Raw genomic sequence first — 57,671 nt, forward strand, 5'->3', positions numbered from 1 at the left:
CGTATAAGCGATGATGATGTCGCCCAAACGCTGCTGCAAATCTTCCAGATCGTTGGACAGGCACAGGATCGCCATGACTTCGGACGCTACCGTGATGTCGAAACCGGCCTGACGGGGGAAGCCGTTGGGAACGCCGCCAAGCGATGTCACGATATCGCGCAACGCCCGGTCGTTCATGTCGATGACGCGCTTCCAGGCCACGCGGCGGTTATCGATACGCAGCGCGTTGCCCCAATAGATGTGGTTGTCGATCATCGCCGACAGCAGGTTGTGAGCGGATGTGATGGCGTGGAAATCACCGGTAAAGTGGAGGTTCATCTCCTCCATCGGCACCACCTGCGCGTAGCCACCGCCGGCAGCGCCCCCCTTCATGCCGAAGCATGGGCCGAGGGACGCTTCGCGGATGCAGATTGCTGCGTTCTTGCCAATCGCATTCAGACCATCGCCGAGACCAACCGTCGTCGTCGTCTTGCCTTCACCGGCGGGCGTCGGGTTGATGGCGGTCACGAGGATCAGCTTGCCGTCTTTTTTACCGGCCTGCGCCTTGATGAATTCGGCCGAGATCTTCGCCTTGTCATGGCCGTAGGGAACCAGATCGGCAGCATCAATGCCGAGCTTTGCACCAATCTCCTGAATAGGCTTCTTCTTCGCTTCGCGCGCAATCTCAATGTCAGTTTTGAAAGCCATGGTCAGATCCTCTCCGACGGTTGCAAGACGGAGATTTTGGTTCTCCGCGTCCATTTCCCGTGTGGCACGCCGCCGCACTTTGGGGAAGTCATATACGCTCACAAGCTGTTCCGTTTGCGACCAGTTTTACCGGAAGCATCCCTCTACATTTTTATGTAGTTGGTTCGCGTCCTTTGCTTGTTGAATTTGCCGCACGGTACCGAGAGGAATTCCGGTAATTGTGCTCGCAATCATGGGTTCCAGCATCTTCCACAAGTGTGATAGGGAACCATACATCGCGCGGACCAATGATCTTGTGCCGCAAGCGTGATCGACTGAAAACAGGATTCGATAGTTTGAGCAATTTCACCGATCGCGAGTTTCGTGACGCTTTATCGACCTTTGGCACCGGCGTGACTATCGTCACTGCGCGCGATGGCGATGGCGCGCCGGTTGGCATGACGGCATCATCCTTCAGCTCGGTTTCCATGAACCCGCCGTTGGTGTTGTGGAGCGCTGCGAAAAAAGCATTGTCCGGAGAAGCGTTTCGCGATGCGCAGCATTTTGCAGTGCATGTTTTGCACACTGAACAATCCGATTTATCGAACCGCTTTGCCAAAACCGGAACCGATAAATTTTCCGGTCTCGACTGGAATGGTGATGCTAACTCCGTTCCTGAACTGCCCGATGTGCTGGCCCGTTTTGAGTGCTCGCAATATGCGGTTTACGAAGGTGGCGACCACTGGATTATCGTAGGCGAAGTTACGTCTTTCGAGCACATGTCGGGCAAGGGTCTTCTTCATGTTGCCGGAGGATACGCTTCCGCCAGAACCTTGCGCCCGTCGTCCAGCGAGGCCGCAGAGTAGCGCTACTCCAGAAGGGCCACATCCTTCACCGCTTCCATTGCGACATATGTCGAGGTCTGCGCAACACCTGGCAGGGCAGATAGTGTTTCGCCGAGAAAATGCCGATAGGTGGTGATGTCCCTCGTTCGCACTTTCAGCAGGTAGTCGAAGCCGCCCGCGATCATGTGGCACTGCTCGATTTCCTGAAGTGACTGCACCGCTCGACCAAAGGCGTTGAGAGCGCTAGCTCTCGTGTCAGACAATTTCACTTCTACGAATGCGATGTGATCGAGACCCAGTTTCACAGGGTCCACCACCGCGCGGTAGCCGGTGATGATGCCATCATCTTCCAACCGTTTGACCCTTGCTGAACATGGTGTTTTGGACAGGCCGATCTGATCGGCAAGGTCGGTGATGGAGATACGGGCGTTGTTGGACAGGGCGGCCAGAATTTTCCGGTCCAGATTGTCCAACTGCTTGTGTTCTGTTGCCATTTTAGTCCTGCTCACGGGCCTCTAAACAGAGAATTGTCTGCGTATGAAAAAGCAATACAGGTGAAATGCCTATTGGAGCAAATGTATGATGGCAGAAGAGGAGACCCATCATGCCTATTCCAGCCGCCCCGAAATCAGAAGAAGCCGCCCTGCGCCGCTTGCTCGATCATGCAGATATTCAACACGATTTGCGCGCTCGCATTGCGGAACGTGCCGTTGGTCTGGTGAAGGCGATCCGCACCGATAGTGAACCGGGCATGATGGAGCTGTTTCTTGCTGAATACGGGCTGTCGTCGGACGAAGGTGTTGCACTCATGTGCCTTGCCGAAGCGCTGCTGCGGGTGCCGGACGAGGAAACGATGGACGCGTTGATCGAAGACAAGATCGCGCCCAGCCAGTGGGGCCGCCATCTTGGCCACAGCCACTCGCCGCTCATTAACGCCTCCACATGGGCGCTTTATATAACCGGTAAAGTGCTGGACGATTCCGACGAGAACAAGCGGTCGGTTTCCAGCGTATTGCACGGGGCGATAAAACGCCTGGGCGAACCTGTCATCCGTCAGGCGGTGTCGCGGGCGATGAAGGAAATGGGTCGTCAATTCGTGTTGGGCGAAAGTATCGAAGCCGCTGTTAAGCGCGCGAAGGTGCAGGAAAAGAAAGGCTTCACCTACAGCTACGATATGCTGGGTGAGGCGGCCAAAACCGAGCGCGATGCGCGCCGCTACCACCTGTCCTACAGCGAAGCGATTTCTGAAATCGCCCACCATGCCAAGAGCGAAGACATTCGCGAGAACCCCGGCATTTCGATCAAGCTCTCCGCGCTGCATCCACGCTACGAAACGGCGAAAGCTGCCCGCGTCATGGACGAACTTGTGCCGCGCGTATTGGCGCTTGCGGCGTTAGCGAAGTCTGCCGGTATCGGCCTGAACATCGATGCGGAAGAAGCGGCCCGGCTCGATCTTTCGATTGCGGTGATCGAAGAGGTTCTCTCACGTCCTGCGCTCAAAGGCTGGGACGGGTTCGGTGTCGTGGTGCAGGCCTATGGTCGTCGTGCGCCGGACGCTATCGACTGGCTCCACGATCTCGCCACGCGGCTTGACCGCCGCATCATGGTGCGGCTGGTAAAGGGTGCCTATTGGGACACGGAAATCAAACACGCGCAGGTGGAAGGTCACGATGCGTTTCCTGTTTTCACGCGCAAGCCTTCGACCGATGTCAGCTACATCTGCTGCGCGCAAAAACTGCTGGGTATGAGCGACCGCATCTATCCCCAGTTCGCCACACACAACGCGCACACCGTTGCTGCCATTTTGGAAATGGCCGCTCATATGGGCAAGGGCAAAGAGACCTACGAATTCCAACGGCTTCACGGCATGGGCGAAGCGCTGCACGGCACGGTGCGGGAGCGCCACGACACCCGCTGCCGCATCTATGCACCAGTGGGCGCGCACAAAGACTTGCTGGCCTATCTGGTCCGTCGTTTGCTGGAAAACGGTGCAAACTCCTCCTTCGTAAACCAGATCGTCGATGAGGACGTGCCGCCGGAAGATGTGGCGGCTGATCCGTTCGAGCGGGTGGAGACTTATCTTTACGACCCGGCCAGCCCGGCGATTTTGCGTCCTGCTGATCTCTTCGGCGAGCGGAAGAATTCCAACGGTGAAGACCTGTCCGACCCTAAAGTGCTCGAGCGTTTGGACGATGCAATCTCGAAGTTCGACGATCACCACTGGTCGGTTGGCTCTGGACGTGGACAGGTGGTGCCAGTCACAAATCCTGCAACGGGCGCATCTGTCGGCGAGGTGACGTGGTGCAATGAAGATGATGTCGCGAAGGCGGTGTCTGTTTTATCGCTTTGGAGTGCGCCGGTTGCAGAACGCGCCGCAGCCCTTCGTCGCGCTGCCGATCTTTACGAGGCGAATGCGCCAGAACTTTTCGCGCTGCTGATCCGCGAAGCGGGCAAGACATTGAACGACTGCGTCGGCGAGCTGCGCGAGGCGGTCGATTTCCTACGTTTTTATGCCGACGAGGCCGAAGGTCTCGATCCAGTTGCTGCCGGTCGGTTCGTGTGTATTTCGCCGTGGAATTTCCCGCTGGCGATTTTCAGCGGTCAGATTGCAGCGGCGTTGGCTGCTGGCAATGCCGTGCTGGCCAAGCCTGCGGAATCCACGTCTATCATCGCGCATCGTGCGGTCGATCTGCTGCACGAAGCCGGTGTTCCAAAAGCCGCGCTGCAGTTATTGCCCGGCTCCGGTCGTGAGGTTGGTTCAGCGCTGGTTTCGAACCCTGCCATCGACGGTGTGTGCTTTACCGGCTCTACGGCGACGGCGAAACTTATCGACCGCTCCATGGCCGAACATCTCGCTCCACGCGCACCGTTGATTGCGGAGACCGGCGGTTTGAACGCCATGATCGTCGATTCCACTGCGCTGCCGGAACAGGCGATTACCGACATCGTAGCGTCCGCCTTCCAATCCGCCGGCCAACGATGCAGCGCGTTGCGCGTGCTTTATGTCCAGGCTGATGTTGCCGAAGGCATGATGAAAATGTTGCGCGGCGCGATGGATGAATTGGCCGTTGGTGACCCACGCGATTTCGCGACCGATGTTGGTCCGGTTATCGACGAAGCGGCGCGTAAGAAGATTGCCGATCATATCGAAATCGCCCGTGCCGAAGGGCGGTTGATCGCAGAGGGCGCGGTTCCTGCTGATGGCACATTTATCGCACCGACGATTTTGAAGGTGAACAGCATTGCTGATCTGGAAGAGGAAATCTTCGGGCCGGTGCTGCATGTGGCAACCTTCGAAGCCGAAGAGATCAACGCCGTTGTCGCCGCGATCAATGCGACGGGGTACGGCCTGACTTTTGGTCTGCACACCCGCATCGATGATCGCGTTCAGCACATCGCTGGCTCGGTTGAAGCAGGCAACATTTACGTCAATCGCAACCAGATCGGCGCTGTTGTCGGTTCGCAGCCGTTCGGTGGCGAAGGGCTTTCGGGCACGGGTCCGAAAGCCGGTGGCCCGCTTTATCTGCCGCGCTTTACAAAACAGGAGTTGGTTTCATCGCCGAACCCTGAAGGTGGTGAGGTGTCGTTGGAAGCTATCGAGGACGCTTTTGCTGCAGTTTCCGTATCTGCGAAACCGATAGAAGAGCGCACACTTCCCGGACCAACCGGCGAGGCCAACCGCTGGAGCCTGCTTCCGCGTGGGCGTGTTTTGTGCCTTGGGCCATCGGCCCACGAAGCGCAGCAACAGGTGAAGCGCGCCGCTGCGCTCGGTTGCGCTGCTATTGCAGTTGCACCGGGTGTGGGTGGTTTGCTTGATGGTCGCGTGTCTGCGGAAACGCTGGCTGCGCTGGAAGACATTGGCGCGGTGATCGATTGGTCAGACGATGCTCGCGATGTTCGTCGTGCGCTCGCATCTCGCACCGGCGCGATTGTGCCACTGGTCACATCCCGCGACGTCGAACCGTATCTGGTTCAGGAGCGCCATATCTGCATCAACACAACGGCAGCCGGTGGTAATGCCGAACTGCTGGGTGGCGAGGTTCCTGCGGTTGCGGAAGCAGAGGCGGCATAAGCCGCCTCATCAGGCCTAACCGACGGACACCAGTTTTGGAGAAGGCGTAAGGTCCGGCTCAATGAGCGGACGACCCATTGACGCGTAATGGATTCCTGCGGCTGCCATGGTGTGTGGGTCGTAGAGATTGCGCATATCGACCACCACGGGTGATGCGAGTTTGTGCTTGGCACGGTTCCAATCCACGTCGCGGATGACTTGCCATTCCGTCAGCACAACGACTGCATCTGCGCCATCAAGCGCCTCGTCCATATTCTTGGTCGTCTGCAAGAAGGGCACCTGTTCGGCAGCGGCTTCAGCGGCCTGCGGGTCGTAGCCGATAACCTCGGCGCCCTGTTTGATGAGCAGTGGAATAATCACGGTGGAGGCGGCGGAGCGGATGTCGTCGGTCTCCGCCTTGAAGGCGAGGCCCAGCACCGCGATGCGCTTGCCCAACAACGGCAGCTTACGATCGACGCCCCAACTGTCGGCGCAGAAGTCTGCGATTTTCTTACCGAGGCGGCGGATGTGATGGGAGTTCGACAAGACGACTGACTCCACAACCCGTGTCGGTGTGTCCGCCTCCTGCGCCTGGATGGTGAGCGCCAGCGTGTCCTTGGGAAAGCACGAGCCGCCATAGCCCGGACCTGGTTGCAGGAAGTGCTTGCCGATGCGCTCATCAAGACCGATGCCGCGGGCCAGTTCAGTTACATCCGCGCCTGTTGCATCGCACAGGTTCGCCATCTCATTGATGAAGGCGACTTTGGTGGCGAGGAAAGCGTTGGCTGCATATTTTGTAAGCTCGGACGTCTCCAAACTCGTCATGACGAAGGGCAGGGTGCCATTGTCGAATGGCGCGTAAATCGCCCGCATGGTTTTAGCGCCAGCTTCTGTCTGTGTGCCGATGACGATGCGGTCAGGGTGCATGAAGTCTTCAATGGCTGCACCTTCGCGAAGGAACTCCGGATTGGATGCGACTTCGAATTCATGGTCGTCGCCGTGTTTGCCCAAAATTCTACCAACGCGGCGGCCTGTGCCCACCGGAACCGTGGACTTCACTACAATCGTTTTTGACCCGTTGGCGGCCTTAGCGATCTGTTTTGCTGCACCTTCGACTTGCGTGAGGTCGGAGCGGCCATCATCAGCCTGAGGCGTACCAACCGCGATGAATATAACATCGGCTGCCTGCACTGCCTCAGCTAGATCGGTGGTGAATTCCAGTTTCCCCTTGGCAACGCTCTTGGTCACCAGTTCGGACAGGCCGGGTTCGTAAATGGGAATTTCGCCGCGCTTCAGGGTTTCGATTTTCGCATTGTCGCGGTCCACGCATATGATGCGGTGGCCGATTTTGGCGAGGCAGGCCCCGGTGACAAGGCCGACATAGCCTGTGCCGATCATGGCAATCTTCATGGGGAACCTCGATGTTTGGGCTAAGCGTTCAGCCAGTCAGTCTATTGAATATGTAAGGTTTCCGGGAGTTATCTAAAAATTCCCGGATACTGCAAAATGAGTCCATCCGCTTTGCCGTAACAAGACACATTTCGCAAATCGTGCCTGTTCACATCTTCACATGGCATTGAAACCCTCCGTCGCAGGGGAAGATTGAGACTGTTGATTAAAGTGCCAAAGCGCTTGAACGGATTAGCAGCTGCTTTTCCAGAGAATTTTAAGAGAGATTTATCGACATTGGTTAACAGCTGAACATACCGCCAAATTCGGGTCAGTCATATTTGGGTCATCAATCGAAGATGTTGATTCAGTTCATTTTTCAGTTCAATTCCAAGTTGTAATATTCGCTTAGTTCTATGATCAATAGATTTTGCTTATCGATGCCTAGCTAAGAATAACTTTGAAATTCCATGTTTTGGCGTGTGTCCGGTTGCAAAACGTTAATATAATGTTCACGTTTGCTTTGGGTAGTTTTAGTTGGATATGGGACAGGCAGGCGCAGTAAACTGGGTAAGGGCGCGAAATTTGGCGATTGAAAAATCGCAGTTACCCGGACGTTGTATTTTTAGGCAGTAAAAACAGGCGCTTGATGATTTTGATCATTGTGGCTGATATTTTTGCCGACTTCCTATCTTCATAGCTTTCTGCGCTGGCCAACTGCCATGCCTTGCTTAGTTGCTTGGTGTGGCAGCGAAAATAATCGCAGCCTGAGGAAGCAGTAGTATGACGTGTGGCCAGCCCCGCCCCGTTTTGTTCGGTAGCAGTTTCAGAGATGAACGCCCTATACAAACACTAGACCGCGCTCGAATTCGCATTGAGCGTTGTGTGTCGATGCTCATGAGATGCACCGCGTTCTTCCACTTACGGAACAGCACGCGAACAAGATTGTGCTCAGCCACTGCTCTTGTAAGAGCCGCGCGGCCGCCAACGGTGAGCGCCGACTTCTGCCGCTAGGCAACACGATAATTCCGAAGACCAAAGCTCCCATTTTCCAGACTTTTCAGCAGAGCGCACTTGCAAGGCAGGCGGCTCGCGAAACCAAGGACCGACCCGATGACCATTACAGTTTCTTCCACAGGTACAACGACATACGCGACGATCCAAACGGCGATTGATGCGGCTACTGCTGGCGATACGATCAATCTGTCCAACAGCGGCAGCCCGTATATTCTGACAAGCACGTTGAATGTTAATATCGGTGTAGCGATCGTCGGTGAAAGCGAGGGCGGTGTCGTAATCAATGCCAGCGCAATTGATGGGTATGGCGTCAAAATTGATGCCGATGGAGCATCCATGGCCAGCCTCACCGTTCAGGGGCCAGCTGCGGGTGGAAGCGGTGGTAACTACGGCATTAAGATCCAGCCAGCTTCGGGTCTTCTTGCAACGGGCCGTATCGAAAATGTTTCGCTGACCGATGTAACGGTAAAAGGGTCGACCACTACCGAGATTGATGTGAACGGCGGCAATAACATCTCCTTCACGCGGGTTACTGCGGACGGTGAAAATACCGGCGGTAACGGTTTTGCATTGACCGACACAGCCAACGTTACGCTCACCGATATCGAAACGCTTGACAACAATTGGGGCTCGGTTGCGCTCTACAGCGCCAATGGATTCTATGATCAGACAACTGGCGACATAACTTTTGCAGGCATTTACACCGCAAGCGAGCCGGTCAAGATTTACGCTCAGGACAGTTCGGCGACCACCAACCTCGGCACAGTAGATCTGCCTGGGTCGTTTCCCGTTAACGGGGCAGGAATACCTACCGGCTTTCAAATCAAATTTGCCGTAGGATCAGATACTCCAGCGAGCTTCTTCTTTGAGACAAAGGTTGACGCCGACACAGCACTTGCGGCTTTCGAAGCTGGTGCACCCGGCACCTCACAAGTCGCTGCCATCACAGCTCCCGACGGCTCATTCATCGTGAACTCCGGCATGTCTCTTCAGGCTGCAATTGACGCGGCTCAGCCGGGCGATACGATCACAGTGGCGGCTGGTACCTTTGCCGGTGATATCGTTGTCGACAAAGCGCTGACGATCAACGGCGCCAATGTAGGTACTGAAGGAGCCGACGGCGCTCGTGTTGCGGAATCCATCATCACAGGCACCATCACACTCGTGTCAGACGATGTGACGATCGACGGATTTGAGTTCGATACTGTGAACACGTCGATCCGCGATGGTGCGACGGGTACCGACAGCTACAGCAATATCACAATCCAAAATAACGATTTCGTCGGCCTTGACGCCGATGGCAACCAGTTCATCGCCAATGGTTTCGGTCTTGGTGGCAGCTCAACGGCTGTCGCTTCCAATTGGACGATTACGCAGAACAATTTCACCGGTTTGAACGGTAATGATGCGACAGCTGTGACGCTGTTCAATATTGATGGTGTGACCTTCACGGACAATGTGATCGACCACGATGATGCAGGCGCAGGCGGGCGTCGTGGCGTCAATCTGGATGGCACAACAGACGTAACATTTTCTGGCAACAACATTTCGCTTGGGTTGGTCGATCCAAAGGGAACTCAGGCAGACTTCGATGCCGGTGCGTATGGCTTGCAGGTGTCCATGTCCGAGCGTGGTTCATCGGATATTTCGGTAACTGGCAACATTTTCGATGGCGGCTATGACGGCATCGTGACGCTTGGTAACGGCGATCTTTCAAATCTTGTCATCGACAACAATGACTTCACAAACAGCTTCTTCGCGATCCGTCCGCAAGCGGGCACTAATGGTCCGGCAGGCTCCATCAACGGCCTGACGATCACCAACAACACATTCGACGATCAGGAGGCGTTGCTCGGTGCCGTGCGGCTCACCGGAGCCGATGCGTATACCGGCGTCGACATTTCGTCCAACACCTTTATCGGCGCAGGTTCCAACATTCTCCTTGCTGCGGATTCCATCGAACTCGCTGGACCGTTGGTTGGCAGCCAGAACGCGGATCGCTTGCAGGGCGGCGCGGGCAACGATTTTATCGATGGCGGTGATGGTGACGACCGTATCACCCTTGGCGACGGCAATGATGTCGGTCTCGGCGGCAACGGTGACGACACGATTATTGCCGGTATGGGCGGCGGTAACGACTACATCGACGGCGGCAACAACGGCGCGCTGGGCGATACGGTGACCTATCCGTCCATCACCGCTGCAACCGATATGGTCGTTGATCTACGCGGTGAAAACCGTTCAGGCACGACAATCAACGGTGTCGATGTTGATACAGCGTTCGCTGGTCAAGACATCAATGGCGTTGGCTACGCCACGAATTTGCCTGCCAGTTCGACAGAAGCCAGCCTTTTGAGCGGCATCTTGCCAGGCGGGGCGGCTGATCCGGTTATCGGTGTTGATATTCTCAAAGATATTGAAAACGCGACCAGCGGTGCGGGCGACGATATTCTTATCGGCAACAGCGGCAACAATATTCTTGACGGGGGCGAAGGCGATGACACGCTGATCGGCCTTGAAGGCGCTGATACGCTTCTTGGCGGCGATGGCAACGATACGTTCAAACTGGGTTCGACCGCCATCAACAATCAAGGTAATGGCGCAGACCACATCGATGGTGGTGATGGTATCGATACGGTTGATTACAGCGACCAGACCGACCCGGGCCAAGCTGTAAACGTTGATTTTCAGGGCATCGGCTCTGTTACCAGTTCCACCGGTGCAGATGGCGTTAGCCGCCAGATCGATGGTTCCAGTAACTCCGGTGGTTTCGACAGTTTCGACAACATCGAGAACATCATCGGTTCCGCCGGTGGTGATACGCTTTCCGGTGATGGCGGCGAAAACCGCATTGAAGGCGGCAGCGGTTCCGACATAATTTCAGGCCGTGCGGGCGATGACGTGTTTGTGGGTGGCTCCGGCAACGACACCATAGACGGCGGCATCGGCAACGATGAGGTTGTGTACGAAACCGGCACTGCGGTCGACGGCATGGCTGTCCAGACCGGGGCAACACTTACGGTGAACAGTGCTTTTGGCACAGCAGGTGGCACCGAAGGCACCGACACGATTTCACAGGCGGAAACCATTCGTTTTCAGGCCACGGGTGATGACGCATTCGAGGTCGATGCAAGCGATATCGTTATCGATATCGACGCTAATGGTAACGCGCTCGTGTTCGCCCAAAACGATGATGACAATGCTGTCTCTGAATTGGGTAGCGATGATGACGGATCCGGTACGGCCAACGATTTCCTGCCCGGCACCACGAGCAATATTGCAACCGGCAATGTGCTCGACAACGACATCAACATCGATGACGATGGCGGGTCGATTGTTACCGACGATATCGAACGCGTTACGCTCATCGAGTTCAATGGCACCATTACTGCGGTCGCTTTCGGCGACATAGAAGTCTCGGTTGGTACCTACGGTGACCTGTCCATCAGCTCCTCGGGTGGCTTCACCTACACTCTCGACACCGCAAAAACCGAAGCGCTGGACGAGAATGACAGCCTGACGGAATCCTTCATCTACACCGTTGACGATGGCAGCGGTAACCCGCGCACGGCGACCGTAAGCTTTGACATCACCGGCACGAATGACGCCCCTGTCATCGCGTTTGCAGCTGGTGAAAATTCCGGCAGCGTTACCGAACAGGCACTGGATGGCGATGGTGTTGAAGATAGCGCCGGCACACCGACTGCGACCGGCACGCTGACCGTTTCCGACGTTGATGCGGATGATAATACCGGCAATGACAACTGGTCCGTGCAGGTAGGTACAGGCCAGACTGCGGGCGCAAACGAGAACGAAGTTCTCGGTGATTACGGCACATTTGTAATCGATGAGAATGGGGGCTGGACCTACACGATTGATCAGACAAAAGCCGACCAGCTTGATGATCTAGACGTGCCAACGGAAAGCTTCACCGTGCGTGTGACCGACGGACAAGGCGGCTACGACGAGCAGGATGTCGTGATCACCGTTAACGGTTCCAACGATGCGCCGCGCGCAGAAGATGCCACAGGTGCGACCGATCAGGACTCCACAGTTGTGATTGCGCCGACTGTCGTCGACCCGGAAGGCGATACGCTCGGCTATAATTGGGATCTCGTCGGAACGAATGGCGGGACCTTAATTGCGGGTTCGGGCTCAAACGGTGCCAACTTCGGCGAATTCCTGTTTGACGCCAATGGTGAATTCGATGACCTAGCCGCAGGCGAAATCCGCGACACGACCTTCACCTACACCGCGATCGATGATCTGGGTGCACGCGATACGCAGACGGTGACGGTGACCGTGACCGGGACAAACGATGCGCCGGTGATTTCGGTTGATGCGGGCAGCACGTTTGGTTCCGGCACCGGCATCGTCACGACCAATCTTCCATCTAGCACTGCGGAGAGTGTGGCGCTTCTTTCCGACGGTAGTTTCTTGGCCGCAGGCTTAAGCAATTCGGGCAACAACAATTTCGCGCTGGTGAAGTATGATTCAAGTGGCGAGCCTGATACCAATTTTGGCACCGGTGGCGTTGTCATCACGGATCTTGGTGGCAATGATATCGGCAAGGCTGTCGATACGTTGGCGGATGGCTCGATCTTCGTCGGTGGATACCGTGCTAGCACTTCCCGCGATTTCTATGTTGCCAAGTACGACGCTGATGGTTCGCCTGATTTGAACTATGGCAGTGCCGGAACTGGCATTGCGAGCATTGGAATCGTTAATCACGAAGATGTTTTCGACATTATCGCTCTACCTGACGGCTCCGTTCTGGCTGCAGGCCGCAGCTATAACGGAAGTCAGTGGGACTTTGGCCTAGCCAAGTTCGATCCAGATGGCGACCCAGATACAGGCTTTGGTGGAGGCGATGGTATCGTTACCGCTGATGTCGGGGCTTCTGTCGACTTCGGAATAAGCCTGACAGTGCTTCCGGATGGTTCGATAGTCGTTGGTGGCCGTACCGGCGGATCGCCCCAGGACTCCGGTTTAGTCAAGTTCACTCCCGCAGGTGTGCTGGACACGAGCTTCGGCACTGCTGGTGTCGTCGTGACCGATACCACGGGCACTGGCGCTAACGATGCCATAGAGACACTGATTTCCTTGTCAGACGGTTCGATCGTTGCGGTCAGTCAAACAGGTGCGAACTTCACTCTTTCGAAATACGATTCCGACGGCAATCCTTTCTCAGGCTTTGGCACTGGCGGGATCGCGACGTCGGATATTTCAGGTAATGAATACTCCAAAAGCGTCATCGAGTTGGCAGATGGTTCTCTGCTTGTTGCAGGCCGTGCAGTTGGTGGCAGCAGCAACGATTTTGGTATCGCAAAGTATGATGGCGTTACCGGAGCGCTGGATACGAGTTTCGGCACTGGCGGTTATGCCTTGGTCGATATCGGATCGAACACCAATGATGAGGCCAATGATCTCGTAGAATTGCCTGACGGCTCCATCATTGTTGTCGGTAAAGGAGGCAACAGCTTCGCCACTATAAAACTCAATCCTGATGGGTCTTTGGCAACCGGTCTGTCCGGGGCAAACTCCATTGCTGCAACCGTCAACGAAGATGACGATGCAGACGCAGGCTCTGGCACAGCCGATCTGGCGGCCACGGGTACACTCACTGTTTCTGATGCCGACACGAGTGATGTTGTCACAGCGGCAGTTACCGCTGTTACAGCATCTACCGGCGCAGGAACGATCAGCATCACAGGTACTGGCGCCGCGCAAACAGTCGATAGCGTCAACATTTCAAACGCGGACCTGCTGGCGCTGCTGACGGTTGATCCCACCAATGTGTTGGACGGCACCGAAACAACCGACCAACTGACCTGGAATTTCGAGGACGAGCAGGGCCGCTTCGACTTCCTCGACCTTAACGACAGTCTGACGCTGACCTACACCATCACCGTTACCGATGACGCAACGCCTGCTGCCTCCGACACGCAAGAGGTCACCATCACCGTTACCGGCACCAATGACGGGCCGGTGGCCAATGCTGACACGAACAGCGTTACCGAGCTCGGTACAATTGTCACTCTTGACACTGGTGCATTCGCCACCCAGGCCAGCAACGGCGCAACGCCGACTGTCACCGGTGAGGTCATTATTGGCGATTCCGACGGCAGCACTGCCGATACTGATGCCGACGCTGACGATACAATCGTGGTCAACGGTGCCGAAACCGGCACCGAAACCGATCCGACACAGGTCGACGCGGCAACCTTCGCTGTAAACGCGCAGACGACCCAGACCAATGCTGCAGGTGAGGCCGATGGCGGCCGCTTCAACGCAACGGTGGGCGAGTTCGCGGTTGATGGAACCTATGGAGTATTGTTTATCTCCGATGATGGGTCCTACCGCTACGAATTGGACAACACCCGTGCGTCCACGGATGCACTGGACACCGGTGTCACGGTGGATGAGGTGTTCACCTATCGCATAACCGATGGCCAAGGGGCGGAATCCGTCTCCACCTTGAGCGTCAACGTAACGGGTACGAACGATGCGCCCGTGGCCGGTAATGATGCCTTGGGCAGTGCAGGCTTTACTGGAATTGTAATCGACGCTGACGGTGAGCCGAACGACAATATCTTCACTGCACAGAACATCGATAGTGCCTTTGTTCTGCTTGCTGACCCGAATGTACAGGATTCTGCGACGGAGCCGCATGTGTCTATCGTCGGTACAGGCGACAACACTCAGGATGTGTTCGAGTTCACGGTAGCTAATCCGGGCACGCGGTTTGTATTCGACATCGACTTCGGTGACGAGGCTGGTGCAAATTCAACCGACGTTGATTTGTCTTTGAGGGTTTTGGACTCAAACGGCATCGAATTGGGTGCTTCCAACGATTCGATATCGCCCGTTGATGCGGGCTCTGCAGACAGCAGAGACCCGAACATTGATTTGGTAATTGCCAACGCTGGAACTTATTTTGTTCGAGTGTATGACGACTTCGGAGTGGTGCCGGCAGGGACTACCTACACACTTCACATCACACAATATGGCGCGACAGCTCCCATCGGGGGCGGCGGTGCCTATTCCGACGAAGACGAGGTTGCCACCATTACGGCAGCCGAGCTTCTGGCCAACGACACGGACGTCGATGCAGCACCCGAAGCACTTACTATCGTCGCGCTGGGTGAAGAGACGCAAACCGATCTTGCAACCTCAACGCTGTCGATAACGACGCAGCAGGGCGCCACGGCAACCTTGAATGCCGGCACGCAGGAAATCGCCTACGACCCCACAGCGTCCACGACCGTGCAGGCACTCGCCAACGACGAAACCATCACGGACAGCTTCACCTACATCATTGAGGATGATGATGGCGCCCGCTCCATCGCGACCGTCGAAGTGGTTGTGCAGGGCCGCAACGATCAACCCACCATCGTGTCTGCCGACACGGTTGATGATGGTGATGCCGCGACCAATGAAAGCGGTGACAATGTTGAAAACGCCAGTTTCGAAGAAACCAACGCATCGGTTTCCGCTGACGGTTCGTTTGCCATTGCCGACGTCGATACGTCCGATGAGGTAACGGCCAGCGTCACTCAGGTTGTCGTCAACAATGACGGTACCATGTCCACAGTGTCTGCCGGTTCCACGACAGGCGTACTGGTTGCCAATAACATCACCGATGCACAGGCTCTGGCCATGCTTTCGCTGTTACCAGCAGCTGCGGTGATTGGCGGTAGCGCCACCGCTGGCACGCTCGATTGGACTTTCGACAGTGCAGTTACCGGTCTGGATTCATCACTGGCCGCGTTCGATTTCCTCGACGATGGTGATGTGCTGACGCTGACCTACACCGTGCAGGTTGATGACGGAAACGGCTTCTCCGGCGATGCCGATAATGAGGATTCCACCGCCACCGAAACGGTGACCATCACGATAACAGGCAGCAATGACGCTCCGGTTCTGGAAGCTGATGGCAACACAACCGTTGTGGATGGCGTCACCATCGGTACGGCCAAGTTGACCGGCACCGTTGGTGAGCCGGGCGATATTTCCGGCATCGAAGCAGCCGGTATCAACGGTGCGGCTGGTCAGGTCAGCCTTGAACCGGCAGCCGGCCTCGTAACCCCTGAAATGGAAGCAGATGTACAATCTATTTTGGCAAATCCGGGCCAAATGAGCTTTGACACGAGCTTTGGAGAACTCACCGCTGAACTTGGTGGCAATGTAGAACAAGCTTTTGCAGTGGCTTGGGACATCCTCGACGAAGCCTATGTGAACGCTGCTCCGACATCAGTGCCGGCTATCGATGAAGCCTTTGTCCGTTTGGGAATTGAGTACGCTGAATATCTTGACAATGGCGGCACGGCATTCACCGATGTCACCGCAAAATATACCGAAGATAACGGCGATGCTGACTCCACTCCCCAGCGTGACCAGAGCCTGCATGACAATCTGCTCGGCAATCTTGCAGATGCGTCAATTAATGCCCGCTTTAGCGGTACTATTAGCTCTGAACTCAAAGGTCTCCGCGATGCGGTGAATGTCGATCTGGCCACTCGTGCGGTCTACAGCGGCAACCAAGGTGACACTCGTTTGTCGGATGCCCGTGATGTGGATGCCGACAGTGGCTACCTGACATCTGCTTCCGGTACGATTGTCTTCACCGATCTGGATGCAGACGACACGCCTGCCATTTCGATCGACAACACGCCAACCAACATCGTTGCTGTTTATAGTGCAGGTACGTTGACCCCCGCACAGGAAACCGCGCTGAAGACTATGATCGTCATCGATCCTGTTGGCGGCGAACCTGGCGCAAACAATGGTGCGGTGGGATGGACCTATTCGGTTGATCCGGGCGATATCGATTTTCTTGCCCACGGCGAGAGCGTGACACTGACCTACAACGTCACTGCCACCGATGACGCGGCAGCTACTGCCAACCAAACACTTACGGTCACAATCGCAGGCAGCAACGACGCGCCTATCGTCTATGCCGATGGAGATGCTGTCTCCGTCAACGGGACAGAAGTCACTGCCGATCTCACTGGTAGCGTTACAGAGATTGTGGATCTCGCTGCTAGCGAAGGCAGCGTTCAGACGACCGATGGCATAGTGATCTTTACCGATGTCGATCTGAGCGATGCACCAACCGTTTCAATTGGTGATCCCGCAATCACCTATTTGCCCAACGACGGCATATCCACTTTGGATGGAACACAGGTCACTGCACTAACCGCAGACCTAACTCTCGTACCGTCAGGCGGCCAGCCAGGCACCAATGATGGTTCAGTGGGTTGGACATACACGATTGGTGACGATGATCTGGACTTCCTGGCAGCCGGAGAGGTGGTGACAGTTACTTATCCTGTCACCGTTTCTGACGGGAATGGTGGTGTAGATACCCAAGAAATTACGGTCACCATCACTGGTACCAACGACGCGCCGACATTTACGTCGCTCGATCAGATAAGTGCAGTTACCGAAGATATCGGCGTTATGTCGGGTGATTTGGTTGCTGAAGATGCTCTGGACTTCACCGATGTGGACTTCACCGATACGCATACAGCCTCGGTTGACGCAGTAGCTGCGGTTTCAGCGTCGGCTACGGTCGATACATCGGACCCTGCTTACACTGCACTGGTTGGAACTCTCCAAAACGCGCTTATCGCTGTGGTTTCAACTGCAGACGGCGCAGGTGGTACGGGTACGGTCGGGACGACCTTTACCGTCAGCAATTCTGCGGTGCAGTTCCTCGATCAGGATCAGACGGTAACTGCTGTCTATACGATTGATATCACGGACTCGCAGAATGCCGGTGCTGTAGCCACCCGCACCGTCACAATCACAATCAACGGTGCCAACGAGATCGTCATCGGTACGGGTGACGACGACTTTATCACAGCTAACGGTTCGTACGCGAATACCCCTGGTGGGACCGCAGCTAGCCGCGCAGGTTACAACCTTGGTGAAGAAATCGATGGTCTTGCCGGAGATGACATTATCTATGCCGGTGGTGGCGACGATGATGTCACCGGCGGTGCCGGAGATGACTTCATCTATGGTGGCTCCGGCGATGATGAGATCGAACTGCTGATCGGCGATGGTGCTGCCGACGTTGATCCTGGTGCTGCTGCTACAACCATTCCAGACGATACCGGTAATGACTTCATCTTCGCAGGTTCCGGTGACGATACGATCGCGGCAGGTGCCGGCAACGATGAAATTGACGGCGGCACCGGTGTTGATGTTGTCATATTCTCCGGAGAACGCAGCGAATACACCATTGAGCTTGATGGCGAAGATATTCTGGTGTCCGGCCCGAACGGAAACGATGTCATCTCGAATGTCGAAACATTCCGCTTCTCGGACGGAATGACCGGAACGGTCGACCTGTCGACGGCTGATCTGTTTGGTCCAGAATTCTCCGGTAATGTGCCGCAGATTTCCACCAGTGAGGATGCTGGTGTGACCGGCGTCATCCCTGTGGCTGTGGATGCTGATGGTGATGTGGTCACGTACAGCTTGGCCACTGCCGATGGCGGCGCCTTGAACGGCGATGTAACGCTAGACCTGAATGCTGGCACCTACACCTACACCCCAGATGCAAATTTCAACGGTTCAGATAGCTTCACGATCACAGCTACGAGCACTGGTGCGAGCGGCGTTCCAACAGTTTCTACAATGACTGTCGGTATAACGGTTGATCCTGAGAACGATGTGCCGGTGATTGCAGACTTTGCAGGCACCATTACGCTTGTTGAAGGCAATGGTCCGACAACGGCGGTTGCAACGGCTGACGGTAATGACACCGCCGATGGTGGCGCCGTCTCCTACGCGATCCTTGAAGGCAACGACGACGGGTTGTTCGAGATTGATGATGCCACCGGTGTGATCACGCTGACGCGTGTCATCAATGACGCCGAAGTTGGCGATCGGACATTGTCCATCGCGGTCATTGACGAGGACGGCGCAATCAACGGCACCGATCTTGTGGTCACGATCAATAATGGAAATGACAATCCAACGGTGTCCATTGCCGTGCAATCTGCTGGTGCGACGGAAGACGATGCGTTCGTTTACACGCTACCAGACGGACTGTTCTCGGACGCCGATGGCGATACGCTGAGCTATTCGATTGATGCCGCAGCGATTGATGCAGGTGTTGTGATCGACACTGTGACGGGTGCAATTACATGGACGCCGGATAATGACGATGTCGGTTCACTGCCGGTGGTCATCACGGCAAGTGATGGCATTACAGGCTCCACGCCTGCAACAGCCACACTGACCATCAATGTCGCAAACACCAACGACGCGCCTGTTGCAGTCGATGATACGGCGAGCGGTGCAGAAGATACGCAGATCACTATCGACGTTTTGTCCAACGACACCGATCCTGACATGGATGCACTCTTCATAACTTCTGCAGAGAGTGCTGACGGGACTGTGGGCATTGTCGGTGGCCAGTTGGTCTTCAACCCCAATCCTGATTTTTTCGGTACAGCAACTGTGACCTACACCATCTCTGATGGAGATATGACAACGACGGCTCAGGCAATCGTGACCGTAAACTCCACGAACGATGCGCCAGTGGCTGCAATTGATGGGCCGTTTGGTCTCAACGAGAACGTGGCTGCGACTCTGGCTGTTACAGCCAACGACCTGGACGCCGATGGCGACACTCTGGTTGTCTCTTCAATCGCAGGTCTTACGATTGCTGATGTATCAGGTCTGAAAAACCTCACCGCTGCCGATCTAACGGAGCTTGATAGCTATCTCACCGCATCTGCTGGCGATATTCTGTTTGATCCTGGTGCTGGTATCCCAAGCGGGGTGGAGTCTGTTTTTGACAGGCTCGATCCAGGTGATACAGCCGAATTGCGGGTCACGTATACCGTCTCTGATGGTGAAGGTGGAACAGACGAAGCGGTGGCGACCATTATCGTCAACGGTCTGCGCGAGCAGATCTTGGGCACGCCAGACCCTGACCTGCTGGTCGGAACCGACTATCAAGACCAACTCACTGGTCTTGCATCCAATGATACGCTCGTCGGAGCCGATGGGAACGATATCCTCGACGGTGGTACGGGCGCGGACACTATGTCGGGCGGCACCGGTAACGATATTTACATTGTCGATGATATTGGTGACACCATCACCGAGGATGTCGGTGCAGGCTACGATGTGGTTTACACGTCAGCGACGACAACTCTGGGCGACAATGTCGAAGCTGCTATCGTGACGACAGGCGGCGCAGTTGATGTCACTGCAAATGACCTCGACAACATCATGTTCGGTAACAGTGGCGACAACGTACTTAGAGGGCTCGCCGGTAACGACGGCATAGCTGCCGGCGCTGGTAACGATGTCATTGATGGTGGTACCGGCATCGACGCGATGCGGGGTGGCGATGGCGATGATGTCTACATCGTCGACAATATTGCCGACGTCGTTTCTGAATCTGCTAACGAAGGTATCGACAGAGTTGAATCGAGCGTGGATTACACGCTCAGCACCGATGTCGAAAATCTGACATTGACCGGGACCGATAATCTTAATGCACGGGGCAACGCCTTGGACAACACGATTATCGGCAATGATGGTGACAACATGCTGGTTGGTGTCGGTGGTAACGACACGATCCAGGGCGGTGCCGGTAACGATATTCTCGGCGCAGACGGAGCCTCGACCCTCTTGGGCGGTACAGGCAATGACACCTACGGCGTCACCGATGCCGCAACCATCGTGACCGAGCTTGCAGGTGAGGGAGACGATACGGTTTATGCCAGCATCGACTACGTGCTCGGCGACAATCTCGAAGTGCTCATCATGCAGATGGGGGCCACCTCCGCTACGGGTAATGAGTTGAACAACCAGATCTACGGTACTGCTGGTGATGACATCATTAACGGTGGCGATGGACAGGACTTCCTGGAAGGTTCCGGCGGCAATGACGTCTTCGTCTTCACGCAGGGCGAAATGGATCTGGACTACATCTCGGCCAGCTTCGACGGTAATGGTGCTGGTCTTGGCGACTCCATCGAGTTTACCGGATACGCTGCTGGTGCAACGGTAACGCAGGTTGCTGCGAGTGCTGGTGGTTCGGTTTACGAAGTCGATGATGGTGTGAATGCTGCCGAGCAGTTCATCATTCAGGGCACTTATATCCTCACAGCCGATGACTACACCTTCAGCTAAGGCAGCCATTGTCTTCAACGAACCGAAGGCACCCTGCGTAAGCGGGGTGCCTTTTTCTTTGTGCTTTTACGATTGAAGCCGAAGCTTTACGAAGATTGGCCGTGCTAGACAGGGCGTCTAGCGACAGATGAAGGGTGAGAATATGTTGGATTGTCTGGCCATTGGTGAGGTGATGGCGGAACTCCGGCGCGACGTTAATGGCGACTTTAGCGTTGGTTTTGCAGGCGATACATTTAACACCGCCGTCTATTGCAGGCGTGCGCTGGGCGCTTCCGGATCAGTTGCTTACATGACGCGGCTGGGTTTGGACCCGCTGTCGTATAGCGCAGAAGCTTTGGCACGCTCCGAAGATCTCAACACCGAATTTATCGAGCGGACTGAACAGGCGCAGATCGGGATTTATAGCGTTGCGACGGATGATCAGGGGGAACGCAGCTTCTCTTACTGGCGTGACCGGTCAGCCGCTCGTGGTTTGTTTGCTGATGCCTCGTCTCACGTCTTACTTCCGAAAGCCCGGATAGTTTATCTGTCGGGTATCACACTGGCGATTATGCCGTCTGATGCCCGGCAACGGTTGATGGACGCTCTTGAAGGTTTGTCGAAGTCAGGAAGCGCGCTGGTGGCATTCGACTCCAACTACCGTCCGGCATTGTGGGAGGACGTCGAAACCGCCCGCGCCGTGATGCGCCATATGTGGGACATCGCCGATATCGCCTTGCCATCGCTCGACGACGAGTTGGCCCTGTTTGGTGAGTCTGACGAAGCAGCGGTTTTTGAAAGGTTCAGTCGGGGAAGTTGGACGGCCTGCGCGATCAAACGAGGTGAAAAGGGGCCTGTCTCGCCAAACCTGAATTCGGATGCGCTTCCAGAGTTCAGACCTGCCTCGAAAGTTCATGACACAACGGCTGCCGGAGACAGTTTCAACGGCGGGTATCTGGCGGCCTTTTTGCGTGGTGAAGGCGAGGCTACCTGTCTGCTTGCCGGTCACGATCTCGCATCTCAGGTGGTGCAATATCCCGGTGCGATTGTCTGCGCCGATGCCATCGCGAAAGGCTGATTGCCGGTGAAGATCGACTTCTAGCTTCAACGAAAGTTGCGCGACGATCCGACCCAAAAGGATGCTTGAGCTTACGGAAAAGCAGGCGCAGGTTCATTTCATATTGATGCGTCGGAGAATGTCGTGGAATTTTTGTCCAGTTTGGATGCTGTGCTTTTGGCCCGTATCCAGTTTGCTTTTACAGTGTCTTTTCACTTTCTCTTTCCGGCCTTCACAATAGGTCTGGCCAGCTTTCTGGCCGTTCTGAATGCACTCTACCTTTGGAAAGGTGATCATAAATATCTGGAATTGTTCAGATATTGGGTGAAGATCTTTGCACTTGCCTTTGCCATGGGCGTCGTGTCCGGCATCGTCATGAGCTATCAGTTTGGGACCAATTGGTCAGTTTTCTCAGACAAGGCGGGACCGGTCATTGGCGCACCGATGGCCTATGAGGTGCTGTCGGCATTCTTCCTCGAAGCCGGCTTTTTGGGAATCATGCTGTTTGGCCGTGAACGGGTTGGGCCGAGGTTGCACATGTTCGCCACTGCGCTGGTCGCTTTCGGCACATTTTTTTCGGCCTTTTGGATTCTTTCCGTCAACTCATGGATGCATACGCCTGCAGGCTTCGAGATCGACGCGGTGACGGGGCAATTCTTGCCAACAGATTTTTGGCAGGTCGTCTTCAACCCATCTTTCCCGTATCGCCTGCTGCACACGGTAACGGCGGCTTATCTGACCACGGCGTTTATCGTTGGCGGCGTGGGAGCATTCCATTTGCTTCGCAGCTGGCGTGCTGGCCAATCGCCATCAGAGGCGACGAAGACCATGTTCTCCATGGCCATGTGGATGGCGGCAATCGTTGCACCGATCCAGATCGTGTTGGGCGACCTCCACGGACTGAACACGCTGGAGCATCAGCCGGCCAAGGTCATGGCGATGGAAGGGCACTATAAGTCTTATCCCGAAGGTGGGCCGCTATATCTGTTTGGCATTCCCAATGATGAGACGCAGACGCTGGATTACGCTTTCGGTATCCCGAAGCTCTCGTCGCTCATTTTGAAGCACGACCTGAATGCACCACTGGATGGCCTCGACACAATCGATGACGATAAGCAGCCACCGGTCGGCATCGTGTTCTGGTCCTTCCGCATCATGATTGCGATTGGGATGGGTATGCTTGGCATAGGCTTGTGGTCGCTGTGGGCTAGGTTCAGGGGCACGCTGTTCGAGTCGCCCTGGCTACATCGCTCTGCGGTATTGATGGCGCCTTCCGGACTAGTCGCGGTTCTTGCTGGTTGGGTAACGACCGAAGTGGGCCGACAGCCCTATACGGTCTACGGTTATCTCACGACTGCAGATTCAGTTGCTCCACTGGCAGCACCTGCGGTCGCAACATCATTGGTTGCCTTCATCGTGGTCTATTTTGCGCTCTTCGGTGCAGGCACATTCTACATTCTTCGCCTCATGTCCAAGGCTCCGAAATACGACGAGCCATCTATGGAGGATGTGGTGGAAGGGCCAACCAGAACTGCTGGTATTACGCCTGTTCAAGAGGAGCTCGCCCGTCGTGATGCTGCTCCTGTGGCGGGGGAATAGACATGCAGATCACGGAAGGATTTTCCCTCGACCTCACCACCACATGGGCGTTCATAATTGCCTTTGCGGTTTATGTGTATGTCATCCTCGATGGCTTCGATCTTGGCCTTGGTATGCTGTTTGCAATCGAGCCGGATCGCAAGAATCGTGACGTGATGATGAACTCTGTCGCGCCGGTTTGGGATGGCAACGAAACATGGTTGGTTCTTGGGGGCGGCGGCTTGTTCGCGGCTTTTCCGTTGGCCTATGCGCTAATTTTACCGGCGCTTTACGTGCCCATTACCGCAATGTTGCTGGCGCTTATTTTCCGTGGAGTGGCCTTTGAATTCCGCTGGCGGACCGAGCGCTGGCGGGGTGTGTGGGACATCTCGTTTATTGCCGGTTCAACGGTTGCATCCTTCTCGCAGGGCGTAGCGCTAGGTGCCTTCCTGCAAGGCATCAACGTCGATGAGGCCGCTCGAGCATATGGCGGCGGCTGGTATGATTGGCTCACACCATTTTCTCTCACCGTCGGTGCTGCTGTAGTCGTTGGTTACATGTTGTTGGGCGCGACATGGTTGGTCATGAAAACTGAAGGGCCATTGCAGGAACGCATGCGTTCGCGGGCTTGGGCATTTGGCCTCATCACGATGGCGTTCATCGGGGTGGTATCGCTTTGGACGCCATTCCTGCAGGACGGCTATTTCGCCCGCTGGTTTGAGGGCTGGGGCGTCGCACTTTCTATCGCGGTTGCTGCTGTGGTCGTTGTGATTGCAGTGCTTATGTTTTTGTCGCTGCGGGTTCATCACCACGAGTACCGGCCGTTCGTGCTTGCACTTGCGCTGTTTGCCGTGTGTTTCGTTGGTCTTGGTATCTGCGTGTTTCCTTACATCGTACCAACGCAGATCACGATTTATGAGGCAGCAGCACCTGCTGCGAGCCAAATATTCATGCTGGTGGGCGCGTCCGTCCTCATCCCACTGATCTTGATCTACACCGCTTATGCCTATTGGGTGTTTCGCGGCAAAATCGACCCGAATGAGGGCTATCACTGATGGCGCAACCGCGTTCACCGCAAACCACATCTACCGCGCGTCGGCTGGCCTGGTTTGCGGCACTGTGGTTGGCATCGGTCGTGGTGCTGGGCGTGGTGGCTTTCATCATCAAGGCGTGGCTTGGCGTTTGAGCCATGTTTTTCGTTCGGGCTTGTCCTGATCGAACGTGATGCAGATGATACCGGCTCCCGCTTGGAGACCGAACATGATGCCTATCACTGAGACTGCCTTTGCAGGCAAAACCGTCGTCATAACTGGTGCGGGTCGTGGCATCGGCCATGCGGTCGCCGGTGCATTTTCGCAAGCTGGTGCGCGTGTGTTGGCCCATTCGGGACGGGCCGGAACGGCTGGCCTTTTGGACGGTTTATGCGCCGATTGTTTCGAGGCAGATTTCACGCAGTCCGAAGACGTGCAGGCCTTCATCGATTGGACGCTCGGTCAGACGGAACAGGTCGATGTTCTTATCAATAATGCAGGCACGATGATGGGGCGGTTTCCTGCGGATAGTTTATCGGATGATGACTACGACGCGTTGGTCGCTCTCAATCAGACTGCTGTGGTGAAGGTGACGCGAGGCTTGATACCTGCGCTTCGGAAATCCGATGCGGGCGCGATCATCAACACGGTATCGATTTCTGCGCTCACCGGCGGAAGCCCGGGATCATCCATCTACAGCGCGACAAAGGCCTTTGTCGGCACCTACACACGGGCGCTGGCACGAGAACTCGCGCCGGATGGTATCCGCGCGAATGCTGTGTCACCCGGTACCATCGAAACTGATTTTCACGAGCGCTATTCGTCTGCTGAGAAGCTTGCCGCGACCGCGAAAGCGGTGCCGCTTCAACGGCTGGGAACGCCGGAAGATTGTGCGCCAGCCTATCTGTTTCTCGCGCACCCGAAACTGTCTGGTTACATCACCGGCCAGACTATCGAGATCAATGGCGGACAACTGATCGTATGAACAAAAAAGGCCCGCATCGCTGCGGGCCTTCTCGTTTGTCAGACCGTCAGTTGGGCGCTTATTGCGTCCAGCTTTTGATCAGCTCGTCGTAGGAAACCGTTTCACCCATAGGCTTCTCGTTTTCCAGTTTGGCCTTCGGTGCGCCGGGTTGAGCAAGCCAGTGTTCGGCACCCTTTTCTTCGTTCAGCTTGGGACCGAGATCGCCCTGCACGCCTGCGCGCTCAAGACGTGCTAGCACGCTTTCCTGCGCTTCGCAAAGCGCATCTAGTGCGCCTTGTGCAGTCTTTGCGCCGGACATCGCATCACCGATATTCTGCCACCAGAGCTGCGCCAGTTTCGGATAATCCGGAACATTGGTGCCGGTTGGCGACCATTGAACGCGGGCTGGTGAACGGTAGAATTCCACCAGACCGCCAAGCTTGTCGGCACGCTGTGTGAAGTGGTCCGCATTGATGGTGGATTCACGAATGAACGTGAGGCCGACATCGGACTTCTTCAGGTCGACCGTCTTCGACGTGACGAACTGCGCGTAGAGCCAAGCGGCCTTTGCACGATCCACCGGAGTGGATTTCATCAGCGTCCATGAACCGGCGTCTTGGTAACCGATCTTGGTGCCTTCGCTCCAGTAAACGCCGTGCGGTGAGGGGGCCATGCGCCACTTGGGCGTGCCGTCCTCGTTCATCACCGGCAGATCCGGTTTTACCGTGGCTGCGGTAAACGCCGTGTACCAAAACATCTGCTGTGCGACGTTGCCCTGTGCAGGGATCGGGCCGGCTTCACCGAAGGTCATGCCCGCAGCTTCCGGCGGTGAGTATTTCTTCAGCCAGTCGATGGCTTTTTCGACAGCGTAAACGGCTGCTGGCGAGTTGGTGGCACCGCCACGCGCGACGCAAGACCCGGTTGGCTGCGAACCTTCGTTGACACGAATGCCCCATTCATCCACGGGCAGGCCGTTCGGCTCACCCTTGTCGCCCATACCGGCCATGGACATCCATGCGTCGGTGTAGCGCCAGCCGAGTGACGGGTCTTTCTTGCCGTAGTCCATGTTGCCGAAGACCTTTCCTTCGACACCGAGGCGGGAAAGATCACGACCGGTGAAGAACTCGGCGATGTCTTCGTAGGCGGACCAGTTGACCGGCACGCCGAGGTCGTAGCCGTATTTGGCTTTGAAATCGGTCTTGTTCTGTTCGTCGTTGAACCAATCGTAGCGGAACCAATACAGGTTCGCGAACTGCTGGGTGGGCAGCTGGTAGAGCTTGCCGTCAGGCGCGGTGGTGAACGATGTGCCGATGAAATCTGCCACGTCGAGCGTTGGCGACGTCACGTCTTTGCCTTCGCCTGCCATCCAGTCGGTCAGGTTGCGGACCTGCTGATAGCGCCAGTGGGTGCCGATGAGATCGGAATCGTTGACGTAGCCGTCATAGATGTTCTCGCCGGACTGCATCTGCGTCTGCAGCTTTTCCACCACATCGCCTTCGCCGATCAGGTCGTGGGTGACCTTGATACCGGTGATCGCGGTGAAGGCCGGGGCCAGAACCTTGGACTCATATTCGTGGGTCGCGATGGTTTCCGACACGACCTTGATTTCAAGCTCGGTGAAGGGCTTCGCCGCGTCGATGAAGAACTGCATCTCTGCTTTTTGTTCATCAGCGGAGATGACGGACAGGCCGTTGATCTCTTCAGCCAGGAACTTCTCGGCCGCTGCCATGTCGGCGCGCGCGGCCATGGTGCCGCCAAGCACCACCGCGACTGCGGTCGTTGCCATAAGTAGATTTCGCATAATTTTCCTCCCTAGGAATGCGTCGTCGGTTGAAGCGGTGGCATTTTCGCCGCCGCAGTTTTGAACCGGGTCAGACCGTTTTGAACACGAATATCGCGTACAGAACGGAAAGCCCCATGGCCCACCACAGGCTAGGGCCGACAAGCCCCAACCATGCGAGATGAATGAATGCGCTGCCCAGCAGCGAGATGAAAAGTCGGTCGCCGCGCGTGGTCTCGAAGCGCAAAATGCCCACACGAGGATTGCCGCCGGGCGAATAATATTCCCAAACGCACATGGCGATTAGGGAGGATGCGATGCCGAGCCAGAAGAGAGCGGTCGGCGTGGTCCACGCCATCCAGGAGAGGTCGATCATTGTTGCTCTCCTCTAGACCCGTCCAAGGGCGAAGCCCTTGGCGATGTAGTTTCTGACGAAATAGATCACGAGTGCGCCGGGGATGATGGTGAGCATTCCGGCGGCGGCCAGCACGCCCCAATCTACGCCTGATGCACCGACGGTTCGGGTCATGATCGCGGCGATGGGTTTGGCGTCTGTTGTCGTCAGCGTTCTGGCGATGAGCAGTTCGACCCAGCTGAACATGAAGCAGAAGAAGGCGGCGACGCCGATTCCGCTGGCGATGAGGGGGATGAAGATCTTGCCGAAGAATTTCGGGAAGCTGTAGCCGTCGATATAGGCGGTTTCGTCGATCTCTCGCGGCACGCCGGACATGAAACCTTCCAGAATCCACACGGCCAGCGGCACGTTGAACAGGCAGTGGGCGAGTGCGACTGCGATGTGCGTGTCGATCAGACCAAAGGCGGAATAGAGCTGGAAGAAGGGCAACACGAAGACGGCTGCGGGGGCCATGCGGTTGGACAGCAGCCAGAAGAACATATGCTTGTCGCCGAGGAACCGGTAACGCGAAAAAGCGTAGGCGGCGGGCAGGGCGACGGCGATGGAGATCGTGGTGTTGAGCACCACATAGGTGATCGAATTGACGTAACCCATATACCACGAGGCATCCGTTAGGATGGTGCGATAATTGTCCAGCGTCGGGTTCGCGGGAATGAGGCTGAACGAGGACAGGATTTCCTGATTGGTCTTCAGGCTCATGTTCAGCAGCCAGTAGATCGGCAGCATGAGGAAGGCGATGTAAAGCGTCGGCACGAGCCACGCCCAGCTGCGCTCTTTCTTGATCTTGTTGCGCGGTGCTGCGGCCAGGTCGTCTTCGATGCCTTTAGCGGGCGTCGGTGTGGCGATGGTGTCTGAAACGGTCATCAGTCCTCCACCTCCACCGGTTTGTCTTTGCCCACGTTGCTCATGAGCGTGAAGAACACGTAGCAGATGAGCAAAATGATGAGCTGATAGATCAGCGACATGGCGGCTGCCGGGCCAAGGTCGAACTGGCCGATGGCCTGTTTCACGAGATCGATGGACAGGAAGGTGGTGGAGTTGCCCGGCCCGCCGCCGGTCAGCACGAAGGGTTCGGTGTAGATCATGAACGAGTCCATGAAACGCAGCAGGAAGGCGATGATGAGCACGCCCTGCAGCTTCGGCAGTTGGATGTAACGGAACACCGACCAGCGCGATGCGCCATCGATGCGGGCAGCCTGATAATAAGCTTCGGGGATCGACACGAGACCCGCGTAGCACAACAGCACCACGAGGCTGGTCCAGTGCCACACATCCATGATGATGATGGTCGCCCAGGCGTCGAAAATGTTCGATGTGTAATTGTAGTCGATGCCCAGCTGCGTCATCGAATAGCCGAGCAGGCCGATGTCGGAGCGGCCGAAAATCTGCCAGATCGTGCCCACGACATTCCATGGAATGAGCAGCGGCAGGGCCATCAACACGAGACAGACGGGCACCCATATGCCCTTGCGCGGCATGGCCAGCGCGATGGCGATGCCCAGCGGAATTTCGATGGCGAGGATGATGGCCGAGAACAGGAAGTTACGCCCAAGCGCGTTGTGGAAGCGTTCCGATTGCAGCGTCTGCGTGAACCATTCCGTGCCGGCCCAGAAGAATTTGTTGCCGCCAAATGTGTCCTGAACGGAGTAGTTCACCACCGTCATGATAGGGATGATGGCCGACAGTGCCACCAGCACGAAGACGGGAATGACCAGCAGCCACGCGCGGTTGTTGAAGGGCTTATCCATCAGGCGGCCTTTCTTTTCGTCGGGCTTTTGACCGGTGTCTTTTTCACAGGTGCTTGCGGGCGCACCAGATGGTCGTTGTGATAGATGTTGATGCGCGTGGGATCGAAGGTCAGCTTCGCGTCAGCAGGTATAGGTTCACCTTCTTCCAGCACCACGTTGATCGCGTGGTCCTCGACCCGCGCGCGCAGAATGCGGAAACGACCGATGTCTTCCACAGCGTCGATGGTGGCGGGCAGACCGGTCTTGCCGGATTTCAGCGCGATGAATTCCGGGCGGATACCGAGTTCGGTCTTGCCGTCTAATGGGGCGTAGTCGCCGCCGAGTTTCACTTCGTGGGCGCCGATTTGGGCGGTCTTTCCAGACACCGCTGCGGGGATGATGTTCATGCCCGGCGAGCCGATGAAATAGCCGACGAAAGTGTGGGCCGGTTCATCGAAGAGTTCTTCGGGCGTGCCGATCTGCACGACTTCGCCCTCATACATAACCACCACCTTGTCTGCGAAGGTGAGTGCCTCGGTCTGGTCGTGGGTGACGTAGATCATGGTGTGGCCGAGCTGGCGGTGGAGTTCCTTCAGCTTGGTCCGCAACTGCCATTTCATGTGCGGGTCGATGACGGTGAGCGGCTCGTCGAAGAGGATCGCGTTCACGTCCTGCCGCACGAGGCCACGGCCCAGTGAGATTTTCTGTTTTTCATCAGCCGTAAGCCCACGGGCTTTGCGGTTGGCCTTTTCCCGCAGGTCGAGAACGTCGATCATTTCCTCCACGCGCGCGGTGATTTCATCCGGCGCGACTCGGCGGTTTTTCAGCGGGAAGGCGAGGTTCTGCGCCACGGTCATGGTGTCGTAGATAACGGGAAACTGGAACACCTGCGCGATGTTGCGGTGTTCGGGTTTCGCCTCCGTCACGTCTTCACCATCGAACAGAATACGCCCGCGTGAGGGCGTCAGCAGTCCGGAGATGATGTTGAGAAGCGTGGTCTTGCCGCAACCGGATGGGCCGAGCAGGGCGTAGGCACCGCCATCGCTCCAGACGTGGTCGATCTCTTTCAGCGCAAAGTCGTCGCGGGATTTCGGGTTGGCGTCGTAAGAATGCGCCAGCCGGTCTAGGGTGATCTGCGCCATTATGCGGCCTCCCCATTTTCAGCCGAGGCAGGTGCGAGGACCAGATCGCCTTCTGGGGAAAAGACGAAAAATCGCGATGGGTTGAGATAGTAAGGAATGCGGTCGCCACTGTTCACGCGGTGCACACCGTGGGTGAGGACGACCAGCCGGTCGTCGCCGGTGCCGAGATGCACGAAGGTTTCCGACCCTGCGATCTCGCTGGTGGAGACGTTCCCCTCCATTTTTACGGGCGCGGTGGGGTCGGCATGAAGGCGAATGTGATGGGGGCGGACGCCGATGCGATAAGCGCCGTCGGAGAGGCTATCGAGGTTTTTGGGCAGAGACGTTTCGCCCTGCGCATGGACCAGTTTCTTGCCGCGCTTTTCCATAGCGACCACGTTCATCGGCGGGTCGGAAAACGTTTGCGCTGTGACGAGATCGGCAGGGCGGTTGTGGACGTCGATGGTCTTGCCGAACTGCGTCACGCGGCCTTCGTGCAGCGTGGCCGTGTCACCGCCGAGCAGCAGCGCTTCGTGCGGTTCGGTGGTGGCATAAACGAAGATCGCGCCGGTTTCGGCAAAGATGCGCGGCAGCTCGATGCGAAGTTCTTCGCGCAATTTGTAGTCGAGGTTGGCAAGCGGTTCATCGAGCAACACAAGCTCGGCACCTTTCACCAAAGCGCGCGCCAAGGCCGTGCGTTGCTGTTGTCCGCCGGACAGGTTCAGCACGGTGCGATCAAGATAGGGTGTGAGTTTCAGAAGGTCCGCCGCCTCGCGCACCTTCTTGTCTATCGTGGCCTTGTCGACACCTGCGACCCGCAGGGGGGAAGCGATGTTTTCGTACACATTGAAGGCGGGATAATTGATGAACTGCTGATAGACCATCGCCACATTGCGCTTCTGCACGGGCGTTTTGGCGACGCTTTTGCCGTCCATCAAAATGTCGCCATGGGTTGGACGATCAAGGCCCGCCATAAGGCGCATGAGGGAGGTCTTGCCGGAAAGCGTTGGTCCCAAAAGGACATTCAGCGAGCCTTTCTCAAGGCTCAGGTTCACATCGGTAATGTGGAACTGGTTCCCCACTTTCTTGCCAACGCTTTTCAATTCCAGCAACTCGACTGCCCTCCCAAGCAGGATTGATCTCAAGCTTCGGCGCAGTCGCGAAAGATAGCAAGCCGCGTTGTGCGGGTTTCTTGGGATTGGTTGTTTGGGAAGGGCGAAACGGGGTGCCGGTCAGCCTTATGAAACTTCATGTTTAGAATGCGCGGCATCAACACTTCGCGTTTGCAAAGAATTTTTGCCCGTGCATATCTGACGAACCCCGGCCAAATTTACGTGCTGGATGAATTGAGCTTTCCGCATTTGATGCGGGGCGAACAGGGAAGGAATTAACATGCGATTTTCAAAATTGCTCGGCCTGGCAGCAGCTGCTGCCATTTCGGTCGGCGCCTTTGCGGGCGTGACGCAAGCGCAGGATCTGAAATTTTTCACCATCGGTACCGGTGGCACCGCCTATACCTATTATCCTGTTGGTGGTGTGATTGCGAACGCCATCTCCAAACCGCCGGGGTCACGTGAATGCGGTGAGGGCGGTTCTTGTGGTGTCGACGGGTTGATCGCGTCTGCGGTTTCCTCACGCGGTTCAGTGGATAACGTCAACGCTATCCTGTCCGGCCTGCGCAATTCCGGTTTCGCACAGTCCGATGTTGCTTACTGGGCTTACACCGGCACCGGCACGATGGAAGGTAAAGAGCCTGCTAAGGATCTTCGCACTATTGCGGCGCTTTTCGAAGAGCACATTCACCTCGTGACGACTGCCGATTCCGGCATCAACTCGGTTGCCGATCTCAAAGGTAAGCGCGTTTCGCTCGATGAGCCGGGTTCAGGTACCTATGTCGATGCCAAGCTGATCCTCGAAGCCAATGGCCTATCCACTGATGATGTGACGGCTGAAGCCTTGAAAGGTGGCGCTGCATCCGAAGCACTGCGCAACGGCAAGATTGACGCGTTCTTTGTGGTTGCTGGTTACCCAACCGGTTCGCTGGTGGAACTGGCGTCGGCTGCGAAAATCAAGCTCGTCCCGATTGATGGAGATGGCGCAAAAGCTTTGACCGACAAGTACGGTTTCTTTGCTTCTTCCGACATTCCAGCTGGTACCTACGAAGGTGTGGAAGCAACGACTACGGTCGCTGTTGGCGCACAATGGTACACGTCTGCGAAAGAAGACGAAGAGCTGATCTACAACATCACGAAAGCACTGTGGAACGAAGAGTCCCGCAAGCTACTTGATGTCGGTCACGCCAAGGGCAAAACGATCACGCCAGCAACCGCGCTTACCGGTGTCGGGGTGCCGCTGCATGCTGGTGCAGAGCGCTTTTACAAAGAAGCGGGCCTGCTGAAGTAAGGCTGGTTGCATAAACGATAAGACAACAAACCCGGGCACGCAGTCGCGTGTCCGGGTTTTTATTTTGAAGTGGGGACAAGACGATGGCTGAACAGGAACTGGACGCAAAAGCGCTTGCTGAGATCGAACGTAAATACGATCCCGAAACCGCGTTTCGCCCGCCCGGCCAGATCATTGCTGGCGCCGTGTCCGTGGCGCTGGTCGCCATGTCTATCTACCATTTTTACGCTTCCGGTTTTGGGTTGATCCGTGAGCTGCTCCACCGGGGTATTCATCTCTCATTCGCGCTTGGTCTGGTGTTTTTGTTGTTCGGCTGGATGCGCGCAAAAAGCACCACGCCTGCGCCGCCAGCGCTGTGGCGGTTCAACGGGGTTCCGCTTCTCGATATTTTCTTTGCGATAGCTGCAGTTGTTGCATCGCTCTACCTGCCACTCCTGCCGCCGGAGATTGTGGCGGAACGGGTGGGTAATCCATCGCAATTCGACGTCTTCATGGGCACGGTTTTGTTGGTGCTAACACTGGAAGCTGCACGTCGTTCGGTTGGGCCGACGCTACCGCTGATCGCGCTCGTCTTCATCGCGTTTGCACTCTTCGGACCCTATGCGCCGGGTGCGCTGAAACATGGTGGTACGTCTTGGCTGGGGCTGATCAACCACCTCTACATGACGAACCAGGGCATCTACGGCATCGCCATCGGAGTGATGGCGCAATACGTGTTCCTGTTCATTTTGTTTGGTGTGCTGGCAACGCGCATCGGGTTGGGACAACTGTTTATCGATCTTGCCATGGCATTGGCCGGACGTTTCGCTGGTGGTCCCGCAAAGGTCGCGATTTTCTCGTCCGCCTTCATGGGCACGATTTCAGGCTCGTCCATCGCCAACACGGTGACCACCGGTGCGCTGACGATCCCCGCAATGAAGAAGGTTGGCTACCCGCCGCATTTTGCAGGCGCAGTCGAGGCTACGGCATCCACCGGCGGGCAGATTACGCCGCCTATTCTGGGCGCTGCTGCCTTCATCATGGTTGAGTACCTTGAGATACCACTGCGCGATATTCTGGCGGCTGCGCTGTTTCCCGCGCTGCTGCATTACTTCGGTATTTTCGTGATGGTGCATCTGGAAGCGAAGAAGCTGGGGCTGCGCGGTTTGCGCGCTGAAGAGTTGCCGAAAGCTGCGCTGGTTTTGAAGCAGCATTGGCTGTCGATCATTCCGCTTATCATTCTCGTCTATCTAATCCTTACAGGTCGCACGCCGGACTTTGCTGCGGTCTATGGCATTATCGCCTGCGTGGTGGTTGGGTTCCTTAATCCCGTGAACCGGCTGACGCCTCGTGATCTTTGGAACGCGCTGGCAGATGGTGCCCGCAATACACTTGCGGTGGGTGCTGCCGCTGCCACAGTCGGCGTGGTTGTCGGAGTTGTGACGCTGACCGGCGTTGGCTTCCGCCTTGGTTATGTGGTCGTACAAACGGCGACCGATATGGGGTCTTCCATCTCTACCATTTGGCCGTTCGCACTGTTTTCGCTGGAGCAGTGGAAGCTGTTCTTCTGCCTGGTGCTGATCGCTATCGCCTGCATCATTATGGGGGCGGGCATCCCGACAACGGCGACCTACATCATTCTCGTCGCCGTTGCCGCACCGGCCTTGCAGGTGTTGCAGGTAGAGCCGCTCGTCGCGCATTTCTTTGTCTTCTACTACGGGGTGCTGGCGGACATTACGCCGCCCGTTGCGCTGGCCGCTTATGCGGCGGCTGGTATAGCCGGGTCGAACCCGTTCCAGACGGGCAACACGGCCTTCCGCCTCGGTATCGCCAAGGCGCTGGTGCCGTTTGTGTTCGTTTATTCACCCGCATTGCTGCTGGTGGCCAACGGCTTTACGTGGATGGCCTTCACCGTGACATTGCTCGGCGCTATGGCCGGTATCGGGCTTCTGGGCGTCGCGTTTTCAGGTTGGATGGTAGCGCCCCTGTCGCGGTTGGAGCGTTGGTGGACGGGGATTGCAGCGCTGTTCTTCGTCGCCCCCGGTGTCGGCAGTGCTGCGGTCGGGGTGTTGCTGATGGTGCCTATCGTGGTGTTGCAACTGAAACGACGCGCCGCATCTTCCCCCGCTTAGACGCTGCAGAAATGCGTGGCTGAATCCTCCGTTTGTGCCTCGTTGAAATCAGCGGCATCGGGAATTCTGCCGAAAGCTATTTTTGCACCAAGGTAGCCACCCGGTACATCGTCCTTCGGCCCTAGCGATATGGCTGACGGGCCGTGTTTGGACCGCAATCCGTCGAGTGTATCGCTCAAGCGTTCCCACTTCGCTGTCGCGGTGCAGGGGAACCTGTCCGTTTGCGGGATCTCCACTGCGAACAGGTCCGACTGCACAGCCTGGGCTTCCTCAAGGCCATGCAACGTTACGCTGACGGAACGTGGGCTGAAGCGAGCTTCGCGTGTTGACCGTGCAATTCCTTCGCTGAGTGCGTGCAGAAAGGTACGGTCATCGCGCGCTGGCCTGAACGTTATTTCGCAACCCCATCGCGGTTGGTTTTTGCCCTTGCCGGAATTGCTGAAACTACGACCGCCGCGCATGCCAAAGGTCAGTTTCGTTGCGCGAACGTCACCGCGTCTCAACCGGCGAGCAGCGCTCAGGGCCAACTGTCTGGCGCAGGCGTGGACTTTGTCCGTGCTGCGCCAATCGACGGGCAGCATTCTGCTGTGGCCGAACATCCGTTTGATGGTTTCCGGTCGTTCAAAATGGTGCCCATGTAGCCCGTTCCAGAACCTTTCGCCTTCTATATTGCCCCAGATTGCGCGGGCGTGTTTTGGTCCGATGCCCCACAAGGCTTCGAAATTGGTAACGCCTGCATTGGCTAGGCGCGCGCCCATGCCTTTGGATATGCCGGGCAGATCGTTCAATTCCAGATGCGCCAGCCGTTGAGGAAGATCGGTAGAAGACAGGATTGCCAAACCGTCGGGCTTGTTCATTTCCGCTGCAATTTTCGCCAGAAGCTCTGTCTTTGCGATCCCGATTGAGCATGTCAGCATGGGATTGAACCGGTCTGCCAAGGCCTGTTTTATGCGTCGCCCGAGAATTTCCGGCTGTGCCGCTTCTGACGGCAGCAGATGACAGACGAGTTCGTCGATTGAGCGAACATTTGCGATGGGAAGGCACGTTTCGATGGCTTCCAGAATACGGTTGTGCAGGCGGACGTATGCGTCCGGTCGGGCGATCACCAAGATGATGTCCGGCGCGTGCTGGCGTGCAACTGCAACCGACGCCATGGCCGGTACGCCCATTCGTTTGGCCTCCCGGCTGACGGCGATGCAGCCGGAATGGGGGGAATCGATTGGCATCACACCCACCGGACGCCCACGCAGAGCCGGATTGAAATATTGCTCTGCGGTGGCAAAGAAGCTGTCGAAATCGAGATAGAGGCGTTCTGCGATTTCAGTTGGCTGTGTTGGGATGTTGGCGGTCAGGTTCATTTCCTACGACTGGAACAAAATAGGAACATTTACCAGTGACGTTTTGCATTGAATAGGAACTCATCCCCAGAAATGGATGCAGACTTGCTAGTGGGATGACGGCCCGTTAACGCCACGCAGGCGGAAGCGCCTTTTTGTAAGTCACCCAGAACATTGTGGAGCAATATCTTGGCAATCGACACTCTCGTCACCCATTCCGGTGGCTTCCATGCAGACGAGTTGATGTCCTCGGTCATCCTGACAAAATTGTTTCCAGATGCGGAACTGGTCCGTAGCCGGGATGCGCGGTGGATTACGCCTGCAGATGACCGGATCATTTACGATGTTGGTGGCGCTTATGATGCCACCGCGCAGATTTTTGATCATCACCAGCGGCCCGGCCCTCTACGGCAGGATGGCCAACCCTACAGTTCCTTTGGCTTGATCTGGCTGCACTACGGCAAAGACTATTTGGCGGCTTTGGCCGTTCCTGCCCACGACATCGATGCCATTCACAGTGCGTTTGATACCAAATACGTGCTTCCGATCGATCTACTCGACAACGGCGCAATCGAACCATCGGTGGCTGGTCCTCTTTCGGTTCTAACGCTGCCGGCGCTTCTGGACGGTTTAAAGCCTGTCTTTGATGACACCTCACCAACCGCAAATGATGATGCGTTCTTCTCCGCCTTGCCCATCGTGCGCAGTTTTATCGAGGCTTTGGTTCGCGATCTTACGGCGACAGCGCGGGCGAGGGGTATCGCTCAGAGCGCAATTGCGAGTGCCGGCGATTCAGCAATTCTTGAGCTGCCTATGGGCATGCCATACCGTGCGGCCCTGAAAGATGCGCAGGCCGAGCACATGCTTTTCATGGTTGCGCCGCGCGGTGAGGACTGGACGTTGAACGGCATTAAATTATCCGACGATACTTTCGACCAACGCGCAGATTTACCCGCCGCTTGGGCGGGTCTGACGGATGCTGCATTAGAAGTTGCAAGCGGGGTGTCTGGCGCAAAATTTTGTCACAACGCGCGCTTCATCGCTGTTGCCGGTTCACGCGAAGCCATCATGCAAATGGCGCAGATCGCGGTGAGAGAAGCCTTGAACGAGGCGAATGCGTAACGGCTGAATTGACCCGCAGGCCTAGCGATGGGCTATCGTTGGATATGACAAACCATCCGATCCTGTGGACGTTCCGACGTTGCCCCTATGCGATGAGAGCACGGCTTGCCGTTCGCAGTGCTGGCGTGACCGTAGAGCTGCGCGAAATTCTGCTGAAGGATAAACCGCAGGCGTTCTTGGAGGCGTCACCTTCGGCCACCGTGCCAGCGCTTCAATTGTCCAATCGCGTGATTGACGAGAGTCTCGATGTTATGGTCTGGGCGTTAAAGCAGAGCGATCCGCAACGATTGCTCGACATGCCTGAGGATGGCTGGGAGTTAATCGTCGCCAACGATGGCCCGTTCAAAACGGCGCTGGATCATACGAAATATGCAATCCGATTTCCGGACTTGGATGTTGAAGCTGAACGCGGCAAGGCCGCAGCGTTTCTGATGAACTTGAATGAACGGCTAGACGGGCAGGCATATCTATGTGGTGACATTGAAACCATAGCCGACTTGGCTATCGCGCCGTTCGTAAGGCAATTCGCGAATACCGATAGCAATTGGTTTGTCGCGCAACCGTGGTCCGATCTCGTCGCTTGGCTCAATCGGTTCACGCAAGGGTCAGCGTTTGCCGCCATCATGACGAAATATGTGCCTTGGTCTGATGGCGACGATCCGGTCTGGTTTGGCGGTACTAACCAAGGCTGATTTAGGGACGTTCTGGTTTGCCATGGCTACCCCTGCCAGAGTGTCGTTGCCGGATGAAACTGCGACCACGCGAACCAGAAGGCTTGATGGCTGCCCAAATTCGAACCATCTGCGTCGATGGCACGAACGCCGCCTGCATCCAGTTTCAGACGAATATTTTCGAAGGCTACTTCATCGCCTTTCGTCAGAGCTGCAATGGCCTTGGTACGCTGGAACGCTACCGATTTGCCCGATGCTGTGACCACGCCGATAATGTCTTCGTGGACCGGCAGGCGGGGATCGACATCGCCGACCGGAAAGATTGGGCCGCCCGCATCGCGGCCGTTTCGGAAATCAAAATCGCGACCGAGGGCGAGGGCTTCCACCAACACTGTGGTTGCCGGGTGCGCTTTTTTCCAAGCGCCCCAAGTGGTGGTGACAACGCCAGCTTGTTCGAGCGTCAGACCCTTTTTGGCCAGTGGTCCCGTCACCGCTTTGCCGAGGAAAGTATCGAAGACGGAATAGGTGTTGACGTCGAACATAACCTTGTTGGAGCGGATTAGCAGGCCCGATGTGCGCAGGACTGGACGTTCGATACCGTCGGGTAATCTGTCGGTGAAGTAGGCCTGCGCTGCGCCGCATAACGTGCAGTAGGGAATGCCGAGCTGGCGTCCGCCCAATGTGTCGTTGACCATCTCGCGCACTTCCATGATGCGGCGCGGGTAGGCGCGGTATTCGCCGTTTACCGCAACGCCGAAGACTACCGTATCGTCCTCCAGCCAGGTTGCTTCTTCGGCGCTACTGACTTCCGGATCATCGGCGGCAGGAATACAATTGCATTCCTCATCCGTCTTGCCGAAAGGGCGATCATCGATCAGGACACCGCCCCATGAGAGATGCCGCCAGTCGATATCACCTTCTACGAAAAGCGGTTCCCATTGGGGCACGATGCTGGTGAAGATCGCGCGTTTCGCTTTCAGATAATCCGGCGGTGCCGGTATGTCCCATGCAATCAACTGGTCGGTGATCTTGCCCCATTGATTTTGCGTCGGCGTCTCGATGCCGAGCAAGTTGGAAGCAGCGACAGCGAGGGCATTGTTGAGTTGCCGACCCGGTGCAAAGCGCATCAAATCGGCGATGATCCAGGCTATCCGGGCATCCTTGGATTCCGAAATAACGGAAAGTGCCGCCGTCTGCTTTTCGCCCCAAGCGGATCGTTCCACACTATCGATGAACGCTGTTTGCACGGCGGCCTGAACCGGCTGCGACAGCTGTCCATTAGGTATCACCGGAGGTTTGCCGAATTGCTCAATCACGTAACCGGGCAGGGCGGGCTCATTTTCTGCCGCCGCTCCGCCATGCAAGGCTGGCAACAAAAATAGCGCGCCGGCGAAAAGAAACGTCAAGCGCAAGGCGCTCAACATGGAGCCTGATGATTTGCGAGCCATATGGTTTTGCCTTCGAGCGACTGGCCGGGTGTGGTGGCCAAAAAGGTGAAGCATCAGCGCTTATGGTGAGTTCAATGCACTCTCAGCACCAGTCACAATAGGCGGAGCGTGCCGTGAGCAGCCTTCGAACAAGGTCTGCAGTCAGTGGCTTGTGGCTGCTCTTGCGCATCTGCAATTGATTGGAATTTCTCCATCGTGTCGTGAATCTGTCACGTCTAACGTGCCAGTGGACAGAAGGCAGACTGCGTTTGCACGCTGGCCCGCCCGCCGATAGGCTCCCTCGACCTAATCCCATCAGGAGACAACCATGCCCCTTAAGAACATGCTGCTTGGCAGTGTTGCAGCGCTTGCATTCGCCACTTTCTCATCCGCACCTGCGCAGGCGCAAGACTGCGAGCGCGGTACGCTCGACGCCGCCTATTGTGATGTCGATGGCGACCTGCTGGCTGATACGCCCACCGACGCCTCCAAACAGGTCGATCCTGACACGTTGATCTTTGCCTATACACCCGTCGAAGACCCGGCCGTTTATAAAGAAGCGTGGAGCGATTTCCTCACCTATCTGGAAGAGAAAACGGGCAAGGACGTCGTGTTCTTCCCCGTGCAGAACAACGCGGCCCAGATCGAAGCCATGCGCTCCGGACGTTTGCACATTGCCGGGTTCAACACCGGCTCCAACCCGCTGGCCGTCAACTGTGCCGGTTTCAACCCGTTTACCATCATGGCGTCGAAGGACGGCAATTTCGGCTACGAGATGGAAATCATCACTTATCCGGGTTCTGGCATCGAGAAGGTGGAAGACATCAAGGGCAAGAAGCTGGCCTTCACGTCGCCCACTTCGAACTCCGGCTTCAAGGCACCATCTGCCATCCTGAAAGCCGACTTCAACATGGTGCCCGAAACCGACTTCGAAGCCGTTTATTCCGGCAAGCACGACAACTCGATTCTTGGTGTCGCCAACAAGGACTATCCGGCAGCGTCTATCGCCAACTCTGTGCTGAAGCGCATGATTTCGCGTGATGTGGTGAAGGAAGATCAGGTCATCTCGATCTACAAGTCGCAGACTTTCCCGACGACAGGCTTCGGCACAGCCCACAATCTGACGCCGGACCTCAAGGCCAAAATTCAGGATGCTTTCTTCAGCTTCAACTGGGAAGGTTCCAGCTTGCAGAAAGAGTTCGAGAAATCGAACGAAGGCCAGTTCCTGAAAATGGACTATAAAGGGTTCTGGGACGTGATCCGTAAAATCGATACGGCCAACGGCGTCTCTTACGCCTGCGAGTAAAACGACGAATACTGCTTGTGAATGAAGCGGCTGCGGGCATGGTGCCTGCAGCCGTTTTGCTACAGGCTGATGCGAGACGCTGTGGCGGGAGGGGCGAATGCTCGAACTTAAGAAGCTGACGAAAACCTATGCCACCGGTGACCAGGCATTGAAGGCCGTTGAGGTTGAAATTCCTGCTGGTCAGGTGCTGGCGCTTATTGGTCCGTCTGGTGCCGGTAAATCTACGCTCATTCGCTGCATCAACCGGCTTGTTGAGCCGACCTCTGGTTCAGTCATTTTGAATGGCGAGAACATCACGAAATTGTCCAGCTCGGGCCTGCGCCGTGCGCGGCGAACTATGGGTATGATCTTTCAGGAATACGCACTCGTAGAACGCTTGACCGTGATGGAAAATGTGCTGTCCGGACGCCTTGGCTACGTTGGCTTCTGGCGTGCTTTCCTTCGCAAATATCCACAATCCGACATTGATGAAGCCTACCGGCTGCTGGACCGTGTCGGTCTGCTCGCCATGGCCGACAAACGCGCCGATGAATTGTCCGGCGGTCAGCGCCAACGTGTCGGCATCGCCCGTGCGCTTATTCAAGATCCGAAACTGCTGCTGGTGGACGAACCCACCGCATCCCTCGACCCCAAGACGTCGCGCCAGATCATGCGATTGATCTGCGAACTGTGCGCCGAGCGTGGTTTGGCGGCGATCATCAACATTCACGATGTGGCGTTGGCACAGATGTTCGTGCAGCGAGTTATCGGTCTTCAACTCGGTGCCGTTCAATTCGACGGACCGCCGGACGGTCTGACGCCCGAAGTGTTGACCGCAATTTACGGTGAAGAAGATTGGCAGGCGACAATCGAAGAGGTCGATGAAGACGATCTCGAAAACGAATCCGCCGCAGCATGAGCACCGCTACATTGAGCGATGTGGGGCTGGACGACCGGCTTGGTCGGGCGTGGAAGAAACCGCACTTCATTACGAACCCGGTGCTGCGTTATGCGCTGCTTGGGGTAACGATCATCTATCTCTACCTTGCGGTGAATTCCATTGAGGTGAACTGGGCGCGCGTGTCGGAAGGGCTGGTGCGCGGTTGGGAATTCGTGAAGGCGTTCGGCAACCCGGATTTCACCTCGCGATGGACCGATATTCGTGAAGGGATGATCGAGAGCATCATCATCACCATCGCATCCACCGTGGTGGGTATCGCGATTTCCATTCCCATCGGGCTGGGCGCTGCCCGTAACATCGCGCCGCTACCTGTCTATATCATCTGCCGCGCCATCGTGGCTATCAGCCGTGCGCTGAACGAAATCATCGTTGCAATTTTGATGGTGGCGATATTCGGGTTCGGTCCACTGGCCGGTTTCATCACGCTTTCTTTCGCTACCATCGGTTTCCTGTCGAAGCTGCTGGCGGAAGAGATCGAAGACATGAGCCGCGTGCAAGCCGAAGCCATTCAGGCAACCGGTTCGTCATGGTTGCAGTGGATCAATTACGGTGTGCAACCACAGGTCATGCCGCGTTTGATCGGGCTTTCGATCTACCGTCTCGACATCAACTTCCGCGAGTCCGCTGTGCTCGGCCTTGTGGGCGCTGGTGGTATAGGCGCGACGTTGAACACGGCGTTCGACCGCTACGAATTCGATACGGCAGCGGCCATTCTCATCATCATCATCGTGATCGTCATGGCGCTGGAATATCTGTCTGGCGTTATCAGAGCCCGAGTCCAATGAAGGTGGTTCAGTAAATGCCCGTTGTTCAAAACCATGGCGGCCCCAACGGTTGGAAGCTTCACACAACGCGCCAATCCATGGTGCGGTGGTTCTGCTGGCTGCTTGGCGTCGCGATTTTTCTCTACTGCTGGAACGTCATTTCGGAGGCCACGACGTGGTTCTTTGTGTGGGATTCTCCGCGTATCGCCGGTGACATCGGCGGGCGCGCCATGCCGCCGAAATGGGAATATATCGACAAACTTTGGGAGCCGATCTGGGACACTCTCAACATGGCGACGCTGGGCACGATTTTGGCACTCATTATGGCCGTGCCGGTTGCGTTTCTGGCGGCCCGCAATACAACGCCGAATGCCTATATTATTCGCCCCATCGCTTTGTTCATCATTGTGGCGACGCGGTCCATCAACTCGCTCATCTGGGCGCTATTGCTGGTGGCGATCATCGGCCCCGGCGTGTTGGCGGGTACGGTTGCTATCGCCATCCGCTCCATCGGGTTCTGCGCCAAGCTGCTTTATGAAGCGATCGAAGAGATCGACGTGAAGCAGGTGGAAGCCGTGACGGCCACCGGCGCGTCGCGCTGGCAGGTCATGGCCTACGCCATCGTGCCGCAAATCGCGCCCGCCTTTGCCGGTATTTCGGTGTTCCGCTGGGATATCAACATCCGCGAATCCACCGTGCTCGGCCTCGTCGGCGCGGGCGGTATCGGGCTGCAGTTGCAGGGTTCGCTCAACACGCTGGCCTGGAATCAGGTCGCGCTCATTCTTCTCGTCATTCTGGTGGCGGTCGTCATCAGCGAATGGGTTTCTGCAAAGGTTCGTGGTGCCATCATCTGATCCGATCTATTCGCGCGAGCCCTTCTTCGAAGGTTTCGACACGCAGTCCGCGTTCGATTTCTACGAAGCGTCGCGTCACCGATTGCCCGCTGCCAGCTACCCTGAACAGGCGCGCCATGCGTCCGGTCTGGTGGAAATGGCGGAGCATTGCGACGTGTTCTGTTTCGATGCGTTCGGCGTGTTGAACGTCGGCGGCACGCCCATTCCCGGAGCCGTCGATACGGTGAAAGCGTTGCGCGGGCTTGGCAAACAGCTTTTCGTCATCACCAACGCAGCAACCTTGCCGAAGGCGCAGGCCGTTGCGAAATTCGAACGGTTGGGTTTCGATTTTTCTACCGATGAAATCGTCACCAGCCGAATGGCTGCGGAAGAGGCGCTAGCGGCACATCCGGACCATCTCTGGGGCGTCATGGCCCGCTCCGACTTCAAGCCGGATGACGTACCGGTGCGGTCGATTCTGCTGACTCATGATATTGCGACTTACGACGCGGCGGACGCTTTTCTGTTTCTCAGCACGTGGGAATGGACGAGTGAGCAAACGCGGTTGCTGGAGGTCTCACTGGCGCAAAACATGCGGCCCATCATGGTAGCCAACCCCGATGTCATCGCGCCGTTGGAAGAAGCGTTTTCAACGGAAAGCGGCTTCGTCGCGCACCGTATTGCGGACCTGTTGGGTGTGAGAATAGAATTTCACGGCAAGCCTTTTCCATCCGTCTTCGATCTGGTGCAGCGCGTGCTGCCTGCCGAACAGAACCGCCGCCGCATCTGCATGATCGGCGACACATTGCACACGGATGTGTTGGGCGGTGCGCAGGCAGGATGGTCCACGGTTCTCGTAGCCGACCACGGCCTGTTTCGAGGACACGACCCGGCTCAATTCATTAACGAGAGCGGCATCGTGCCGAACTGGATCGTGCCGTCGATCTAACAACCAGTCGTTCGCTGCAAACGGTAAGGCGTTACGCCATAAGCCCAGTCTTAGAGGCGATGTCTCTGCGCAGTTCACCCCCGCAAGATGTCACCAAGCCGTTCCTTCTCACCCGATGAGTCCTGCTTCGGCAACAGCCGGGTCTACGCAACGATATCCTTTGCGGTTTTGAAAGCAGTCGGGTCGGAAATGCTGGCAACAAACGCGCTGGGGATCAGCGGATCTATTCCGGATATCTCCATCAACCTTCGCCTCGCTTCCCCCGCGGTACGCGCTTGTCTGGATCTTACGATCATTCTCCAGAACTTGCTGTTTCACATCGTTCAGTTTCGCGCATTCACTGGCAAACGCTCGTCTTCCGGGGTGGCGATAATGGGGAGAAGCTCTTCCAGACCAAACCTGCGCACGCGCATGATGATGCTGAAATCCGACATTTGTGCCCAGATTGCGTTCTACATCTACGTGTGTTGTCGGTTCAGCATCAGGCGCACGCGATGCATAACCTCGCTCTGTTGCTCGGTACTCTTCTGCGGCACGTACCGGATCGTTGGTCTTGCAACCGCCTCGCTGATCGCCTTGGTATCGGCTGCATCGTTCTGCCCGTACTTGAGATACTGTTTCACTTATTGGGCTGGCATCAGTTTGGCCTCCCGGCTTATCGCCGAAATTTCTTGCGCCAAGTAGCGCGAGTTGCTGCACGGCCTCTAGGCCGATCAGATGCAGCGCCAATTTTCCGAAGAACCGCGTGATTCTTGAACGCCGATGAAGGACGACTTTGCTTGCTGGATCGATTCCGCCCTCGGCATCTTTACGCTTTCTAATTATGGATAATGCTACCTTTTTGTTAGTTTGAAACTTCGTTTCCAGAGTTCGACGATTTTTACAGTCTGTCTGCTGGATATGCGTGCAGGTTTTGATTGTCGTGTTGTTTGACGTCGTAATAGCCGCAGAGCGAGCATCGTGCGGTTCAACCGCGTCAGTCTTCACGTAGTTCAAAACACGCAACCTCATTGCGATCACGCGTTCGACAGTGCAAATCCTTCCAGCATCGACATTCCTGCAGCTTGTCATTCGACTCACACACTTCCACGATGGGATATCTTGGGAGGGAGTTTCTGCAATGTTATCGGTCAGAACCATCTGCATATTCGGAATTTTATGCATCGGCGCCAGCGCAACGCCTGCTTTTGCCGAATCCTGCAAAGAGCGTTTCATCAAAGCTGCGACTGAAGGAAATGGTGAAGGCGAGTACCGTCAGATTGTCACCCAAAAGATTGAGGGCGCGCCTGTGGATACGGTTCATGAGTTCATCATGACCAGTCACCAGCATTGGTTGGTCAAACCCATTCAGCCCAGCGGTATCGGGTGGACGCTGCTGTATGATGGGGCGATGTATTCATCATTGGATGAAGGTGGTTCGTGGAAAGAAATTACCAAATTCGACGAGCAAGCTGCAGAAGCTGCGCGCGCCCAGCAGAAGAGCGATGTTGAGGCCGTTATCGAACTTGATTGCGGACAAGACACAATTGAAGGACAGGTTCTGGATCGAGTTCACGGCCAATACGAAGTGACCGTCGGCTTCCAATCCACACAGGTGCATACGTATTGGATCGACCCCGAGAATAAGTTGATCGTGCGCAGCGAATATCAAACTATATCGCCCGGCTTCAAAAGCTCGGTTTCGCAGAAGATGATTGCCTTTGAAGACGCTGTGGTGCCGGTTCCGTAAGGGTGTATTCAGTGCTGGACCGTAATCACTCGCCCATAGAGGTGCCATGTTGCGTGGCCCAGAACCGGCAGCACGAACAGCAATCCTAAAAATGCGGGCAACATTGACAGCAACACCGTTACGATGACGAAAACGCCCCAGATGATCATGACAAACGGGGAAGCTAGAACGGCCCTGACGCTGGTTATCATCGCGGTGACGAAATCGACGTCGCGGTCCAGCAACAGCGGACAAGAGATGACTGTCAGCGTGTAAAGCACCAGCGAAATAACCGCTCCGACGGCGTGCCCGACAAGCAGAAACCACCAACCTGTTTCTGTGCTGAATACGGCTGCTACAAAGCCATCCAATGTCGCAAATCCCTTCGACCCGAAGAACACCACGAAGATTGTTCGCGCCTGATACATCCACACCCAAAAAACGAACAAAGTGACGAACGCCATCCAGCCCAACTCGCGACGGTGTTGGTCGACCATGACGAACAAAACGGTTGGCCAGCTAAGCGGCTGAGCGGACTGCAATCGTCGGCTCACCTCATACAGGCCTGTGGCGATGAACGGGCCGATCAGCGCGAAGCCGATCGTCAAAGGATACGTGACCCACACCACGTCTAAAATAAAGGCGAGCCAAACCAGAAGTGCGCCGCCAAGTGCGAAAAAGACGCCAAAGAAAATACCGTATTGAGGCGCTGCGCTGAAATCCTTCCAGCCTGCTTTGAGGGCGAGTTTCAGGTCTTCAACGGTCGCTGCATTTATAGCGATGGTCACCTGTTTCTGTTGCGGCACCTCTGTCATTGCACTTCGTTCTCATCGGTCAAAATGCGCTGGGCTGCGCCATCAAGATCGTCGAACTGTCCGCTTTTCAGGCTCCACACGAAGGCACAAAGGCCAAGGAACCCGAGTCCAAGTGCGATGGGAATGAGAAAGATAAGATGACTCATACTGGTGCCTCCGCCGGGTTTTGAGACGTCACGCCGGACGATATTTCGGTGGCCTGCGGAGCGGCGCTTCGAAAACCACCAAATGCTGCAAGTCGCATGCTGTTGGAGACCACAACTATGGAGGACAGCGACATAGCCAGCGCTGCCACCAAAGGCGTGACATGGCCAGCGACAGCGAGCGGCACAGCAATGCAATTGTAGATGAGAGCGATGGCAAAGTTTTGCCGCACAACGCGGCTTGAGGCTTTGGCCAGCCGCAATGCAAAAGGCACGGCGGATAAAGATGGGCGGGTGAAAATGAAGTCTGCGCTAGCTCGGCTGACGTCGATCGCACTGGCTGGTGCCATAGACACGTGGGCAGCCGCGAGCGACGGCGCATCGTTCAATCCATCACCCACCATCAACACTTTGGATGGCGCTTTTACACCTGCAATCTCGTCGATCTTGCCTTTGGGCGTGAGGCGCGCGAACCAACGATCAATGCCTGTTCGTGCAGCAATGTCGGCGACATTGGTCTTGTGATCGCCGGATAGAATCGCAGCGGCATAGCCGTGACCTTTGATAGCTTCCACCGCGTCGACTGCACCGGGCTTGAGATCGCTTTGCAGATCGAAAGCGATGAACTGGCCGTTTTCGATGGCAAATGCGGTTGCGCCCTCACCGGTATCTGGACCCGTGTTGTCGAGTTCCATGACCCATTCACGTCGCCCAAGCCTAACGCGTTTTTCGTTCCATACAGCGGTGATACCGATACCGGGAATTTCTTCTATCTCACTCAAATTTACCGCACCATTGTCTTCTAGTGACATGGCAACAGCGTTGGCGACCGGATGGCGTGATTGTGCTGCAAGGGCAAACAGAACGGTTTTTGAATCGCTTTCAAGATCAAGCGGACGGTCTAGGCGCAATCCTTCTTCGGTAAGCGTTCCTGTTTTATCGAAGAACACGGTATCGACTTCGGCCAAGCGCTCCAAAGCCGAACCATCGCGCATTAAAATGCCTTCGGAGAAGAGACGATTGGCAGCAACGACATGCGTGACTGGCACTGCCAAACCAAGCGCACAGGGGCATGTGATGATGAGCACCGCGATTGCGGCGACGAGAGATGACTTAACGTCGCCTGTTACCACCAACCAGCCAACGAATGTTATAAGCGCCAGCAGGTGAACCGCCGGTGCGTAGATGGTCGCCATACGATCAGCGACGCGCCGATAGCGGCCCTTGCTCGTCTCCGCTGCTTTCATCATTTCCATCACTTCGGCGATGAAGGAGGTGCGCGCAGTGCTGACGGCTTCGATCTCGATCATGGCTGACAGGTTCATCGTTCCGGCCTCGAACGTGTCACCAACCATCATGGAAACCGCGCCTGTTTCTCCTGTCACGATAGAGCGGTCTGCAGTCGATCTGCCGTCGAGAATTTTTGCATCCACGGGGAAGCGTTCGCCGGGGTAAAGACGCAACCGCATGCCCAGTTCCACAGCGTCCAATGGCATGTTGGTCGCGGTACCGTCTTTGCCAATCGCAAGGATCGAATTGGGAATGAGCCTCGCAAGACTTGCCACTCCGCTGGCTGCCCGTTGGCGCACGAGATGATCCAACGTCCTACCGACCAAGAGGAAAAACAGCAGCATGACGCCTGCGTCAAAGAAGGTTTCGCCACCACCGAACAGGGCCTCATAGAGGCTCATGAACAGCGACAGGAGCACCGCAAGAGAGATGGGTACATCCATGTTGAGCTGACGAGCAGCAAGCGCCTTACCTGCGGATGAGAAGAATGGTGAGCCGGCGTAAAAAATCGCTGGCACCGCAATCAGGCCCGACAAAAGCGCGAATAGTTTTGCAGTCTCGGCATCCGCACCGGACCAGACCGAGACCGACAACAGCATAATGTTTGCAGCTGCAAAACCCGCCACTGCAAGGCAAAGCAGCAAGTGCCTTCCTTGATCACGCATGGCTTTGTCAGCTTCGTTGTCTTCTACTGCCAGATGCCAATCGAAGCCGAGTTCCGTAACGCAGCGACCAGCTTCATCGCGGGCTTCGTCTCCCGCATCGCAGATGATTTCGAGCTGGCGTGTGGAGAGGTTGGCGCGCACCTGCTGGACTGATGACAGTTCCAACACGCCACTTTCCAACTTTCGGATACACCCCGCGCAATGCATGGCGGGTATGTGGAAGGTTACAAACTGCTGGGCAGATTGACCGGTGGAGGCGCTTCCGGCGGGCGTGTGTTCCAAAATTGGGGCAGCAGAACCGCAACAGGTCATGGCTCTATTCCACCCGGACCGAACCATCGTCTTTCACGAGCAAGCGAGCGTCACGGCGATAGCTTCCAGCGGCGGTTACCGCCTCGACCCGCAATGCCCAAAGACCTGCCGCAAGCTGGGCGGGCGCGGTGCACACACCTGTCGGGGCGCACGCGGCTTCTACCGTGCGGTCCTGTTGCTCAAAGACAGGACGACCAAGCCAGAGCACGAGTTTTTTCGGCATAACAGCATCACCACCGGCATCTTCAATCGCGATGCTGACGTTGCCGTCTGCAAACGTGAGTTGTGACCGGATACCCGTGTCAGCTTGCAGTTTTGCATCGGTCAACTGCGCGTTGAAATGCTGGCTGGCGACATAGGAATTCTTGACCACCAGCCCGGTCCAACTGCCTACGGCAAAGACTGCCATGGTGATGTTAACCGCGATGATGGTGCCGAAGAACGCAGCCAACGTGGCGAACATGTGCCAACCGGTGAAACGGGGGCGGGTATGCGTGTCGCTTGCCATACTCATTGAACTGCTTCCTTCATTTGAGGGCCTGTTGGGGCGCAACGAATTGGGTACCGGTTAGCGTCGCTTCCGCGCCGCGCATGGCGGTAATGCGAAATACGAATTCGCTGCGTTCGTCTTCAAGCTGGCCCGGTGGCACCGCGACGAAAACCTTCACGCCACGGATGCTGTCGGCATCGACTTCGACCAGCAAGCTTGCCTTCGGTTTGTTACCGCTGGAAGCCACCGTAAGCTGCGCCCCGGGAAGCCCTTCCGTCTCGACCCAGAACAAGCGGGTTTCGCCGCGCTTGTTCAAGATCTTGATCTCATAACCATTGCGTGTGGAGCCATCGCTTAACGTCACAAACAGCGGGTTGCGGTCGTGCAGGATATTGACATCCAGCGTGTCGCGCAGAGCCAACACGGTAAGCAGAGCAAGGCCAATAGAACCGAAGATCAGCGCATAGATGAAGGTGCGTGGACGCAGAATCGAATGCCAGCCGGTTAGCTTCACCGCATCGATCAATCGGCCTGTTGGCCCTCTCACCTTCTGCGGCTCGACACGCGGGTAGCCCTGCGCGCTGGTCAGTTCCTCAATGGTGCCATATGCCCCGGCGATCTGCATATTGTGAGTGTAATCTTCCAGGGTGCTGTAGGCGATCAAACCTTTTTCCAGCCCAAGTTTGTCCATCACGTTGTCGCAAGCATCGATGCACAGGGCGCAGGTGATGCACTCCATCTGCTGTCCGTCACGAATATCGATACCCATGGGGCAAACGGCAACGCAGGCGTTGCAATCGACACAATCACCGACCGGTACGCCTTCACGGCGTTGCCGCTTCATGTGCAGGGACCGGGGCTCACCGCGCCACGCATTGTAAGTAACAGTAAGAGAATGCTCGTCGAGCATGGCGGCCTGAATACGCGGCCACGGGCACATGTATGTGCAGACCTGTTCGCGCATGAGGCCGCCAAACACGTAGGTCGTGGCGGTCAGGATCGCGACAGTGATGTAGGCAATTGGCGGGGCCTGAAGCGTGAAGAGGTCAATCGCCAAGGTGGGCGCATCGGCAAAGTAGAAAATCCATGCACCGCCAGTAGCGATGCCGATCAAAAGCCAGACAGCATGTTTAGCCGTGCGTTTGGTGACTTTATCAGCGTTCCAAGGCGCGGCATCCAACTTGATACGTGCGTTACGGTCGCCTTCGAAAAAGCGCTCCACGACCAGGAATAGATCAACCCAAACCGTTTGCGGGCATGTGTAACCACACCAAGCGCGCCCCAAGATCGACGTGACGAGAAACAGTCCGATGCCTGCCATCACCAACAGGCCCGCAACATAGAAAAACTCGTGGGGCCATATTTCGATGAACAGAAAATAGAATCGACGGTTGGCCATATCGATCAGCACAGCCTGGTCAGGCGTGCCGGGGCCGCGATCCCAGCGCAACCAAGGCGTGACGTAATAAATGCCCAGCGTAACCAGCATGATCCACCACTTCAGCTTCCGGTAGAAACCTTCAGCCCGTTTCGGGTGGATCTTCTTGCGCGCCACATACAGCGACTGGTTGGCTTTCGAATTAACGGGTTCCGCATCGAAATTTTCGACGTCAGTGTCCGCAATCTTTCGGTCGTCGGGATGATCGACGGTGTCTAACATCTAGTCGGCAGGCGCTTCTTCGCCACCACCAAGGCTATGCACATAGATGGCGAGTTGCTTCACGTTTGCTTCACGCAGGCGGTCTATCCACGGCGGCATTGCACCGTGTTTTGGCTGCTGGATTTGTGCGCGTATGGTGGTGCGTGTGTTGCCGTAGAGCGAGATCGCATCAGTAAGATTAGGCGCACCGAGGTCACGATTGCCTTTGCCGTTTTCCTGATGGCAGGCCGTGCAGTTCTCGGCGAATATCACCGCGCCTTCCTCGGCCAGTGTTGCATCATGTTCCTGTCCGGACATGTTCAATACATATTCCGTGACCGCATTGATTTGCGGGCGGTCCAGAATTCCATCGGCACCGAAAGCCGGCATTTGCGAGAAACGGGCATCATCGTCTTCGTCATTGCGAACGCCATGGGCGATTGTTGTGTAGATCGCTTCCAGATCGCCGCCCCATAGCCAATCATCATCGTTGAGGTTCGGGTAGCCTGGGCCACCCTGTGCACCGGAGCCATGGCACTGCGAGCAATTCACTTTGTAGAGGGATGCACCGCCAGCAACTGCAAACCGAACAAGGTCCTGATTTTTGGCGATCTCTTCGATGTCCTGCTCGGCCAGCATCGCAACACGGTCACGGCGCGAAGCATCCGCTGCCGCCATTTCGATCTGCAATTCAGACCGGTTCGTCTTGCCCGAAATACCCATTGTGGAGCCTTCCAGCAGCGGAATTGCTGGATAATAAATGACGTAGCCGAGGGCGAAAACGCAGGTCGCATAGAACGTCCACAGCCACCAGCGCGGCATCGGATTGTCGAGTTCCTTAATGCCATCCCACTCGTGGCCGGTGGTCTCTACGCCGGTTTCTTCGTCGATATCTTTATTTTGATCAGACATCGTCACGATCCTCTTCAAACGGAATACGGGCGATGCGATCTGCGACCTCTTTTGAACCGGGGCGGAAGGTGAAAAACACCGCACCGATAAAAATGAGGAACAGGTAGATCAGGCCCCAGGAATCTGCGAATTCACGCATGAATGTGTAGTCCATCAGGCGCTCCTCACCGCAGGTTCTCGTTTTGCTTGTAGGCTTCCAGGTCGACGAGCGTGCCGAGCATCTGGAGATAGGCTACCAGTGCATCCATCTCCGTCAGGCGGGTCGGATCGCCGTCGAAATCACGGATGGAAATCTTGGCGTAACGCTCTTCCAGACCGCTGGTGTCGGCATCAGGATTGGCCTGCGCCCTCATGTCGGCGGCTGCGTTTTCGATCATCGCATCATCATAGGGCACGCCAACGCGGCGGTTCGCAACAAGATGTCCTGCGAACTGATCGGGCTTTAAATCAGCCTCTTTCAAAAACGAGTAACGCGGCATTATGCTTTCAGGAACCACCGCTTGCGGGTGGATAAGATGCTGGACGTGCCACTCATCGCTGTAGCGACCACCGACACGGGCAAGGTCCGGTCCGGTGCGCTTGGAACCCCACTGGAACGGATGGTCGTACATAGACTCCGCGGCCAGCGAGTAGTGTCCGTAACGCTCCACTTCGTCGCGGAACGGACGGATCATCTGGCTGTGACAAAGGTAACAACCTTCGCGCACATAGACGTTGCGACCAGCCAGTTCGAGTGGCGTATAGGGACGCATCCCCTCCACCTTTTCGATGGTGTTCTTGACGTAGAACAGCGGAACAATTTCCACGATACCACCCACCAGCACTGCCAGCAGGGAGCCGATGAATAGGAAGGAGACGTTCTTTTCGAGCTTCTTGTGTTTGTCGAAGAGTGCCATGTTCGCCTCCCTCTATTCCGCTGCGACGATTTTAGGCGCGACCGCGAGATTGCCACCCATGGGCACCTCGTCACGGACATCGCCGCGTATCGTGCGCCAGATGTTGTAGGTCATGATCAGAGCGCCAATCAGGTAGATAAGACCGCCGACCATGCGCATGACGTATTCAGGATGGATGGCTGAAACCGTCTCGATGAACGAGTTCACGAGGAAACCCTGATCGTCGTATTCGCGCCACATCAGGCCCTGGGTGATGCCGGCTACCCACATGACAGCAGCGTAAATGACGATGCCAATCGTAGCCAACCACAGATGCCAGTTCACCAGCCGCAGCGAATAAAGCCGTTCACGGTTCCACAGCTTCGGCACCAGATAGTAGAGCGCGCCGAAAGTGATCATTCCATTCCAGCCGAGTGCGCCGGAATGAACGTGACCGATGGTCCAGTCGGTGTAGTGCGACAGCGAGTTGATGGTTTTGATGGACATCATCGGACCTTCGAAGGTCGACATGCCGTAGAAGGCCAATGAGATCACGAACATACGGAGCACGGGGTCCGTGCGAAGCTTGTCCCAAGCGCCTTGCAGCGTCATCAGACCGTTTATCATGCCGCCCCATGAGGGCATCCACAGCATGATCGAGAACACCATGCCCAGCGTCTGCGCCCAGTCGGGCAACGCCGTGTAATGCAGGTGGTGAGGGCCAGCCCAGATGTAGAGGAAGATCAGCGACCAGAAGTGAACGATGGACAGTCGGTATGAGTAGATCGGGCGGTCAGCCTGCTTCGGCACGAAATAATACATCATGCCGAGGAAGCCTGCTGTAAGGAAGAAACCCACGGCATTGTGGCCGTACCACCATTGGGTCAGCGCATCCTGCACACCGGCAAAGGCAGAGTAACTTTTGGAGCCTGTTAACGACACGGGCATCGACAGATTGTTGACCAGATGCAGCATGGCCACGGTGATGATGAAGGCGAGAAAGAACCAGTTCGCAACATAGATATGCGGCTCCTTGCGCTTCACGATCGTGCCGAGAAAAACGACAAGATATGCAACCCACACAACGGTAAGCCAGATGTCGACATACCATTCGGGCTCAGCATATTCTTTCGACTGGGTGATACCCAACAGGTATCCGGTGGCCGCCATGACGATGAACAACTGGTAGCCCCAGAACACGAACCAGGCCGTGTTGCCGCCAAAAAGACGTGCCCGGCAGGTGCGCTGGACGATGTAGAACGAGGTGCAGATCAGCGCGTTGCCACCGAAGGCGAAGATGACCGCAGACGTGTGCAGAGGACGCAGCCGACCGAAGTTGAACCAGGGTTCAATGTTCAGCCACGGCCACGCGAGTTGCGAAGCAATGATGACACCGACAAGCAAACCCACAACGCCCCAAAATGTGGTGGCGAGCACACCGTAACGGATGACATCGTCCATGTAGCCGGAGGTGTCTTTTTGTACGGGCACCTGCCCGGCGGGCACGACTTCCATGCGTCGCATCATGATAATTGTCGACGCAGCCAGTACGAAAACCAGAACCCAGGCATGAGCCCTGAATAAATCGTCGGATGCAAAGCCTGCGCCTAATAGTGCGACAAACGTCGCCCCCCCTAGAAGGGCGGCTTCTTTTCCATTCTTCATCGATTTCCCTCTCAACGATGAGCCTGCCGGTGCGTCGACAGATTCATCAGTGAACCAGACGCTAGTGCGTTTTGTTGACGTAGATCAATAAAAACTTCTGCAACTGCGGTCATTATCTATTGGCGCAGCCCGATTCATACCGGGCCACCAATTTTGAAATGACGAGGAAGTTCAGATGCCTGACAGCAAAATCTCGATGGAAACTATGGCCCATCATGAGAGGCAAAAGAAATTATGTTTGCGCTTAGAAGCGGTCGCTGATGGGCTGCCAGGCGGGGTTAATTTCCAGGAATGTCTCGTATTAGCCCGCGATTTGTATCCAACAGTGAAGCAGGCTCACGAATTTGAAGAGACTCAATTCTTCCCACTTCTGGAACAGCGCGCTGGCCGCGAAAGTGTGGCAGAGGGCATTGAACGGTTGCGTTACGAACATTGGGAAGACGAAGATTACGCTGAAGAAATCAGCCAGACACTAGGCCTGCTTGGGCGTGGCGAACCTGTTGGAAGTGTTGACAAAGTTTCTTGGTTGCTGCGCGGATTCTTCAGTGGTGTACGTCGGCACATCGCCTATGAAACGGATCACTTTCTGCCGATGCTTGATGCAGAAGCAATGTCACAGGCACCGGCTTGATCGGCTAACCTGTTTCGACACAAGATGCCTTACGTAAATCGTTTATGCGGTAAATATGGGTCGTGTTGCGGTCCCGTACATTGGTTGATGCCGTGGCAGTCCGGCATTGGCGCAATTAGCCAGCACTTGCTGATCTTCTAACTGAGTGGTCTGGCTCATCATCACCCACGAGAAGTGATCGATGAGAGAAGACAGAACGGTCGCTACCGCACCAATGTCTGGCAGTATCGCGGTGTGAACACGCTGAAGGCTGGTCGTATGGACGAGCTCGCACCTCATCCCATTGTGAGGTGCCTGCCTATAGCGGGTTAACGTAACAATCTCACTGAAGGGATTGGATTGGGCCATGGAGCACGGTTCTCGTCGGATACAAAAATCATCAATTTGCTCTAGTGCTGCCAGACTGACGAGTTTTCTAACAGAGCTAACGAACGCTGGTTCTTGGGCTAAGTCCGAGTTGCGTTCGAAAATTTGGTCGGTTTTGTGCTCAAGAAAAATCACGCAAGCCGTGAAGGCTCGCGTGATTCAATGTCAGGTGAGACGTACGTCTTAACGCTCTAGCGCACCAATGCCGGAGAAACGGAACGCTTCTTTTTGCAGAGCGTCGAGTTCCTCTTTGGACATCTGATCATGAGCAACCGTAATGCGACCCAAGAAGACGAGCGGTAGATCTTTTTCACGACCTTCCAAATGCGCCTTGATCGCTTCTGCTGTAGCAGCGCCCACATCGTCACCCATTCTCATAGGCGTTGCATCAAGCTCGCCGCGACGGATCGCATCCAACTCAAGGCCTGTGCCACCCCAACCGGTTGAAAAGACCTCTTTGTGCTTGTCGACGGCAATCTGCGCCTCAACCGAACCCATGGACATTGCCGTGTTGGCGTTGTGGATCACCTTCGCTTCCGGATAGGCTTGCAGCATGAGCTGAGTGCCTTCGAAGCCGCCTTCGCGCTGGTACTCGCCGTAGTGTTCATAGACGACGTTCCAGTTGCCCTTTTCCTTCACGCAATCTTTGAAATCGCCCGAACGCTGATTGTCCGTAATGCCGGGGATACCGCGGTTCATGGCATAGGTTACGTCCTTGCCAAGACGTTCGACCATGTAGTCGCAGATTTTGATCGCACCATAAGCGGATGAGAAGTCGAACCAACCATCCGGCTGAGTTTTCAGATATTTGAGCGGCGTGTGAAACGCCCAGACAAATGTCTTGAGGTTCGGGTTGCTCGCCAGCTTGTCGATATTGTCAGCCTGCGTCGCAAGCTCGGATGGACCGAAGATGACAAAATCGTAGAGGTCTGCATCTTGATCTACTTGGCTGGCATATGTTGCCTGCAGTGAGTGTTCGACCTGACGTGAAGCGAACTCACGGGTCTCAAATTTGATGCCCAACTGCTCAAGTCGTTTTGTCATAGCGAGGTAGTTACGCGCCCAAAAATCGGACGTGTCAGCCGATGGATAGATCAACGCGATCTGCAACGGCTTTTCTTGCGTGCCCGTATATTTCGCAGCAGTGTCGCCTGTCGCATTTTGCAATGCTTCGAGCGCACCTTCCTTGTTCACTTCGCCCGGCAGAAAATGGTCACGATCGGCGAGGCCGGGCATTTCGCGCAACGGTAGTTCCTGTGCGTTTGTGGTGGCGAACGACGTAGCGGCAAGCGCTGTCGCGGCCAGCAGTAGAGTGAGTTTCTTCATGGTTTCCTCCCAGTTTGAAACGGCATTATTGCCATTGAAGTGATTGGCGGCTTTAGCCGCTCGGATTTGCATCGCCCCCCAACAGGAGGCTGATGATGGACAAGATAATCGCGGCACCTGCGATCAACGCGGTCATTTTTGCCAGCTTCTGATTGTCTGGATTTTTGAAAGTCGCGGAGAGACTTGC

42 protein-coding genes (1 of these 42 running past the window's edge) are annotated in these 57,671 nt (G+C 56.1%); 19 read left to right on the forward strand and 23 right to left on the reverse strand.

Annotated features, from left to right (window positions below; translation table 11 throughout):
* A partial coding sequence (locus R2A130_RS07885) for a formate--tetrahydrofolate ligase (RefSeq protein WP_009464515.1) occupies positions 1-687 on the reverse strand: 687 nt, incomplete at its 3' end.
* Between the two features lie 335 nt (positions 688-1,022).
* On the opposite strand from R2A130_RS07885, the gene R2A130_RS07890 reads away from it, so the two are divergent.
* Entirely contained in the window at positions 1,023-1,532 is a 510-nt protein-coding gene (locus tag R2A130_RS07890; RefSeq protein WP_198008676.1) for a flavin reductase family protein, read from the forward strand.
* Between the two features lie 2 nt (positions 1,533-1,534).
* On the opposite strand, the gene R2A130_RS07895 is transcribed toward R2A130_RS07890, so the two are convergent.
* Positions 1,535-2,005 (reverse strand): Lrp/AsnC family transcriptional regulator, encoded by a 471-nt coding sequence (locus R2A130_RS07895; protein WP_009464517.1) that lies wholly within the window; start codon positions 2,003-2,005, stop codon positions 1,535-1,537.
* Between the two features lie 110 nt (positions 2,006-2,115).
* Here R2A130_RS07895 and putA point away from each other — a divergent pair, with 110 nt between their 5' ends.
* Positions 2,116-5,583 (forward strand): bifunctional proline dehydrogenase/L-glutamate gamma-semialdehyde dehydrogenase PutA, encoded by a 3,468-nt coding sequence (gene putA / locus R2A130_RS07900; RefSeq protein ID WP_009464518.1) that lies wholly within the window; start codon positions 2,116-2,118, stop codon positions 5,581-5,583.
* Positions 5,584-5,598: 15 nt separating this feature from the next.
* On the opposite strand, the gene R2A130_RS07905 is transcribed toward putA, so the two are convergent.
* On the reverse strand, positions 5,599-6,972 hold the full coding sequence (locus R2A130_RS07905) for a UDP-glucose/GDP-mannose dehydrogenase family protein (RefSeq protein WP_009464519.1): 1,374 nt from the start codon (positions 6,970-6,972) through the stop codon (positions 5,599-5,601).
* A gap of 1,092 nt (positions 6,973-8,064) precedes the next feature.
* Here R2A130_RS07905 and R2A130_RS18445 point away from each other — a divergent pair.
* The 6 genes from R2A130_RS18445 (at position 8,065) to R2A130_RS07930 (ending at position 25,762) form a co-directional block, all read left to right on the forward strand.
* Positions 8,065-21,132 (forward strand): VCBS domain-containing protein, encoded by a 13,068-nt coding sequence (locus tag R2A130_RS18445; RefSeq protein WP_009464520.1) that lies wholly within the window; start codon positions 8,065-8,067, stop codon positions 21,130-21,132.
* Between the two features lie 142 nt (positions 21,133-21,274).
* Entirely contained in the window at positions 21,275-22,189 is a 915-nt protein-coding gene (locus R2A130_RS07915; RefSeq protein WP_009464521.1) for a sugar kinase, read from the forward strand.
* Positions 22,190-22,312: 123 nt separating this feature from the next.
* On the forward strand, positions 22,313-23,767 hold the full coding sequence (locus R2A130_RS07920) for a cytochrome ubiquinol oxidase subunit I (protein ID WP_009464522.1): 1,455 nt from the start codon (positions 22,313-22,315) through the stop codon (positions 23,765-23,767).
* 2 nt (positions 23,768-23,769) lie between these two features.
* The gene (cydB, locus tag R2A130_RS07925; RefSeq protein ID WP_009464523.1) at positions 23,770-24,801 is read left to right on the forward strand and encodes a cytochrome d ubiquinol oxidase subunit II; all 1,032 of its coding nucleotides are present in this window, start codon (positions 23,770-23,772) and stop codon (positions 24,799-24,801) included.
* Complete coding sequence (locus tag R2A130_RS18085) at positions 24,801-24,932, forward strand: DUF2474 family protein (RefSeq protein ID WP_009464524.1); 132 nt, start codon at positions 24,801-24,803, stop codon at positions 24,930-24,932. The genes cydB and R2A130_RS18085 overlap by 1 nt, the downstream gene beginning before the upstream one ends.
* Positions 24,933-25,009: 77 nt before the next feature.
* Complete coding sequence (locus tag R2A130_RS07930) at positions 25,010-25,762, forward strand: SDR family NAD(P)-dependent oxidoreductase (protein ID WP_009464526.1); 753 nt, start codon at positions 25,010-25,012, stop codon at positions 25,760-25,762.
* A gap of 58 nt (positions 25,763-25,820) precedes the next feature.
* Here the strand turns inward: R2A130_RS07930 and R2A130_RS07935 are convergent, their stop codons facing one another.
* The 6 genes from R2A130_RS07935 to R2A130_RS07960 all read right to left on the reverse strand — a co-directional run bounded on the left by R2A130_RS07935 (position 25,821) and on the right by R2A130_RS07960 (position 31,896).
* Complete coding sequence (locus R2A130_RS07935; RefSeq protein WP_009464527.1) at positions 25,821-27,542, reverse strand: ABC transporter substrate-binding protein; 1,722 nt, start codon at positions 27,540-27,542, stop codon at positions 25,821-25,823.
* A 70-nt stretch (positions 27,543-27,612) separates the two neighbouring features.
* The gene (locus R2A130_RS07940) at positions 27,613-27,894 is read right to left on the reverse strand and encodes a DUF2160 domain-containing protein (protein ID WP_040305477.1); all 282 of its coding nucleotides are present in this window, start codon (positions 27,892-27,894) and stop codon (positions 27,613-27,615) included.
* Between the two features lie 15 nt (positions 27,895-27,909).
* On the reverse strand, positions 27,910-28,800 hold the full coding sequence (locus R2A130_RS07945; RefSeq protein ID WP_009464529.1) for a carbohydrate ABC transporter permease: 891 nt from the start codon (positions 28,798-28,800) through the stop codon (positions 27,910-27,912).
* Positions 28,800-29,684: a carbohydrate ABC transporter permease gene (locus tag R2A130_RS07950; RefSeq protein WP_009464530.1), complete on the reverse strand. Its 885-nt coding sequence runs from the start codon at positions 29,682-29,684 to the stop codon at positions 28,800-28,802. The genes R2A130_RS07945 and R2A130_RS07950 overlap by 1 nt, the downstream gene beginning before the upstream one ends.
* Positions 29,684-30,805 (reverse strand): ABC transporter ATP-binding protein, encoded by a 1,122-nt coding sequence (locus tag R2A130_RS07955; protein ID WP_009464531.1) that lies wholly within the window; start codon positions 30,803-30,805, stop codon positions 29,684-29,686. The genes R2A130_RS07950 and R2A130_RS07955 overlap by 1 nt, the downstream gene beginning before the upstream one ends.
* The gene (locus R2A130_RS07960; RefSeq protein ID WP_009464532.1) at positions 30,805-31,896 is read right to left on the reverse strand and encodes an ABC transporter ATP-binding protein; all 1,092 of its coding nucleotides are present in this window, start codon (positions 31,894-31,896) and stop codon (positions 30,805-30,807) included. Before R2A130_RS07960 ends, R2A130_RS07955 begins: the two co-directional genes overlap by 1 nt.
* 280 nt (positions 31,897-32,176) lie before the next feature.
* Between R2A130_RS07960 and R2A130_RS07965 the strand changes: the two genes are divergently transcribed.
* Positions 32,177-33,187 (forward strand): TAXI family TRAP transporter solute-binding subunit, encoded by a 1,011-nt coding sequence (locus R2A130_RS07965; RefSeq protein WP_009464534.1) that lies wholly within the window; start codon positions 32,177-32,179, stop codon positions 33,185-33,187.
* A gap of 83 nt (positions 33,188-33,270) precedes the next feature.
* Positions 33,271-35,298 (forward strand): TRAP transporter permease, encoded by a 2,028-nt coding sequence (locus R2A130_RS07970; RefSeq protein ID WP_009464535.1) that lies wholly within the window; start codon positions 33,271-33,273, stop codon positions 35,296-35,298.
* Here R2A130_RS07970 and R2A130_RS07975 read toward each other — a convergent pair.
* Positions 35,295-36,656, reverse strand: coding sequence for a type VI secretion protein ImpB (locus R2A130_RS07975; RefSeq protein ID WP_009464536.1), 1,362 nt, complete (start codon positions 36,654-36,656; stop codon positions 35,295-35,297). The two genes, R2A130_RS07970 and R2A130_RS07975, sit on opposite strands and share 4 nt — an antisense overlap.
* Before the next feature lie 168 nt (positions 36,657-36,824).
* Here R2A130_RS07975 and R2A130_RS07980 point away from each other — a divergent pair, with 168 nt between their 5' ends.
* Complete coding sequence (locus tag R2A130_RS07980) at positions 36,825-37,757, forward strand: MYG1 family protein (RefSeq protein WP_009464537.1); 933 nt, start codon at positions 36,825-36,827, stop codon at positions 37,755-37,757.
* Between the two features lie 44 nt (positions 37,758-37,801).
* Positions 37,802-38,449 (forward strand): glutathione S-transferase, encoded by a 648-nt coding sequence (locus tag R2A130_RS07985; protein WP_009464538.1) that lies wholly within the window; start codon positions 37,802-37,804, stop codon positions 38,447-38,449.
* Positions 38,450-38,475: 26 nt separating this feature from the next.
* Here the strand turns inward: R2A130_RS07985 and R2A130_RS07990 are convergent, their stop codons facing one another.
* Entirely contained in the window at positions 38,476-39,876 is a 1,401-nt protein-coding gene (locus R2A130_RS07990) for a DUF3179 domain-containing (seleno)protein (protein WP_009464539.1), read from the reverse strand.
* 307 nt (positions 39,877-40,183) lie between these two features.
* Here R2A130_RS07990 and phnD point away from each other — a divergent pair, with 307 nt between their 5' ends.
* From phnD to R2A130_RS08015, 5 genes are all read left to right on the forward strand, one after another.
* Positions 40,184-41,161, forward strand: coding sequence for a phosphate/phosphite/phosphonate ABC transporter substrate-binding protein (gene phnD / locus R2A130_RS07995; RefSeq protein ID WP_009464540.1), 978 nt, complete (start codon positions 40,184-40,186; stop codon positions 41,159-41,161).
* 97 nt (positions 41,162-41,258) lie between these two features.
* Entirely contained in the window at positions 41,259-42,059 is an 801-nt protein-coding gene (gene phnC / locus R2A130_RS08000) for a phosphonate ABC transporter ATP-binding protein (protein ID WP_009464541.1), read from the forward strand.
* Positions 42,056-42,886: a phosphonate ABC transporter, permease protein PhnE gene (gene phnE / locus R2A130_RS08005; protein WP_009464542.1), complete on the forward strand. Its 831-nt coding sequence runs from the start codon at positions 42,056-42,058 to the stop codon at positions 42,884-42,886. The genes phnC and phnE (R2A130_RS08005) overlap by 4 nt, the downstream gene beginning before the upstream one ends.
* 14 nt (positions 42,887-42,900) lie before the next feature.
* Entirely contained in the window at positions 42,901-43,719 is an 819-nt protein-coding gene (gene phnE, locus R2A130_RS08010) for a phosphonate ABC transporter, permease protein PhnE (RefSeq protein WP_009464543.1), read from the forward strand.
* Positions 43,706-44,647 carry an HAD-IIA family hydrolase gene (locus tag R2A130_RS08015; RefSeq protein WP_156798448.1) on the forward strand — a complete coding sequence of 314 codons (942 nt, stop codon included), beginning with the start codon at positions 43,706-43,708 and terminating at the stop codon, positions 44,645-44,647. The genes phnE (R2A130_RS08010) and R2A130_RS08015 overlap by 14 nt, the downstream gene beginning before the upstream one ends.
* 143 nt (positions 44,648-44,790) lie before the next feature.
* On the opposite strand, the gene R2A130_RS19135 is transcribed toward R2A130_RS08015, so the two are convergent.
* A complete protein-coding gene (locus R2A130_RS19135) occupies positions 44,791-44,943 on the reverse strand; it encodes a transposase (RefSeq protein WP_156798449.1) in 153 nt (50 codons plus the stop codon).
* 824 nt (positions 44,944-45,767) lie between these two features.
* On the opposite strand from R2A130_RS19135, the gene R2A130_RS08030 reads away from it, so the two are divergent.
* On the forward strand, positions 45,768-46,376 hold the full coding sequence (locus R2A130_RS08030; protein ID WP_009464546.1) for a hypothetical protein: 609 nt from the start codon (positions 45,768-45,770) through the stop codon (positions 46,374-46,376).
* Positions 46,377-46,384: 8 nt separating this feature from the next.
* Here R2A130_RS08030 and R2A130_RS08035 read toward each other — a convergent pair whose 3' ends face one another.
* Genes R2A130_RS08035 through ccoN form a run of 9 tightly spaced genes read right to left on the reverse strand, consistent with a single transcriptional unit; the run spans position 46,385 to position 55,161 of the window.
* A complete protein-coding gene (locus R2A130_RS08035) occupies positions 46,385-47,170 on the reverse strand; it encodes a DUF2189 domain-containing protein (protein ID WP_009464547.1) in 786 nt (261 codons plus the stop codon).
* Positions 47,167-47,316: a cbb3-type cytochrome oxidase assembly protein CcoS gene (gene ccoS / locus R2A130_RS08040; protein ID WP_009464548.1), complete on the reverse strand. Its 150-nt coding sequence runs from the start codon at positions 47,314-47,316 to the stop codon at positions 47,167-47,169. Before ccoS ends, R2A130_RS08035 begins: the two co-directional genes overlap by 4 nt.
* Positions 47,313-49,580 carry a heavy metal translocating P-type ATPase gene (locus R2A130_RS08045; RefSeq protein WP_009464549.1) on the reverse strand — a complete coding sequence of 756 codons (2,268 nt, stop codon included), beginning with the start codon at positions 49,578-49,580 and terminating at the stop codon, positions 47,313-47,315. The genes ccoS and R2A130_RS08045 overlap by 4 nt, the downstream gene beginning before the upstream one ends.
* A 4-nt stretch (positions 49,581-49,584) precedes the next feature.
* Positions 49,585-50,094 (reverse strand): FixH family protein, encoded by a 510-nt coding sequence (locus R2A130_RS08050; protein ID WP_083804236.1) that lies wholly within the window; start codon positions 50,092-50,094, stop codon positions 49,585-49,587.
* Between the two features lie 13 nt (positions 50,095-50,107).
* The gene (ccoG, locus tag R2A130_RS08055; protein WP_009464551.1) at positions 50,108-51,730 is read right to left on the reverse strand and encodes a cytochrome c oxidase accessory protein CcoG; all 1,623 of its coding nucleotides are present in this window, start codon (positions 51,728-51,730) and stop codon (positions 50,108-50,110) included.
* Positions 51,731-52,621 carry a cytochrome-c oxidase, cbb3-type subunit III gene (gene ccoP, locus R2A130_RS08060; RefSeq protein ID WP_009464552.1) on the reverse strand — a complete coding sequence of 297 codons (891 nt, stop codon included), beginning with the start codon at positions 52,619-52,621 and terminating at the stop codon, positions 51,731-51,733.
* Entirely contained in the window at positions 52,614-52,775 is a 162-nt protein-coding gene (locus R2A130_RS08065; protein WP_009464553.1) for a CcoQ/FixQ family Cbb3-type cytochrome c oxidase assembly chaperone, read from the reverse strand. Before R2A130_RS08065 ends, ccoP begins: the two co-directional genes overlap by 8 nt.
* A gap of 10 nt (positions 52,776-52,785) precedes the next feature.
* The gene (gene ccoO / locus R2A130_RS08070; RefSeq protein WP_009464554.1) at positions 52,786-53,517 is read right to left on the reverse strand and encodes a cytochrome-c oxidase, cbb3-type subunit II; all 732 of its coding nucleotides are present in this window, start codon (positions 53,515-53,517) and stop codon (positions 52,786-52,788) included.
* Positions 53,518-53,529: 12 nt separating this feature from the next.
* A complete protein-coding gene (ccoN, locus tag R2A130_RS08075; protein ID WP_009464555.1) occupies positions 53,530-55,161 on the reverse strand; it encodes a cytochrome-c oxidase, cbb3-type subunit I in 1,632 nt (543 codons plus the stop codon).
* Between the two features lie 175 nt (positions 55,162-55,336).
* Between ccoN and R2A130_RS08080 the strand changes: the two genes are divergently transcribed.
* Positions 55,337-55,792: a hemerythrin domain-containing protein gene (locus R2A130_RS08080; protein ID WP_050786097.1), complete on the forward strand. Its 456-nt coding sequence runs from the start codon at positions 55,337-55,339 to the stop codon at positions 55,790-55,792.
* 549 nt (positions 55,793-56,341) lie between these two features.
* Here the strand turns inward: R2A130_RS08080 and R2A130_RS08090 are convergent.
* Both R2A130_RS08090 and R2A130_RS08095 read right to left on the reverse strand, forming a co-directional pair.
* A complete protein-coding gene (locus R2A130_RS08090; RefSeq protein ID WP_009464558.1) occupies positions 56,342-57,484 on the reverse strand; it encodes a substrate-binding domain-containing protein in 1,143 nt (380 codons plus the stop codon).
* Positions 57,485-57,536: 52 nt separating this feature from the next.
* Positions 57,537-57,671 carry the 3' portion of an ABC transporter permease gene (locus R2A130_RS08095; protein ID WP_009464559.1) on the reverse strand. It continues 987 nt past the right edge of the window, so 135 of the gene's 1,122 nt are visible here — the last part of the coding sequence; the start codon falls outside the window, past its right edge; it ends in the stop codon at positions 57,537-57,539.

It is taken from the genome of Ahrensia sp. R2A130 (genome assembly GCF_000179775.1).
Taxonomy (GTDB): domain Bacteria; phylum Pseudomonadota; class Alphaproteobacteria; order Rhizobiales; family Rhizobiaceae; genus Pseudahrensia.

What these genes read in the sequence shown, in the direction of transcription:
- R2A130_RS07895 (WP_009464517.1), bottom strand. Translation starts at nt 2,005, where the DNA reads ATGGCAACAGAACACAAGCAGTTGGACAATCTGGACCGGAAAATTCTG.
- putA (WP_009464518.1), top strand. Translation starts at nt 2,116, where the DNA reads ATGCCTATTCCAGCCGCCCCGAAATCAGAAGAAGCCGCCCTGCGCCGC.
- R2A130_RS07905 (WP_009464519.1), bottom strand. Translation starts at nt 6,972, where the DNA reads ATGAAGATTGCCATGATCGGCACAGGCTATGTCGGCCTTGTCACCGGG.
- R2A130_RS18445 (WP_009464520.1), top strand. Translation starts at nt 8,065, where the DNA reads ATGACCATTACAGTTTCTTCCACAGGTACAACGACATACGCGACGATC.
- R2A130_RS07915 (WP_009464521.1), top strand. Translation starts at nt 21,275, where the DNA reads ATGTTGGATTGTCTGGCCATTGGTGAGGTGATGGCGGAACTCCGGCGC.
- cydB (WP_009464523.1), top strand. Translation starts at nt 23,770, where the DNA reads ATGCAGATCACGGAAGGATTTTCCCTCGACCTCACCACCACATGGGCG.
- R2A130_RS18085 (WP_009464524.1), top strand. Translation starts at nt 24,801, where the DNA reads ATGGCGCAACCGCGTTCACCGCAAACCACATCTACCGCGCGTCGGCTG.
- R2A130_RS07930 (WP_009464526.1), top strand. Translation starts at nt 25,010, where the DNA reads ATGCCTATCACTGAGACTGCCTTTGCAGGCAAAACCGTCGTCATAACT.
- R2A130_RS07935 (WP_009464527.1), bottom strand. Translation starts at nt 27,542, where the DNA reads ATGCGAAATCTACTTATGGCAACGACCGCAGTCGCGGTGGTGCTTGGC.
- R2A130_RS07945 (WP_009464529.1), bottom strand. Translation starts at nt 28,800, where the DNA reads ATGACCGTTTCAGACACCATCGCCACACCGACGCCCGCTAAAGGCATC.
- R2A130_RS07950 (WP_009464530.1), bottom strand. Translation starts at nt 29,684, where the DNA reads ATGGATAAGCCCTTCAACAACCGCGCGTGGCTGCTGGTCATTCCCGTC.
- R2A130_RS07955 (WP_009464531.1), bottom strand. Translation starts at nt 30,805, where the DNA reads ATGGCGCAGATCACCCTAGACCGGCTGGCGCATTCTTACGACGCCAAC.
- R2A130_RS07965 (WP_009464534.1), top strand. Translation starts at nt 32,177, where the DNA reads ATGCGATTTTCAAAATTGCTCGGCCTGGCAGCAGCTGCTGCCATTTCG.
- R2A130_RS07970 (WP_009464535.1), top strand. Translation starts at nt 33,271, where the DNA reads ATGGCTGAACAGGAACTGGACGCAAAAGCGCTTGCTGAGATCGAACGT.
- R2A130_RS07975 (WP_009464536.1), bottom strand. Translation starts at nt 36,656, where the DNA reads ATGAACCTGACCGCCAACATCCCAACACAGCCAACTGAAATCGCAGAA.
- R2A130_RS07985 (WP_009464538.1), top strand. Translation starts at nt 37,802, where the DNA reads ATGACAAACCATCCGATCCTGTGGACGTTCCGACGTTGCCCCTATGCG.
- R2A130_RS07990 (WP_009464539.1), bottom strand. Translation starts at nt 39,876, where the DNA reads ATGGCTCGCAAATCATCAGGCTCCATGTTGAGCGCCTTGCGCTTGACG.
- phnD (WP_009464540.1), top strand. Translation starts at nt 40,184, where the DNA reads ATGCCCCTTAAGAACATGCTGCTTGGCAGTGTTGCAGCGCTTGCATTC.
- phnC (WP_009464541.1), top strand. Translation starts at nt 41,259, where the DNA reads ATGCTCGAACTTAAGAAGCTGACGAAAACCTATGCCACCGGTGACCAG.
- phnE (WP_009464542.1), top strand. Translation starts at nt 42,056, where the DNA reads ATGAGCACCGCTACATTGAGCGATGTGGGGCTGGACGACCGGCTTGGT.
- phnE (WP_009464543.1), top strand. Translation starts at nt 42,901, where the DNA reads ATGCCCGTTGTTCAAAACCATGGCGGCCCCAACGGTTGGAAGCTTCAC.
- R2A130_RS19135 (WP_156798449.1), bottom strand. Translation starts at nt 44,943, where the DNA reads ATGATCGTAAGATCCAGACAAGCGCGTACCGCGGGGGAAGCGAGGCGA.
- R2A130_RS08030 (WP_009464546.1), top strand. Translation starts at nt 45,768, where the DNA reads ATGTTATCGGTCAGAACCATCTGCATATTCGGAATTTTATGCATCGGC.
- R2A130_RS08035 (WP_009464547.1), bottom strand. Translation starts at nt 47,170, where the DNA reads ATGACAGAGGTGCCGCAACAGAAACAGGTGACCATCGCTATAAATGCA.
- ccoS (WP_009464548.1), bottom strand. Translation starts at nt 47,316, where the DNA reads ATGAGTCATCTTATCTTTCTCATTCCCATCGCACTTGGACTCGGGTTC.
- R2A130_RS08045 (WP_009464549.1), bottom strand. Translation starts at nt 49,580, where the DNA reads ATGACCTGTTGCGGTTCTGCTGCCCCAATTTTGGAACACACGCCCGCC.
- R2A130_RS08050 (WP_083804236.1), bottom strand. Translation starts at nt 50,094, where the DNA reads ATGAGTATGGCAAGCGACACGCATACCCGCCCCCGTTTCACCGGTTGG.
- ccoG (WP_009464551.1), bottom strand. Translation starts at nt 51,730, where the DNA reads ATGTTAGACACCGTCGATCATCCCGACGACCGAAAGATTGCGGACACT.
- ccoP (WP_009464552.1), bottom strand. Translation starts at nt 52,621, where the DNA reads ATGTCTGATCAAAATAAAGATATCGACGAAGAAACCGGCGTAGAGACC.
- R2A130_RS08065 (WP_009464553.1), bottom strand. Translation starts at nt 52,775, where the DNA reads ATGGACTACACATTCATGCGTGAATTCGCAGATTCCTGGGGCCTGATC.
- ccoO (WP_009464554.1), bottom strand. Translation starts at nt 53,517, where the DNA reads ATGGCACTCTTCGACAAACACAAGAAGCTCGAAAAGAACGTCTCCTTC.
- ccoN (WP_009464555.1), bottom strand. Translation starts at nt 55,161, where the DNA reads ATGAAGAATGGAAAAGAAGCCGCCCTTCTAGGGGGGGCGACGTTTGTC.
- R2A130_RS08080 (WP_050786097.1), top strand. Translation starts at nt 55,337, where the DNA reads ATGCCTGACAGCAAAATCTCGATGGAAACTATGGCCCATCATGAGAGG.
- R2A130_RS08090 (WP_009464558.1), bottom strand. Translation starts at nt 57,484, where the DNA reads ATGAAGAAACTCACTCTACTGCTGGCCGCGACAGCGCTTGCCGCTACG.